This window comes from Bacillota bacterium, from assembly GCA_012839765.1.
Lineage (GTDB): Bacteria > Bacillota > Limnochordia > DUMW01 > DUMW01 > DUMW01.
In genome coordinates, this window is the sequence record DUMW01000068.1 from 1 (window position 1) to 57,671 (window position 57,671).

Annotated in this window: 44 protein-coding genes (1 of these 44 running past the window's edge); 2 read left to right on the forward strand and 42 right to left on the reverse strand. The window is 54.1% G+C overall.

The window, feature by feature from the left end; translation table 11 throughout:
* Nucleotides 1-534: 534 nt before the first annotated feature.
* The 11 genes from GXX57_06765 to GXX57_06815 all read right to left on the reverse strand — a co-directional run bounded on the left by GXX57_06765 (nt 535) and on the right by GXX57_06815 (nt 20,023).
* Nucleotides 535-1,656 carry a hypothetical protein gene (locus GXX57_06765; GenBank protein ID HHV44351.1) on the reverse strand — a complete coding sequence of 374 codons (1,122 nt, stop codon included), beginning with the start codon at nt 1,654-1,656 and terminating at the stop codon, nt 535-537.
* A 494-nt stretch (nt 1,657-2,150) separates the two neighbouring features.
* Nucleotides 2,151-3,056: an AraC family transcriptional regulator gene (locus GXX57_06770; GenBank protein HHV44352.1), complete on the reverse strand. Its 906-nt coding sequence runs from the start codon at nt 3,054-3,056 to the stop codon at nt 2,151-2,153.
* A gap of 508 nt (nt 3,057-3,564) precedes the next feature.
* Complete coding sequence (locus tag GXX57_06775) at nt 3,565-5,037, reverse strand: hypothetical protein (GenBank protein ID HHV44353.1); 1,473 nt, start codon at nt 5,035-5,037, stop codon at nt 3,565-3,567.
* A 626-nt stretch (nt 5,038-5,663) separates the two neighbouring features.
* Nucleotides 5,664-6,932, reverse strand: coding sequence for a sugar ABC transporter substrate-binding protein (locus tag GXX57_06780; protein ID HHV44354.1), 1,269 nt, complete (start codon nt 6,930-6,932; stop codon nt 5,664-5,666).
* Nucleotides 6,933-7,935: 1,003 nt separating this feature from the next.
* Nucleotides 7,936-9,981, reverse strand: a complete 2,046-nt coding sequence (locus GXX57_06785) for a discoidin domain-containing protein (protein ID HHV44355.1) — start codon at nt 9,979-9,981, stop codon at nt 7,936-7,938.
* Nucleotides 9,982-10,496: 515 nt separating this feature from the next.
* Nucleotides 10,497-12,530, reverse strand: coding sequence for a discoidin domain-containing protein (locus tag GXX57_06790; GenBank protein ID HHV44356.1), 2,034 nt, complete (start codon nt 12,528-12,530; stop codon nt 10,497-10,499).
* A gap of 723 nt (nt 12,531-13,253) precedes the next feature.
* Nucleotides 13,254-14,018 carry a hypothetical protein gene (locus tag GXX57_06795; protein HHV44357.1) on the reverse strand — a complete coding sequence of 255 codons (765 nt, stop codon included), beginning with the start codon at nt 14,016-14,018 and terminating at the stop codon, nt 13,254-13,256.
* 383 nt (nt 14,019-14,401) lie between these two features.
* Nucleotides 14,402-15,166 (reverse strand): hypothetical protein, encoded by a 765-nt coding sequence (locus GXX57_06800; protein ID HHV44358.1) that lies wholly within the window; start codon nt 15,164-15,166, stop codon nt 14,402-14,404.
* 309 nt (nt 15,167-15,475) lie between these two features.
* Nucleotides 15,476-16,729 carry a sugar ABC transporter substrate-binding protein gene (locus tag GXX57_06805; GenBank protein HHV44359.1) on the reverse strand — a complete coding sequence of 418 codons (1,254 nt, stop codon included), beginning with the start codon at nt 16,727-16,729 and terminating at the stop codon, nt 15,476-15,478.
* Between the two features lie 183 nt (nt 16,730-16,912).
* Complete coding sequence (locus GXX57_06810; protein ID HHV44360.1) at nt 16,913-18,811, reverse strand: glycoside hydrolase family 127 protein; 1,899 nt, start codon at nt 18,809-18,811, stop codon at nt 16,913-16,915.
* A gap of 51 nt (nt 18,812-18,862) precedes the next feature.
* Nucleotides 18,863-20,023 (reverse strand): hypothetical protein, encoded by a 1,161-nt coding sequence (locus tag GXX57_06815; GenBank protein ID HHV44361.1) that lies wholly within the window; start codon nt 20,021-20,023, stop codon nt 18,863-18,865.
* 636 nt (nt 20,024-20,659) lie between these two features.
* Here GXX57_06815 and GXX57_06820 point away from each other — a divergent pair.
* Nucleotides 20,660-21,211 (forward strand): DUF342 domain-containing protein, encoded by a 552-nt coding sequence (locus GXX57_06820; GenBank protein HHV44362.1) that lies wholly within the window; start codon nt 20,660-20,662, stop codon nt 21,209-21,211.
* 119 nt (nt 21,212-21,330) lie between these two features.
* Here the strand turns inward: GXX57_06820 and GXX57_06825 are convergent, their stop codons facing one another.
* From GXX57_06825 to GXX57_06900, 16 genes are all read right to left on the reverse strand, one after another.
* Nucleotides 21,331-21,618, reverse strand: a complete 288-nt coding sequence (locus tag GXX57_06825; GenBank protein ID HHV44363.1) for a stage II sporulation protein P — start codon at nt 21,616-21,618, stop codon at nt 21,331-21,333.
* 59 nt (nt 21,619-21,677) lie between these two features.
* Nucleotides 21,678-24,146: a hypothetical protein gene (locus GXX57_06830; protein HHV44364.1), complete on the reverse strand. Its 2,469-nt coding sequence runs from the start codon at nt 24,144-24,146 to the stop codon at nt 21,678-21,680.
* Nucleotides 24,147-24,187: 41 nt separating this feature from the next.
* Entirely contained in the window at nt 24,188-26,227 is a 2,040-nt protein-coding gene (locus tag GXX57_06835) for a cellulosome anchor protein (protein ID HHV44365.1), read from the reverse strand.
* A 38-nt stretch (nt 26,228-26,265) separates the two neighbouring features.
* Nucleotides 26,266-27,018, reverse strand: coding sequence for a hypothetical protein (locus tag GXX57_06840; GenBank protein HHV44366.1), 753 nt, complete (start codon nt 27,016-27,018; stop codon nt 26,266-26,268).
* Nucleotides 27,019-27,242: 224 nt separating this feature from the next.
* Nucleotides 27,243-27,596, reverse strand: coding sequence for a biopolymer transporter ExbD (locus GXX57_06845; protein ID HHV44367.1), 354 nt, complete (start codon nt 27,594-27,596; stop codon nt 27,243-27,245).
* An 84-nt stretch (nt 27,597-27,680) separates the two neighbouring features.
* Nucleotides 27,681-28,268, reverse strand: a complete 588-nt coding sequence (locus GXX57_06850) for a MotA/TolQ/ExbB proton channel family protein (protein HHV44368.1) — start codon at nt 28,266-28,268, stop codon at nt 27,681-27,683.
* 447 nt (nt 28,269-28,715) lie between these two features.
* Nucleotides 28,716-29,273, reverse strand: coding sequence for a GNAT family N-acetyltransferase (locus GXX57_06855; protein ID HHV44369.1), 558 nt, complete (start codon nt 29,271-29,273; stop codon nt 28,716-28,718).
* A 212-nt stretch (nt 29,274-29,485) separates the two neighbouring features.
* The gene (locus GXX57_06860) at nt 29,486-30,325 is read right to left on the reverse strand and encodes a PHP domain-containing protein (protein HHV44370.1); all 840 of its coding nucleotides are present in this window, start codon (nt 30,323-30,325) and stop codon (nt 29,486-29,488) included.
* Entirely contained in the window at nt 30,322-31,107 is a 786-nt protein-coding gene (locus GXX57_06865; protein ID HHV44371.1) for a SigB/SigF/SigG family RNA polymerase sigma factor, read from the reverse strand. The genes GXX57_06860 and GXX57_06865 overlap by 4 nt, the downstream gene beginning before the upstream one ends.
* A gap of 7 nt (nt 31,108-31,114) precedes the next feature.
* Nucleotides 31,115-31,567 (reverse strand): anti-sigma F factor, encoded by a 453-nt coding sequence (locus GXX57_06870; GenBank protein ID HHV44372.1) that lies wholly within the window; start codon nt 31,565-31,567, stop codon nt 31,115-31,117.
* A gap of 12 nt (nt 31,568-31,579) precedes the next feature.
* Nucleotides 31,580-31,915, reverse strand: a complete 336-nt coding sequence (locus GXX57_06875) for an anti-sigma factor antagonist (GenBank protein ID HHV44373.1) — start codon at nt 31,913-31,915, stop codon at nt 31,580-31,582.
* A gap of 189 nt (nt 31,916-32,104) precedes the next feature.
* Complete coding sequence (locus GXX57_06880) at nt 32,105-33,289, reverse strand: D-alanyl-D-alanine carboxypeptidase (protein HHV44374.1); 1,185 nt, start codon at nt 33,287-33,289, stop codon at nt 32,105-32,107.
* Between the two features lie 69 nt (nt 33,290-33,358).
* Entirely contained in the window at nt 33,359-34,660 is a 1,302-nt protein-coding gene (locus GXX57_06885; protein HHV44375.1) for a thymidine phosphorylase, read from the reverse strand.
* Nucleotides 34,647-35,843, reverse strand: coding sequence for a phosphopentomutase (locus GXX57_06890; GenBank protein ID HHV44376.1), 1,197 nt, complete (start codon nt 35,841-35,843; stop codon nt 34,647-34,649). Before GXX57_06890 ends, GXX57_06885 begins: the two co-directional genes overlap by 14 nt.
* Before the next feature lie 14 nt (nt 35,844-35,857).
* On the reverse strand, nt 35,858-36,739 hold the full coding sequence (gene xerD / locus GXX57_06895) for a site-specific tyrosine recombinase XerD (GenBank protein HHV44377.1): 882 nt from the start codon (nt 36,737-36,739) through the stop codon (nt 35,858-35,860).
* 705 nt (nt 36,740-37,444) lie between these two features.
* Nucleotides 37,445-38,713: an extracellular solute-binding protein gene (locus tag GXX57_06900; GenBank protein ID HHV44378.1), complete on the reverse strand. Its 1,269-nt coding sequence runs from the start codon at nt 38,711-38,713 to the stop codon at nt 37,445-37,447.
* 922 nt (nt 38,714-39,635) lie between these two features.
* Here GXX57_06900 and GXX57_06905 point away from each other — a divergent pair.
* On the forward strand, nt 39,636-40,664 hold the full coding sequence (locus GXX57_06905; protein ID HHV44379.1) for a LacI family transcriptional regulator: 1,029 nt from the start codon (nt 39,636-39,638) through the stop codon (nt 40,662-40,664).
* Nucleotides 40,665-41,100: 436 nt separating this feature from the next.
* Here the strand turns inward: GXX57_06905 and GXX57_06910 are convergent, their stop codons facing one another.
* The 15 genes from GXX57_06910 to GXX57_06980 all read right to left on the reverse strand — a co-directional run.
* Complete coding sequence (locus GXX57_06910) at nt 41,101-42,543, reverse strand: hypothetical protein (GenBank protein HHV44380.1); 1,443 nt, start codon at nt 42,541-42,543, stop codon at nt 41,101-41,103.
* A gap of 226 nt (nt 42,544-42,769) precedes the next feature.
* Nucleotides 42,770-43,402, reverse strand: a complete 633-nt coding sequence (locus GXX57_06915; GenBank protein HHV44381.1) for an extracellular solute-binding protein — start codon at nt 43,400-43,402, stop codon at nt 42,770-42,772.
* 15 nt (nt 43,403-43,417) lie between these two features.
* On the reverse strand, nt 43,418-43,993 hold the full coding sequence (locus GXX57_06920) for an extracellular solute-binding protein (GenBank protein ID HHV44382.1): 576 nt from the start codon (nt 43,991-43,993) through the stop codon (nt 43,418-43,420).
* A gap of 53 nt (nt 43,994-44,046) precedes the next feature.
* On the reverse strand, nt 44,047-44,754 hold the full coding sequence (locus tag GXX57_06925; protein ID HHV44383.1) for a LamG domain-containing protein: 708 nt from the start codon (nt 44,752-44,754) through the stop codon (nt 44,047-44,049).
* A gap of 30 nt (nt 44,755-44,784) precedes the next feature.
* The gene (locus tag GXX57_06930) at nt 44,785-46,509 is read right to left on the reverse strand and encodes a DUF1080 domain-containing protein (protein HHV44384.1); all 1,725 of its coding nucleotides are present in this window, start codon (nt 46,507-46,509) and stop codon (nt 44,785-44,787) included.
* 241 nt (nt 46,510-46,750) lie between these two features.
* Nucleotides 46,751-47,086 carry a hypothetical protein gene (locus GXX57_06935; protein ID HHV44385.1) on the reverse strand — a complete coding sequence of 112 codons (336 nt, stop codon included), beginning with the start codon at nt 47,084-47,086 and terminating at the stop codon, nt 46,751-46,753.
* Nucleotides 47,087-47,110: 24 nt separating this feature from the next.
* The gene (locus tag GXX57_06940; GenBank protein HHV44386.1) at nt 47,111-47,593 is read right to left on the reverse strand and encodes a hypothetical protein; all 483 of its coding nucleotides are present in this window, start codon (nt 47,591-47,593) and stop codon (nt 47,111-47,113) included.
* A 100-nt stretch (nt 47,594-47,693) separates the two neighbouring features.
* Complete coding sequence (locus GXX57_06945; GenBank protein HHV44387.1) at nt 47,694-48,704, reverse strand: LacI family transcriptional regulator; 1,011 nt, start codon at nt 48,702-48,704, stop codon at nt 47,694-47,696.
* A gap of 28 nt (nt 48,705-48,732) precedes the next feature.
* Entirely contained in the window at nt 48,733-50,718 is a 1,986-nt protein-coding gene (locus GXX57_06950) for a hypothetical protein (GenBank protein HHV44388.1), read from the reverse strand.
* 162 nt (nt 50,719-50,880) lie between these two features.
* A complete protein-coding gene (locus GXX57_06955) occupies nt 50,881-51,900 on the reverse strand; it encodes a Gfo/Idh/MocA family oxidoreductase (GenBank protein ID HHV44389.1) in 1,020 nt (339 codons plus the stop codon).
* A gap of 24 nt (nt 51,901-51,924) precedes the next feature.
* Nucleotides 51,925-52,920: a Gfo/Idh/MocA family oxidoreductase gene (locus GXX57_06960; protein ID HHV44390.1), complete on the reverse strand. Its 996-nt coding sequence runs from the start codon at nt 52,918-52,920 to the stop codon at nt 51,925-51,927.
* Nucleotides 52,921-53,617: 697 nt separating this feature from the next.
* A complete protein-coding gene (gene spoIIM / locus GXX57_06965; GenBank protein HHV44391.1) occupies nt 53,618-54,298 on the reverse strand; it encodes a stage II sporulation protein M in 681 nt (226 codons plus the stop codon).
* A 399-nt stretch (nt 54,299-54,697) separates the two neighbouring features.
* The gene (locus GXX57_06970) at nt 54,698-55,852 is read right to left on the reverse strand and encodes a hypothetical protein (protein HHV44392.1); all 1,155 of its coding nucleotides are present in this window, start codon (nt 55,850-55,852) and stop codon (nt 54,698-54,700) included.
* A gap of 1 nt (nt 55,853) precedes the next feature.
* On the reverse strand, nt 55,854-56,957 hold the full coding sequence (locus tag GXX57_06975; GenBank protein HHV44393.1) for a DUF3866 family protein: 1,104 nt from the start codon (nt 56,955-56,957) through the stop codon (nt 55,854-55,856).
* A gap of 12 nt (nt 56,958-56,969) precedes the next feature.
* Nucleotides 56,970-57,671, reverse strand: the 3' portion of a protein-coding gene (locus tag GXX57_06980) for a M20/M25/M40 family metallo-hydrolase (protein ID HHV44394.1). It continues 414 nt past the right edge of the window; 702 of the gene's 1,116 nt are visible here — the last part of the coding sequence; the start codon falls outside the window, past its right edge — the gene reads right to left on this strand; it ends in the stop codon at nt 56,970-56,972.

Here is a 57,671-nt window from a genome sequence, read left to right on the forward strand (position 1 = left end):
CTTACGCAGGCAGGACTTCTTCCGGGGGGATGTCGAACTTCTTCAACAGACTGCTGACCGAGGGTAGCAGTTTCTGACTTCCAAATATTGGAGATGGAGCTCTCCCCCACTTATGCTTGACTCACTCCGGTGGTTCCTGGGACTTGACCGGGAACCCTGGCCCTTTTCCCAAAGGCAGCTTACGAAGTCAATGGAATTTCCCGATGTCCAGCTGGGCGCCCGCTGTATGTGCACAAGCCGCGATCCCTGCGGCAGCAGTTGTCACCAGAAGGGCAGGGCAAACCACCTCCCTAAGAAACTTCTTGACGTAGGAAGGTCAGAGGCTTTCTGCTGTTTAGAGAAACACTCCCTTATCTCTGGCTTCAAGGGTTAGCCACCCCAAAAGGCCCCAGGACACCGAAACAAGAAAACAGGAAGACTTCGGTGAGTTCTTTACCGAAGATCTGCGAAAAAAAAGCGGCGTTCCAGCATTAGCCTGCACTAGAACGCCGCACTATGGACAAGCCTACTATGCCTAGATTCTTCTAACAGCCATCAGTACTTGACCTTGCTCACACACTCATATCCATACTCCAAGTACACCATCAAGTTCTGGATGTACTGCTCTGTCGGCAGCGGATACTCCATATAGCCAGCGGTGGGCCCGAGGATAAACCGCTTAGACTGACTGCCCTCCTCCACCGCCTGACGAATCTGTTCCTTCAGCTCCTCGGGCCTAGAAAGCTGCAGGGAGGCCATTTCAATATTCCCCTCCAGACCCATGGAATTACCTACAAGCTCCACGGCCTCCTTGAGGGTCACATCCCCTTGGGGCGGCGGCTCGATGGGATTCAGCACATCGACACCCATCTCCGCAAACCGCTTCAGTAGTTTGCCCACCCGGCCGTGGCAGTGCACCCAGACGTAACCTCCGGCATCATGGATCAAATCGCACAGGGGTTTATCAACCTCGAAGACGAACTCTTCAAATTCATCCATCCGCACCAGCGGCGGGATAATCAACTCCGGGCCCACCCACGAGAAGATGGGTCTAATCCCCGTATCCAGTACAGCCTTCACATGGTCCCTAATCCGCTTGGCATAGGTGTAGACTGCTTCCTTGATCAGGTCGCGATCATCAATGCACATGAGGGCAAACCGTTCGGAACCAATTTTTCGACAGACGGCATAGGCCGCATGATCTAGACCGAACATCACCAAACCCTTGTCTCCCACCTTCTCCACGGCGCGGTAGTAAAGATCTGTGTCGATGGGATAGGGCTTATAGGGAACGCTGAGGAGGGCCTTCAGGTCCTCAGGCTCCTTGATCATGTGCTCCATGTCGTAACCCGGCGACCCGATGGTGCTGTACCGAAAGATGGAGCGCAGTGTGCGGTCACCAATTTGGTAGTATGTATACCGGTCCACCCACTCGGTGCCCTCGAGGGGCTTGTCCTCCCACCAAATCTTGCACTGGGGGTCGGAACCAAAGAACACATTTAGTGGGCTATAGATCTCCTCCATAATATCCGTGAGTTCCAGGGCCCGTTCATACACCGGCCTGTAGGCCGGGGCCATCATACTCTGTCCGATGGATAACCCCCACAGCTTGAAGGCTGGCCGGTCCACGTCCTCTCCCCGGAAAATCCGCCAGAGTCTTTCCTTACTGGTCATCATAGCAGTTTCCTCTCCCCTAGGCTTTGTTAAAGTCAAACTCCAGAGAATACAACATACCATGCATAGCATAGCGAAGGCGTGCCGCCCCCACTTGCCGTTTAGTGACATTCCACCCGCATATTCTTGCCCAGTTGTGACGCCACTTCCGACAGGATGCAATCACCGGAGGAGATCGAAGGGTAGCAATAAAGAAGTCCAGGTGCAAGATCTCTAATTAAACCCTGCGGAAATCCCCGGGCACTCCTCGTCCCTATGCAAAAAACACCCACAGGAGGCAGCAAGCCCTGCTTTTCCCTTGGGGGAGAAGTCGGCCCAAGGACGTACGAAAAGCGTAACCAAGAATTGTAGCCAACACCACTGAGGCATGGTTGTCCGTTCCACCCGAGGTGGCTCGAATCTCAGGCCGATCAACAGTATGGTACGGCATCTCTTCGGCACCAGGAGTAGGCCTTGAGGAAGGCCGCTCACTACCTCCGACGAGCCTACATCTTCGCCTACTCCTCCTGATCCGGCGGCCAGGCACTGAGCACCTCGCGGCTTCGCCGGAAGCTGCGGGGGCTGATCCCTACCTTCTTAGAAAACAGACGGGAAAAGTACTGTTCCGAACTGATGCCGATCTCCTGGCAGATGTCGATGATGGACATGTCGGTGGTGGCCAGAAGTTTTTTCGCAATACTGATCCGGTAACTGCTGATGAACTCCGAAGGAGTCTTTCCCGTGATCTCCTTGAAGATACGGCTGACATGGCTGCGGTTCAGCTGGAGGTACTCACTTAGTTCGGCCACCGAAAGCTCCGGGTGATGGTAATTGGCCCGAATGTAGCTGACCGCGCGGTTCACATGCCAGTTCGTCAGGTCAGTAATGTTGTGGGAGTGGGAAATCATGCGCGAAAGATAGATAATGAGGCGCCAAAAGTTCAGGCGAAGCAACAGCTCCTGTCCGAGAGGATCGTCCAGAGTCCCGTTCAGCTCCTCAATCAGCTCCCGGAGGGTTGCACCCAGATATCCGGTATCGCGACCTGTCACCCAGGTATCCCCTCCCCGGAAGGGCCAGGCAGACGGGTTCAGATACTGTACCACATCTAGCGTAGACCCGACCACCCTTTCACTGGGTTGGAAGAAGAACTCGCAGTTAATGACGCGGCAGTTCTTGCTCACGCTGAGGATGCCGTGCGGTATCTCGGTGTTGATCACCACAAATTCCCTCGTCTGCAGGTGCACAGCCTCCCCTTCCACCTCCACGCTCATCTCACCGTGCTCCACGTACATCACTTCAATGGCACTGTGGGTGTGACTGCTAAACCGATAGTCTGGTGGAAAGGTGCGGCGGTAGTAGTACTCAATCACGGGAACGTAAGGCTGCTTCCAGAGTTCCTTTCTGTACAAATCGCACAGGATCACCGGAGTTCCCTCCCCTTTTCTTCGTACCCCGTTTCGATCAGTTGCCTAGTATTCGACCATGTTCCCGCCACAAGGAATTGCAATACACTGGGTTAAATGCTAACACCGGTAAGCAAGCTACAAAACCCCTTGCAAGGAAAAACATTGTTACTGGAAACTTGCCGGCAAAGCTTTGCCTTCTGTGCCCAGCTCCCCAGCTGTAGATGATCTGTAGCTTCCGCAACACAGCAAAGATAGCCTCTCCAACACGACCCGAATACCACCGCGTTCTGTCCGCCTCACCCTGTACTCCTTAGGCGTTGTCCTCATCAAATATATATTTTAAATCTTCCGCAGAACAGGGAGGATTTCCTTTTCCATAACAGTCAATTTTTGCTTACCAATACTTAGCTTGGCGACCTTTCCCCAGGGTCTGGGACAACCTTTAGACTCCTACCTGCCGGCGGATAAATCCACCTTTCCTTCCCATCTGGCCTAGTCAGCGGCGATGACAACGATTGACCTCGGGCTAGACGTATCGGGTACCCACCAGGGACAGTCTCCCGAGGGTAAAGGGCTTTTCCTGTTCCTTCGGCAACTGCAAGCGCACATATAGCTCCCTGGCTTGCTTGAGCACTTCATAGGGAATCTTCACCGCGGCTACCTCACCGTTCACCTCCCCCTTCCAGACGGGTACGAAATAGCGACCTGTGATGGACAGCTTAAGCTGCACCTGGCCCTGACCGGCTAACTTGAGGGTAGCATCACCGTAATCCTTCACCGGTAGCCGATACACTACGCTGCCGCCTGGACTCACCAGTTCCACCTGCCCATCATCGATCGGCTGCCCGTCCAGGCTGATTGGCTCTCCTGGGCTATTCTCCTCGGTAACAGCAGAGATATACGTTACAGGAATAGTGAAGGAATACGCAAAATCAGGGCCCTCCACCTGCAGATCAATGGACTTGGTCTCCTTGGAGACGGTGAACGAACCTACGTAGTACCCATTGCCTTCCCAACCAACAGACCAACATTCCTTCTTGGGCATGCGGATCTTTTCATGCCGGTAATAACTATCTTCTTCGAACACAACCACTTGCTGCGTAGTCCGGCCGGTGATCCTCACACCAGGCACATGTTCACCCCGGAAGCGGATACGCACAGGCAGGACAACCCGACGTTCTGGACGATCGGTGACCACAGTAAAGCTAGCAAAGACGGGCTCCACTTCCACCTCCGGAATCGACACGATCTGCCCAAAACGTTCGGCAATCTTAAGATAACGCTCCTTGGGTTGGATACTGTGGGTCCATGCGTTGACGGCCCGCTGTAGGGTAAAGCCTGGCCATCCCTTCGCCCCGCCTCGGCGGTGCTGCAAAGCTTCCTCATCGCTCATAAAAGGTTCAAACAACCCAGGCTCCCTGCGCAACATCTCCTCCAGGAAAGTATCCAGGAAGTCGGCGTGGGGAAACCCGTCGAGGGGCAACTCCGTGACAACCTTCTGCCCCGTATGGAAGAAAAGCATTTCATATGTATGCTGGGCTTCATGCTCCAAGACCATTGTTATCCCCGGATCCCTTTTCTGAAAGCGGGATACCGAAAAAGACATAAAGGGTGTCGTATCTGGTCCTAAGAGGGCACCTCCACCGTACATCTGTTTAGCGTCATCTATATTCTTCCACGCCCACATAGACCATACCAAATCATAGCTGCTGGGGTTAAGCCCGGTCTTCTGCAACTGTTGCCAGGTGTCGTGGGCCGACATCCAAAACCGATGCTTCTCAATTTCCCAGATGTCCTGCCGGGCGAGGGGGGTGTCCATCAACACAAAGTGATAGTCTTCACACATTTTTTCACCGGCAACCATCGCTAGCCAGTCCCGGTATTCTACTAGCTTCTCGGCAACCAAGTACTCCTGTTCCTCGTCAAACTTTTCCGTGAAAGTGTGTGTAAATAAGGGAATCATCACATCGAGCTTAAGGCGCTTCTTCTCCGCATCCAATGCTAGTCACCTCGTAACAAAAACTATGAATACTGACTACTTCGTATAGTTCTTTGAATTCTGGCTGGGACTTACTCGACAGCTAGGAACGAAAAAGACAGACACAACCCGAAGGGGCTAAGACCACCCGCCGGAAAGAACGCTCCCGCAGCCACCGGTACGGGCCTTCTACTCCCTTTACAGCCCTGCGCTGACAACCTCTTCTCCCAGACCCGTAGACCACCTTCGGAGTTCCTCTGCATCCGACGTATCCAAAAGCAACATCCATAAGCGGCCTTCTTTATTCTGCTGTAAGTATAGCACTTTGGCAGTAGCCCAACTTGTACAATTGTTGCGCGATACAACATGTCCCTTAACTTGCGGTGATGGAGAAAGTCGAAAACAGCAGGTGGTCTGTCAACGCTCATCGTCGCGCATCAAGAACTCGGTGTGATGTATCATCACCACACACTCGATTAAGCTAAGTCAGCTCCCATCTGGTAGACCGACCCGGGCGTATACCACCAGGACAGTCTCCACCTCCCGGGGTATGTTACCTTCTAGGCCAGGAAAAAGCCAAAGCTCCGCCAGCGGTGAAGACTAGCGGAGCTTGGCAGGTGGTTCCAGGATGGAGGGTATCAGCTACCTTACTTATTCCTGAATTGCTGGTCTAGGATCGTCTGCGCCCGTTCCACCGCAGACCGCATCGCCTGGTCAGCAGACTTCTGCCCGGTAAAGGCTTGCCACAGCTCATCGTTAAAGATCGGCTGAATGTTATTGGTCCAGATGGGGTTGCGGACAAAATAGTGGACAGTGTTCGCATACTGAATGGCCTCCAGGAACGGCCGCTTCAGCGGATCATTCCAAAGATCGAACTCAGAGGCCACGCTGGGCAATGCCGGCAACGCCCAGTCCATCTCCACCATCAAGCCATGACCGATGGGCCCAGACAAGTATTCCAGCAACATCACTGCTTCCTCGGGGTGCTTGGTCCCGGACCACACTACCCAACCGGAGCTGTGCAGCACTGTCTGCAGTTCCTTGCCTTCGGGATGTGGAGGAATCACACCACCCAACCGCAACTTCGGGTTCTGAGACAGGTAACCTGCCACCGCCCAATGCCCGTTATCCTGCATGGCCACGTGTCCCGTATGGAGGCCTGTACTGGAAGCCAGCTCACCGGAGTATGGCACCACATGATACCGTACCCGTAGGTCAGCCAACCACTGGACTGCATCAATGGTCTCAGGACGATCCGCATAACCCGCCACATATCTTCCGTCCGGCGAGAGCAAATCGCCACCATTGGACCAGACGTAACCGGCAGTACCGTAGGTCTCGTCACTGAACTGGAAGGCGAACTTCTTCTGTTCCACATCGGTCAGCTTAAGACAGATCTGCACAAACTCATCCCAGGTCCAATCGCCGGTGGGATAGGGCAGACCCGCCGTGTCGAAGCAATCCATATTGTACATAATGATCCGCGGCGTGAAGCTGTGGGGCAGGCCATAGACGCTATTGTCCACCATGCCAGCATAGGGCATGACCTGAGGGAAGTAATCATCCACGGAAAGCCGATCGCTCTTTTCCAGGAAGGGGCTGATGTCCTCCAGAAAGCCCTCATTTACCAGCATAGGGAAATCCCACCACATAAAGACATCAGGGGCGCTGTTGGTCATCAGGCCGATGACCAGCTTGTCAAAATAGTCGCCAGTACCATACTGGACTTCCACTTCGATGTTCGGATGATCCTCCATGAACTTCTGAACAATGATCGGTACAGGGTTACCATCGGGTCCGTCCCAATGACTGAGGACAAGCTTAATCTTCTCCTCTGCACTGGCCACAGCAGCGAACAGGAATGGGATTAGAAGCAAACCCACCACCACTAGACAGACAACTCTTGTTTTTCGCATCTGCTGCACTTCCTTTCTTTCCTGCTTGTATGTAGATTATTCTTATTTAGGTGACAGCTTAAACTTTAGGCTCACAGTCTTCACTCCCACCCCAAAAGCCCCTGCATCAGAACGAAGGGGGCGATCTTCTACCACTCCTCACAAAACTGTCTAGTTCCAGAAGGGACGAACCGTACACACGATCACGTACCCTGGAAATAGGCTTGCACCAAAAGACACATCATCGGGCTGGCTTCGCCTGAAGACAACGACAACCAACGCAAACGGCCTGCTAAAGCTCAACGTGCTCTGCCCCTGCCCAGTTCCATCGCCGCTTGGCATAATCCCCAGCAAAACGCGGCACTCCTCTTTACTCCATCGTTCTCTTACTGAGACACAGGGCTGGATTCCTCCAGCCCCATGCCGACTACACTCTTTCAGGATGCGTCGCCCTGCTGCAGGGCCATCGCCCCAACATCTGCCTTACGGGCGGACGCAAGCGTGGAGGTGCGCGGATCACTTCAGAAAACTAGTTTTCAGGATACTACTTCCTTTATTTTTACTATAACACGCCGTTCAAAAGCTTACTTGCAGTATTGTTGCATAGCGATTTACAGTCTTTTACCGCGTGTGACGCTTTTAGGCGGGCACCCGGATCGAGAAAAAAAGCCTCGGACAGTCTGCACTCTATCCGCGCAAAGGCGGCTTGTGTTCCCATGGGGCCCAGGTGAAGGTAACGGTGTAACGGGAGGATAGGACGTACACGGTCAAGGGCTTCCCTCCAGAGGCAAACCGAGACTCACCAATATTGAACCCGCTTTCCACCTACTTAGGGAAGGGCTCGTGAACCATGCACCGGCAAAGTCTATCCACCGCTGCTAATGGCGGCAACTTACACCTGACCTTTTCCATGTATACGAAATCGAAGCCCGACCAAAAACAGCGGGAGCTCTTTAAGGTAAGGGCGGTGCCACCGAGGACTCCCCGATGGCACCGTGGAGGTATGAGCTGTATGGGGTCAACCCTATTGGGTGTAATGACGAAAGTCAACTTTCAGACTGGTAACTTCAGCGACGGATGGCGCACTCAAAGGTCGCTTGTAGTCCGGTGCCAGTCTAACCCGCACGTACAGGTATTCCTGGTTCTGCAGAAGCTCGGGCCGAATGTCAGCCAACTGGGGCTCTTCCTTCAACTGGTTCTGGAACGCGGCCAGAAAGACCCTTCCGTTAGCCGAGACAGCCACCTCAGCCCAGCCAGAGCCAGTGACTTTAATTTTGCCGGCTTTAGCCCCCTCGATGGGGACCCGAAATACCACGTACTCACCGTTTTCGCCCACTGTCCAGACACCGTCCTCTGGGGTCACGTTCGTATCATAGACCAGCGTACTGTCCAAGACTACTTCCCTGGGATAGACATAGATGTAATTCACAGGAATAGTGAATGTCTCGTCGATCTCCTGACCCTTGACGCTAACTTCAATGGCTTCGGTATCCTTCGTCACCGTGATCCAGCCTCCATAGATACCATTGCCGTCCCAGCCTGCGGACCAACGTTCCTGCCTAGGCATGCGGATCTCCGGATAGCGGTTGATGGTGTCTTCTTCCAGGGTGTAGACCTCGCCGTCCACAGTGGCAGTGACAGTCACACCGGGGATATGCCACCCCTGGTCGCGAACCCTCACCGGGAGATAGATTTCCCGCTCTGTAGCGCGGTGGGTAACAATGGCGATGCTCGCCATCAGCGGCTGCACCACAATGTCTCCCCGGGCAGGGACCGTCTTACCCACGTACTCCGCCACTTTCATCCAGTTTTCCCTCGACTGGAGCCGGTAGGACCAGGCATTGACACCACGCTGTAGGTTCAAGCCGGGCCAAGTCTTGTAGCTGCCCGTTCCATCATCGTGGTACTGCATAACTTCCTCATCGGACATGAAGGGTTCCATGAAGCCCGGCTCCAGGCGGATCATCTCATCTAGCAAGGTGCCCAACAAATCAGCATGGGGCATACCCAGCAGCGGAGGACGTCCGTCGATGGAAAGACCAGCATCGAGGAAAAGGGACTCCCAGGTATGGTGCCCTTCATGCTCCAGGACCATGAGCGCGGTGATTTCGTTCCAACGACTGGCTAGGTTGCTGAAGGAGAAGGACATGAAGGGTGTATCATCCGGGCCTTCTGTCGCTGCACCGCCGTACCGTTGCCCGGCCCCGGGGATGTTCTCCCATGCCCACAGGGTCCAAACTAGGTCGTAGTCACTGGGGTTGATACCCGTTGGTGTGAAGTTCCGCCACACATCGGAGGGAGTCATCCAGAAGGTATCCTCCCCGTCAATCTCATCCCGGCTCAGGGGTACATCCACCAGCACCAGGTGGTAGTTTTCGTACACATAGTGGCCCACGACCTGTTCAAACCAGTCCCGGTAGTCGGCGATCCGGTTCATCAGCGTAGGTTCCTGATCCGCAGGCAGTGCCCAAGTAAAGGTCTCAGTGTAGATCGGCATCAGGATGTCCACGGCTAACCGCTCCCCTTCCGAAGGAAGCCACGGCTCTCCGTTGCCAGATCCAATCCCCACGTGTTTCAAGAAGGGCTCCTGGACCTTCACACCATCAAAGGTAAGCTCCAGTATAGATATCTGGCTCACCCTCTCCGGCGGGGTGCTCGTCAGCCGAAAGAAACGGGCCCGCTGAGGAGCGAAGCTAAAGGTCTCCGACACAGCTGTGGTCGGGACAAAATCTTCGAACACATCTACCCACTGAACACCGTCATTAGAAAGGCTAATCATCACCGAGGAACCTTTGGTATCGGCATTGGACCAATCGATGCGCACACGAGAAAACTCGATCTCCCGTGGAAACTCAACCTGAATCCAGTGTTCGGCCCTTACAGCCCGGCTCACCCACCGGCTCTCCCAATCACCATCAATAGCTTGCTCCACGGTGTAGTTCCCTAGGTGGCCTGATCCCGTAACCACCAGATCCCCAGGACTGAATAACTCCATCGCTGTTGCCGTACCTGCACAAAGCAGGGCAGCTACACAACATGCTAAAATGATGATTTGCGCAAACCTACTCATCGCCCTATGACCCCCTTCTCCAATTTGACTTCTTCCGATGCGGCCAACAGGCCCCACATACTCTTGTTACGCAGAGCCTTCTTAACTATAAATCTAAATCAAGGTAGGTGAGCTTTGCTTGTCTGCCTGTGACATGAAACAATCGTCTTTTGCCCACGTGTGATGATGATTCCCGCCCCCTGCCATCGCACCCGGGTTTCCCCAGGGCACCGGGTCCCTACCAGAAGGCTCTCTGGCGTTGTCTGCTGCTGCCTCTAGGAAGAATAGTAACTGCGCAGTACGATCTCCTGTTGCATCCCGTTATATCTGGTGTGTCGGCTCCGCCAAGGGGGGCAACTGTGGTACCCCGCCTTTCCTACAGGCATCCTTGTCATCTTTTGAACGATCGAAGGTCGTAAACAGATTTCTCAGTACGGCCCGGTCCGAAAAATGCACGCGGCGGAAATCGCAAAGCCCGCGGAACCACCGAACATCGCCGGCGGTACCGCGGGCTTAGAGCAGTTCTGGGATCCACCCTATTGGTTGTAGGAGCGGAAGACTATCTTCAGGTCAGTGACTTCACTGACCGACGGGGCGGAAAGAGGTCGTTTGTAATCCGGGGCCATCCGGAGTCGCACGTACAAGTACTCCTGATTCCCCAGAAACTCAGGTCTGACGCTGAACGTCTGTGGATCCTTCGTCAATTCACCCTGGTAAACCGCCAAGAACTGCCTTCCGTTGCCCGAGACAGCCAACTCCACCCAACCGGAGCCGGCCGCTTCCATCACAGCCGCTTTTGCTCCAGGATTGGGAATCTGGAAGATGACGTAATCTCCGTCCTCCCCAAAGGTCCAACGGCCGTTGTCCGAGGTAGCAGTACGATCAAAGACCATCTCTGGTCCGAGGAGGGTCACCTGCTGGGTCTCAACATTGATGTAGTTTACAGGGATCGTAAAGGTCTCATCGAGCCCCTGCCCTTGAACCCTGATCTCGATGGCTTTCGTATCCTTGGTTACCGTGATCCATCCGCCATAGATGCCGTTACCATCCCAGCCTACGGACCAACGCTCCTGCCTAGGCATCCGGATATCGGAGTGGCGGTAGATGGTGTCTTCCTCTAGGGTGTACACCTGCCCGTTCACCGTGGCAGTCACCTTTACGTTGGGAATATGCCATCCCTGGTCGCGCACCCGCACCGGTAGGTAGATCTCCCGTTCAGCACCGCGGTCGGTGACAATGGATACGCTAGCAAACAGGGGTTGCACCACGATGTCTCCCCGGGCCGGTGCAGTCTTTCCTACGTATTCCGCCACCTGAAGCCAATGCTCCCTAGGCTGGAGTCGATAGGTCCAAGCATTGACGCCCCGTTGCAGAGTGAGGCCAGGCCATCCCTTGCTGCCGCCACGACGGTGCTCCAGGACTTGTTCATCGGACATGAAGGGCTCCATAAACCCTGGCTCCAGTCGCACCATCTCATCCAGCATGGTATCGAGGTAGTCCGCGTGGGGCAGTCCGGTAAGCGGAGGAGTGGTGTTCACCGACAGGCCGCTATGCCGGAAGAGAGACTCCCAGGTGTGGTGGGCCTCGTGTTCCAGCACCATGATTATTCCCTGGGATCGCTCCGCGAAGGAGCTGACAGAGAGGGACATAAAGGGTGTACCGTCGGGACCGTTCAAGGCAGCACCGCCATAGCGTTGGACAGCCCCGGGAATATTCTTCCATGCCCAAAGGGCCCAAACCAGGTCGTATTCACCGGGATTAATCTCCGCCAGTTTGAGATTGTTCCAGACATCAGTGGGCGTCATCCAGAAGGTATCGTCGCCGTCGATTTCGCTGCGGCTAAGGGGCACATCCACCAGCGCCAGGTGGTAGTTCTCGTAGACATAGTGACCCACCACCTGCTCGAACCAGTCACGATAGTCAACAATATTCTTCATCACCAGATACTCCTGCTCCGCGGGAAAGGCCCAGGTGAAGGTTTCTGTGTAGATTGGGAATAGGACATCCACTGCCAACCGTTCCCCTGGTGAAGAAAGCCAGGGCTCACCGTTGCCGGAACCAATTCCCACGTGTTTATGGAAGGGCTCCTGGATTCTCACCCCGCCAAAGGAGATCTCCAGGATAGACATCACATTTCCCCTCTCCGGCGGTGTAAAGGTAAGCCTGCAGAAACGTGCCCACTGGGGTGCAAAGCTCAACGTTTCCGCCTCCGCGGTGGTCGGGACGAAGTCCTCAAAGACATCCACCCATTCTCGACCGTCCGCAGACAGGCTGATCATTACCGACGAACCCATGGTGTTGGCATTGGCCCACTGGATACGTATGCTGGAAAACTCCATTGACTTTGGAAACTGAATCTGAATCCACTGGTTACTCCGCCCTGGGCTGCTCACCCATCGGCTCTCCACATTACCGTCTACCGCCCGGTCAGGGGTATAGCTACCGCTAGCACCCGATGCGGTAACAACCAGCTGGTCGGGAGAGAAGATCTCCTGAGCAACAGCTGCACCCGTAACCAAGAGAATAGCGACCCAGCACACTGCGACGATGAACGTCGTTAGGATTCTCATTGACGTAAGACCCCCTTTTCGCATCTCACAGAGTTATTCGTAGCCGCAGGTCCAAACAGAGGGCCCTCCTTTAGATTAGACACCACGCAGTCCCCTAGGCCCCTCGGCTAACCTGCAACTCTTCCCCCACGCAAAGGACTACTATCCTATTTCCAATGTACCAAACTGGCCGGCGGCACTCTTGACTCTCTGTGACCCTGCTTCGCCTGCTTTTGCCCGTGTGTGACGGCATCTGTCCTGGCATCCACGGCCAACCCGCGGATAAACCAAAGGGGTGAACAACTTGCCGGCTTCCTACAGGTCCCCTTCACCCCCGCCGGTTCCGGACAACAGCCTCGCGAATGCACTGCCTGCGATACAAAAAACGTGTACCTGGGGAAAGGACGAGTATCTCCACACAAGATGAGCCGCTGTACTAAACAGTTTTCAACGGTCAATGGACTGGATCGGCAGCGGTCCCCTCCCCAAAAGCGAGCCTATGCCAGGGAAAATCCTCCATACTTGCACCAGGCCCAGCCAACTGCCACCTCCATCCTCAGCGTGACCTGAACCTCAGGTCGGTGGTCTGCCACCAGCTTCCTGGGGATTCCCCTTCCCGGTGAACACTCTTGCCTTTGGTTTAGTCCCTCTGACTTACCGGATCCATATCCCCGGGCCGGGCGCACAAGAGAAAATGCGGCCCTTCCAGGCCGCATTTTCTCTCTCCAAAGCCTCAGTAGACCCTTACTTCACCAGGATGAGCCGGCCCATATGCCAGAACTCTTCATGATGCACGTCAAGGGCATGACCCCAGAAGTACTGGGAGGTAAGCTTGAAGGCACCACCAAGCACCAAGTCAACCTCGTAGGCCAGGATCCGGAAGGGAGTCTCCCTACCCTCGTAGGGTTCATCCAGGAAAGCCAGCTCTTTCCAAGGGATCATAATCTCGAAGGTATACCCATCAGCAGTGAACACCCGCTCACCCTTACTGCCCGGGACCTGATTGTGTCCAGACCGGCCCATGTACATATCCAGGGCGCGGACCTCCTCGCTACCCGCAGGAATCTGCCCATCGGGGTTGACCCGCCAATGGGCCCAGATGTGTCCGTCCATCCAGGCGGGATCGCCGGGCTGGGTGATCCCCAGTGCGTCGAAGTAGAAACCGAAGTAGTCGCAATCCCAGAAGTCGGTTACGGAAACATCATCATCCTTAATAATGCCGGCGAAGTAAATGTACTCTTCGTCCCAGTTACAGTACAAGACACCGGAGAACTTATCGGGATAGACCTCTTCCAGCGTCCGCCCCTGATAATGATGCCAGTCCGGATTGTTGGGGGAAATCTCGTTTGGATAGGTAGTTACCCACTCGCCCTCATCTAGCTTCCCGTCGACGACAATGTTCTTGTTGTAAGCGCTGTACCATACCCCTACCCGATCGTCGGCCGCCGACGCTGTTGCACACAGTGCCAGCAGCATAAGTACGGACAGAACCAGTGAGACATGTTTCATTACTGACCATCCTTTCTGCTGTGCTGTTGGTATTTTCGTCAGATGATTGACTGATAACAGTAACAAGAGAAGCACCGTGATCCCACGGTCAAGCACAATGCCCCTCTTTCTTACCAATCACCAGGCTCGAACACCACCATGCCTACTCAATCTACATCACAACAGTATGTATCCACCAACTGCGCCGCCGAACCGCCCCGGGTAAGAGTACTGTCTTTTCCTCCATCCACCTGCCACATTACTCGCGGCCGCCTCCCGAGGCAAGGGCATCACTCTTTGAAGCAAGCTGACCTGACTACCACTAGCCTCCTATGTGGTTCCTGTTCGCCCGGCCGGAGGTTTACCCCTCCAGGCCCTGTTCTTTTCTAAAGTCTTACTAGACCCTACTTTACCAGGATGAGCCGGCCCATGTGCCAGAACTCTTCATGATGCACGTCAAGGGCATGACCCCAGAAGTACTGGGAGGTAAGCTTGAAGGCACCACCAAGCACCGAATCAACCTCATAGGCCAGGATCCGGAAGGGAGTTTCCCTACCCTCGTAGGGTTCATCCAGGAAAGCTAGCTCTTTCCAAGGGATCATAATCTCAAAGGTATACCCATCATCAGTGAACACCCGCTCACCCTTGCTGCCTGGGATCTGCTGATGTCCAGATCGGCCCATGTAATCGTCCCGGGCGCGGACCTCCTTGCTACCCTTAGGGCTCTGACCATCGGGATTGATCCGCCAGTGGGCCCAGATATGTCCGTCCATCCAGGCGGGATCGCCGGGCTGGGTGATTCCCAGGGCGTCGAAGTAGAAACCGAAGTAGTCGCAATCCCAGAAGTCGGTTACGGAAATGTCGTCATCCTTAATAATGCCGGCGAAGTAAATGTACTCTTCGTCCCAGTTACAGTACAAGACACCGGAGAACTTATCGGGATAGACCTCTTCCAGCGTCCGCCCCTGATAATGATGCCAGTCTGGATTGTTGGGGGAAATCTCGTTTGGATAGGTAGTTACCCACTCGCCCTCATCCAGCTTCCCGTCGACGACAATGTTCTTGTTGTAGGCGCTGTACCATACCCCTACCCGCTCGTCGGCCGCCGACGCTGCTGCACACAGTGCCAGCAGCACAAGTATGGACATAATCAGTGAGGCACGTTTCATTACTGACCATCCTTTCTGCTGTGCTGTTGGTGTTTTTGTCAGATGATTGACAGTGACAAGAGAAGCACTGTGACCGCAGAGGTTAAGCACAGCACCTCCCCTTCTTTTCTTAACAATCACCAGATTATACACCAGCGTGCTTACTCAGTAGACGTCACAACAGCATGTATTCCACACACTGGGTCACCGTACTTGCAGTGATGTGAAAGGCTCTCCTGACGCATCCTAAGGAAGGAAGCGGTACCGGCCCGAAAAGCCAGTACCGTGCTTCCCGATCAACAAGCGCAATCAGCTCCGGATATGAACTGATTACTTGTAGGAATCCATGATCCTCTGCAGAGCCTCGCCGGCGGCCCGCAGAGCGGTAGCCGGTGCAGCCTGACCATCGAAGATCTGGTTCAGAGCATCCTGAACAACTCCCTGGTATTCGCTGTTCCACCGCGGGGTGCGCAGGAACCAGTGGGTGGTGGTCGCATACTCCACGGCACGGATAAAGCCGCCGGACTCCGGATCATTCCAGAGCTGGAACTCAGTCACAACACTGGGCAGGGTGGGCAAAGCCGCATCCTGAATTACCATTTCCCGCTGCCCGATCGGTCCAGATAGGTATTCCAGCACGATCATCGCCGCTTCAATATTTTGGCAGTTCGGGCTCACAACCCAACCGGAGCTGTGCAGTACACTACCAGGGGACTTGCCCTCGGGAGCCGGAGGAACTACGGACATCATCCGGATATTGGGGTTAGCCTCCTTGCTGACCAACAAGTCCCAAGCACCAGTCTCCATCATGGCGATATTGCCGGTAGCGAAACCTTGACCCGACTGCAGGGCGCCGGACAAAGGCATAACACCATCCAACAGACGGAGATTAGCTAGCCAGGTCACAGCCTCGATGGTCTCAGGACTGTCTATGTAACCGATGGCCTGCGTGGCATCCTCATTTACAAAGTCGCCGCCGTTGCCCCAGATAAACCCACCGATGTTATACACGCCCCAGTACCAATCGAAACCGTACTTGTTCTCGTCGGGACGGGTAAGCTTCAGAGCGATGTTGCGGAACTCGTCCCAGGTCCAATCGTCGGTAGGATAAGCCAATCCCGCCGCATCGAAGGCGTCCAGATTCACCAGAATCGCCCGGGGTGTGAAGCTATGGGGCGTCGCGTAGATTCCGTCCTTATACTTCCCGCCGTAGTTCAAAGCGCCCGGGAAGAAGTTGTCCGGATGGAGGACTTCGCTCTCCAGCATGTACGGCAACAGGTCAACAGCGAATCCACCTTCGGCCAGAGCTGGGAAATCCCACCACAGATAGATGTCCGGTCCGCCGCCTGTGGCAATGTTCACGAGGAGCTTGTCAAAGTGGTCAGAACCATAGTACACCTGCTCGATTTCCAGCTCAGGATGGTCCTCCCGGCACTTCTGCAGGATGGTGGAAATCGGACCTCGTCCTTCCGGTTCCCAGTCCGCCACGACGATCTTAATCTTCTCGGCACTCATCACACCCGTGATACCCATAACCAGAACCACAACTAGGACAAAAGTCAACCATGCTTTGCGATTAAACATGCAATTAAGCCTCCCTTCTTAGTTTCACCCTACTCTTTTTTGGCTGTTAACTATGACAATGTGCCCGAGTACAGTGTTTTGCGTAAGTGTCTTCCTCACCTCACTCCTCGTCGCTTAGGTTGCTTACTGTGCCTAGGTAACACCGAGCTCCTGCCGCCGCGCTTACCGAGGTAAAAAAGCAGCCTACCTCAACTCGTTAATCCACACCCGCATCGCTCCCGAAGCCCGATTATCCCAAGCATAGTAGGGAATAGCTGTAATGGTCACCGGTGCTACCTTAGAGGGCTGGGTTCGGTACAGGTTCTCGGACCAGTCTTCGTCCAGAACCATGACTGCCTCCCCACGCACCTTCACCAACTCACCCAAAACTCCATCCCTTTCAAAGGAAGCCTCCAGGGGACTATCCTTCGGTAGCAAAATCCTCTCCAACGAGCTAGACTGATCTACTTCTTCCAGGCAGTAGACAACAGGTCCCCGCTGGATCGCCACTTTACCAACATTCGCCTCCACATTAGGATGGGCATAGACCCTTTCCACAGGCATTGCCAAATCAACCTCGATGAGATCCTTCGATTGCCAGGCCCGCCGTAACTTCACATAGCCGTCTTCAGTTGTCCCGTTGTCCACCGGACTACCGTTGATCCTAAGCCCATACTCACGGCACCAACCCGGTATCCGCAGGCAGATGGTGAACTCCTCCCTGCGTTCGGGATGCACTTCGATCTTTACTGCCCCCTCCCAGGGATAATTGGTTTGCTGCTTTAACACCACCTGTTGACCGTTCACTGTCGTCTGGCCTGTACCCGCTACGTAGAGGTTCACATAAACTTCCCCGTCACCACAGGAGTAGACTAACTGCCCCATGGAACCGAGGAAGCGCACGATATTCGTAGGACAGCAGGCACAGAAATACCAATCCTTCCGGTGGGTCTTCCCGTTACTGGCCAGGACGTTATCGTAGAAGAAGCGCCGTCCGTCCAGGGAGATCCCACTGAGAAATCCGTTGTAGAGCGTCCTCTCGATCACATCCATAAAGCGGCCCTCGCCGAAAAAGTTGAACAGTCGGTGATTCCAGAGGATGCTAGCAATGGCAGCACAGGTTTCCGCGTAGGCGGTATCATTGGGTAACTGGTAGGGATCCCCAAAGCCTTCTATTTCCGGCCGCGCACCGACGCCACCAGTGATATACATCTTACGTCGATAGACATCATCCCAAAGCTTGAGGGCAGCCTCGATGAGGCTGTCGTCGCCGGCCTCCGCACCTACATCCACCATCGCGGCGTACATATATATGGCCCGGACCGCGTGTCCCACCGCCTCCTCCTGTTCCCGCACCGGCAGGTGATCCTGGGCATAGCTGCCGTCATACCTACCGCTTCGCATGAAAACATAGCGGTTGAAGGAGCTATCCTCAGGAGCCAGATCCTTAAGCTCTTCTTCGAAAACCGACGGCCTGTGGCCCCGCCGGTCAAGGAAATACTTAGCAAGATCGAGGTACTTCACGTTACCGGTCAGCCGATAGAGCTTCACCAAGGCCAGCTCGATCTCTTGATGCCCAGGATAACCGTCCCTTTTCTCCGGACCAAAGACCGACGCGATGTAATCGGCATACCGGCACATGGCCTGAAGGAAGTGGTCCTTCCCCGTAGCCTGGTGGTGGGCAATGGCCGCCTCGATCAGGTGCCCTGCGTTGTACAGCTCATGCCAGGCCCCCAGGTTCTTCCACCGCAGATCTGGCTTTTCCAGGGTGATAAAGCTGTTGATATATCCATCGGGCTGCTGGGCGCTACAGATCTTCCTAATCACCCGTTCCACCACATAGGTCAATTCGGGATCCTCATTATTCATCAGGGCATAGCAGGCACCCTCCAGCCACTTCGCCACATCCGAATCCCAGTACAGAACCGGTTTGATTCCCTTTTCCGGATCGAGATCGAAGGCGTCAATACGCCCAGAATCTTCACATTTATCATAAACATGGGGCAGGGTAACGTCTGTGTTGACCCTGATCCAATGTTCCCAGAACCCACCGGTGAAGGTCACCCTATTGAGCGGCACCGGTTGTAGTTTATACCCAGCCACGACCTTTTCCCCCTTACTCTCTGCCCTTTCGGGCTACTGTCGGCGTCCAAATTAGCCCTTTGCCTTGGCGCCGATCACCCTGATCGGAATGGTGATCGGTTTGAATAGTGGTACTTCCTGCACATATATGCTAAACAGAAGGTTCCTGTTTGAATCGAGAGGAACGATGGTCCACGTGGCGTAATAGCTTTCACCCTTCCAACCTATGGACCATCGCCTTTGAGGAGGTAAGCGATGCTTCTGGTGTCTCAAATATACATTTTCGTGCAGAATGACGCGATCGCCCTCAATGACTCCTTCCACTTCCAAGTTGGGGATGTGTCGTCCCTGCTCCCGCAGGCGCACAGGGATAAAGACCGGTCTTTCCCCGTCGGAGGGAGGAGCAATAATGGTGATACTGGAAAACAGCGGTTCCTGCAAGAAGCTGCTGCGGGGAGACACCACCGTCCCGAAGGTGGGAGCTAGCTCCAGCCACCTCTTCCGGGGCCAGCGCCGCAACACCCAGGCATGAACTGCCGACTGTAACCTGCTAGGCAACATCTTCAACTCGCGGTACTGCAGTACCTCTTCGTCGGTAGCTAAGGGGGCAAAGAGCCCCGGTTCTTCATTTACGATGCTCCGCAGCAACCTGGGCAGATAGTCCGCATGGGGCCATCCCGCAGTCAAGTCTTCGCCGGGATCAGTGATGAGAGGATAACCCAGTTCTGCCCACAGGAACTCATATGTATGCTGGGCCTCATGCTCGATAATCAAATACGGCCCTGACTCTCCCGGCCAGAAGCGGCTGACGGGAAAGGACATAAAAGGTGTCCGTTCGGGCCCAAAGGATGTGCCACCACTGTACCGGGGAAAGGCATCTTTAGAATTCTCCCAGGCCCAGGCACACCAGACCAGGTCATATGTACTTGGAGTAATACCCTGGGCCTGCAGTAACCGCCATACATCATGGGTGGACAGCCAGAATTGGTTGGTGTGCAATTCACTAACCTCGTCCCGGTCCAGAGGATAATCGTACAGAAGAAGATGCAGATCCAGTCTCAGGTTGTGGCCCACGACACACTCCAGCCAGTCACGGTACTCCAGGATCTGTTGAACAAGGGCATACTCTTGAAGGGTATCGAAGGACCAGGTAAAGGTGCGGGTAAAGAGGCAGAACAAAACGTCCAGTTTGATCCGCTTGCCACTGGTGATCAACCAGGGATCACTGGACACTGCCCCGACACCTATGTGGTCGATGAAAGTGCACTCAGTTGGGACAAGACACTCGCCAATATGCATTCTCTCGTCACCTTCCGATGGATAAACCCCAGTAAGGCGCATCCAAGCTGGCACATTATTTGCCGCACTGCCCTTAGGCCTTCCATTTCTAATTAGAGTATAGCAACTGTCTGGTTCAGCTACTTATCCATTTGTGACGTCTCCGACATAAAGTCTTTATCCCTTGTGACTTCCTTTTGCTTGTATTCTCACCCTCTCCCAGTATCCGGCCCCCGGTCTAAACGCGTGTCTGGTACAGTAGAATGACACTATGCAGGTCAGGTCTATCAGGTCTTCATGGCTAGGCCTCAGTCGGCCCGGGGTCTTTCTGTATGACTTGGTCCCGAGACTGTGTTCCCTGCTCGCTTCCCCGTCAAATGTCCAAACCCATCATCACACCTCTAAGAGGCCAGGATTGTTGTGACCATATACTCTGCGCATACCAGGGGGCTATCGGGGTAGGCTAGATAAAGCCACCCCACCGTACCTCAGTGGCCCCCAGCCCAACAAGTACTATCAGCATAAAAATCGCGGTAACAGCAAATAATCTGTACTGCGGCAAGGGATTATAAACTAAGGGGGAATCGATCCATGTCCTTTGGCGAGGCAAACCAGGCGTGGTCTGAGCAGGAATTGCAGATCATCGAAAATTGTGTGGAAGAGGCGGTCCAGCAGGGGCTCCCCAAGGCCGATGGTTTCCGTAAGGCCCATGCTCAACTACCCAATCGGACCTTAGCGGGCATCACCAACTGCTACTACACCAAATGTGTAAAACGGGACCAGCCACCCAAAGAGGACAAAGCGGAACCGGCCATGGAAGTGCTGAACCTCCTGCACGAGGTCAGGTCCCAACTGGAACAGATCGAGAAACGGCTCAACACATTGGAAAGCCAGCAGAGGTTCAACTGGGCTGAGGCTCTCACGGAACTAGCTAACAAGCTCCGCAACTACTCCGCCCTGGAACAGGAGACCACGAAGCTGCGGGAACAGCTGAGCCACACTCCGGAACCGGAATTAATGAAAGAACTGAAGGACATCTACCAGGGCTATTGCATTCAACAGGTGATGAGCCTGCAAGAATTGAAGACCAAGTTAGGAAACCTGCTTCATCGGGATCAAGAAAAAGAAGCCCGCGTAGGGTAGGAAACTGGTCCACCTAATTCTAAAGGGGCTCCCTTCGCACGTACTATGGCTACAACCAAAGGTCCAGCACAGGTCAACAACCAGGCAATCACTTCTCTTGGGCGGACCCCCAGTCCTCCTTACAGGGCATCCAGGGCATTCTCATGGATCAGGCGAGCCTTGGCCCGGTTGCCCTGTACCTCCACCACGCGATAAAGTTTGTTGTCGGAGGTGATCAGCTCGTCTCCTACGGTCACCTTTACTTCCGTATACATCAAATACTTAGCATCCACTTCGTCTACGATGATATAATACGGTGGGCGTTCTCCCGGTCCGGTGGGCCTCCCCTCCCTAGTCAGGAGGGCCCACAAACCGACAACGCCAATAAAGAAGATGAGCAGGATGATGGAAATCGAGAAGCGTTTCAATTGCCTCTACCTCCCACCATATCCTGCCCATCTCGGTTTGTTTCGATGTGCCTGTTCTGTTACTTGATCAAGGCGATGATCAAACCAAGTACAGCCACCAGCTGCATGGTGCTGACTTTCCCCTCTAGCTCCTCAATCTTAGCCTGGCTAGCCTGCCGATAACTGGTAAACTGCTGGGTCAGGTCTTCCACCTTGCCCACCAGCTGGCTTTCACTAATCCGGTAGCCAGAGATATGGGCCGCCACTTCTTCAGCCAGGTTCTGATTGAGATAATTAATCTCCGCCGCCACTTCCTCGACCCGAGCGCCCAGACCCTTGAGTTCCAACTGCAGTTTTGTCTCGGTGGCCGCCAACTCCTGGATTCGCCGCTGCTCCATGGTTTGCAGGTTCGATGCCACCGTGCTGTCAAGCTTGTTATGGGCCGCCAAGAGGGCCGCCAGCTCCTGGGAGAGGGTATCACATTGTTGGGCCAATTGGGCAAGCTGCGAAGCCAAACTGCTGTGGCCATCCTCCAGATCACCGCTCAGCAGCCCCAGCTCCAAGGTCAACTCATCCAGTTGGGCTTTCAGGATGTTCAGCTTCTCGTCTAATTCCGCTTTCAGTAGACTGACATTGTCCTCCAACTCCCCTTCAAGGATCGTCACCCGACCGTCCAATTCTCCTTGGAGGGCCTTAAGCCGGTCTTCCAAATCCCTTTCCAGGGTACCAAGATCAGCTTGCACCTTCTTCTCAAAGCTGCTGACCCGTTCATCCATGTTCCCCTCGAGGGTGGTAACCTGGGCGTTGACTTCGCCTTCTAGGCTACCTAGCCTTGCTTCCAAATCCCTTTGGAGGGTATCGAGCCTGGTCCCCAGCTCTCCCTGCAGAGCCTGCAATTTGCCATCCAGTTCCTGCAGTTTAGTTCCCTGCTGGGCTAGGCTGTCTTGATTGGCCACGATGGCCTGCTGCATTTTTGCGTCTTCCTGTTGCAGGGCCTGGATCTTACCTTCCAGCTTCACCAGTTGCTCCTGGAGACTGGCCTCGGCTTTGGCCTGCCGGTCGGCTAGCTGTTGTTGCTCGGCAATCCAACGGTTGATCTCTTCCTGCAGTTGGGTCAATGCCTGTTGTTGAGCCACGGTAACTGCTTGCAGTTGTGTGATCGCCTCGTTGTGTGCAGCCAGCTGGCTCCCTAAGTCCTGGGCAAGTTTATCCAGGGCCGCCTTCTGCTGGTCTAACAAAGCCCCTTGTCCCACCAGAAGCTCCGCCAGGTTCTGCATACTCTTTGCATACTCGCTCAAGGTGGCTTCCTGGGTAGCTAGATCTCTTTGGAGTTTATCGATCATACTGCGGTTCTCCGCCACCAACTTACTTTGGGCCTCGTATAATCTGTTCAGCTCATCCTTTGTTCCCGAAAGCTGGTGAGCGAGATCCGGCTGGAGGGTAATCACCACGTCCTCCAGGGCGAAAAGATCCCTTTGCAATTTGCCCAAGGCCGCCGCGGTCTCCTCAGCGGTAGCGTCCAACAGACCTTCCAGGGCCTGCAGGCTATCCGACAGTTTTAGGATCTGGGCCTGGCGATCCTCTACTTCCTTTTGCACCCGATCCGAAAGCTCAGATAAGCTCAGATCCAGGGCCAAGGACCTCTCTTCCAAGACATTAACCCGGGAAGCCAAGGCATTAACCTGGGAGGACATCTCCTGGGACAGAGTCTGCAGACTCTTTAGATCGGCACTTAAGACGTTCACCTGCTGCTGCAGACTGGCCAACTCCTGCTCGGAAAGATCCAAGCGGCCCGCCAGCGCCGAAGACTGCTGCTGCAAAGTGGTAATTAACCCTTGGAGGGTGTCAAAGGTCTGCTGTACACGGCCCGCAAAGTCCGTCTGTTGCACCTGCAGTTTTTCCAGACCGGCCTGCAGGTCCGAAGTGGTAATCCCCATCGCCACGGCCTTGTCCTGTAACGCCGCCACTTCCTGCTGCACTTGGTCTAGCAATTGGCTTTCCTGTCCGAACTCTACCAGCAAAGTGGCCACAGTGGTGGAAAGCACACTAAGTTCCGCTTCCAGTTCTTCCTTGGTGACCAATTCCTGATCGATCCGCTCCTTAAGCTGCACGGTGCGGACATCTAGGGCCTGGATCCCCAATAACGACTGGCTAATACTGTCATCTACGGCCACCATCAGCTTTTCCACATTGTTTATCCGTTCCACCAAAAGCTCCCGGTCCTCATACCATTGGACCAGATCAGCCCTGAATTCTGTGGACAAACGTTGCAACAGGGTCAGGTCCTCTTCGGTCAATCCGGTGGAATCCTTGGTAACCTTCTCCAAAGCCGCCGCGATCACACTGGCTAAGGTGTAGCGATCCACCGGCTCATTTCCCCGGAAGGTACCGTCTTCAAAGACAGGGATGATCCCCGCATCCACCAGTTGCTTAATGGCCTCATAGGCCCAATGGCCAGGATCCACATCGGCAAACTGCTGGGCCTGGGCCACGGAGAAAGTGCAAATCATCACACTGATCAGTACTAGGATTATAGCCTTCCTGCGCATCTTCAAGCTCCCCCTTGCCCCGTTCTCTTGAAATCTGCGTGTCACCTTACCGGTGCCACGGAAATGGTATGCGGGAGGGCCAGTGAATCCACCAGGTTACCCGCACCATCGGTCAATCTGACTTCCGCCAATCCGATCTCCGTTGTTCCTGCATCAATAGCTACAAAACGGAGACGAACCAAGCTGCCTGTGGCATTGCCCTTCGCCCCTTGGGACCCACGGTCTCCCCGGATGGCCACACACCCGGTGGCCGGGTCATTCTCCACCACAGACCAGTTGAGCGGCAAGCGGTCACCATCTACCACCTCCGCAAAGAGCGTACCCCGTTCCACACCTCCCAAAAGCAGGCTGAATCTCGCAGGATCGTAGTGCACAGTCACTTCACCACCGAAGAAACTGCCAATATCCTGGGCGATGACCTCGATGACGAAGAGTTCTCCCACGTTAACCTCCTCGGGCCCCGACACGTACACCTTCGGCTGCAGGTCATCGGTGTAGAGCTGACCTGAATAGATGGCGTTGGCCGCATTACTGGACCGTCCCACTAGGGAGTAGTTATAGCGGATCCGTCCTTCGGCGTCTTTGGCTTTGTAGGCCAAGTTCGGCCGGATAAACCAACTCAATTCCACCGTTTCACCGGGCAGAAGATGTCCCAGGTACTTTTCCTTTGTCTCTTTCTGGGCCAGGCGCAAAGTGGGCCCCATAAACTCAAGCCATACGTTTTTCGCCACATATCCACCCACATTCGTCACCGAAAGGGGTACTTCATACAGGCCTATTCCACCGGAGAAACCTACCAGGTTTGCCGGTCCCGCCTTAATCTCCAAGCGCGGCGGTGGCACGATGGTGATCCCCCGGGTGACAGAGTTGGGGTCCGTATTGAAGGAGCGCAGTTGCACGGTGAAGAAGACCTCATCACCAGCAATCTCCGGCTCCGGTTTCACCAGCCAGTGCACTTGGGCCGTCTCGTGCACTTCCAGATCGCCAAGGTTCCGAACCAAAGCACCGGAATGCACCTTAAGCCCCTGGGGCAGCTCCAGGGTAACCTCCACACCCTGGGCCATAAACCGTCCTGTATTCTGAATGTAGGCAACGATGGAGAAGGGTTCTCCGTCAACCGAAGGCACCACACTGGCAGGTGCAGTCACGCCCAGAGAAAGCTCTCCGGGAGCAATGGTGATGCCTCCCAGTCCGTAGTAGGTCACATATTCCAAAGATTCCCCTGGTGCAAGGACTACAGGATCCCAGTAGAGGGCCATTGCACTGTCCTGTTCCCAGTCTCCGGCCCGGGTGAAGTCCCGCCCCGGGTAGAAGGTAAAATCCCAAGGCCCGTCGGTCAAGTCACCCCAGTTGCTGAAATAGACCCGATCGGGAGTGGTGATGTCGGCGCCACTCAAAGTACCCTGGGCCATTACCGCTGGCTCAATCAGGGAGTCAAAAGCCTGCCAAAACTGAGGCATGTCGGACTTGGTAAAAAAGGTATCGCTATTGACCGCCACATCCTCGATCCGGAAGGGAGCCCCGTCATTGGAACCTAGCATGGTATCCAGCATAATGCGAAGCCCAAGCTGTACCGATTTGTCCCCTGTGTTCGTTACCTGATACGCAATCCGAGCGGTATCCTCCAGACCCGTGGTGGTGCTCCGGGCAAAACTCAGAACCTGGGTAACGACCACCTGAGGGGGAAATACATAGCTGGTAACAATGGCCTCCATATCTTCATCGATCCGGGGCCCATCCACCAATTGGCCAAAACCAACATCAATACCACCCCGCCGGTAAGAGGGACCACCGAAGATGTAGTCCGTCCCGTCAATTCGGATGGTGGTATAGGACGTGCGAGGCCGTTCCTGCCCAAAGAGCAAGGGCTTGTTCTGATCGTCCTCCCGTTTCGGGTCACCCCCGGTGGTGCTGAGGGAAAAACGTCCCGTGCCCTCTTCGGACAAGTTCACCAGGATGGCAATGTAATCATTCTTGAGTACCAACGTTTCCGGCAGCTGATCCAAGAAAGATGCTCCCTGGGCCACTGCCGTGATCAGCACCAACAACAAGCAGCAAATTGGAATGACCTTGCGTGGCATGGCACTAACTCCCCTGCAAATGAATTACTCTACCTGATCTACAAATCCAGATACTCAAAGTGGATCAACTCCGGTTCGTGCAAGTGTGGCCGGGAAAAGCCATCGGGCAAGGTTACCCGTTCATAGATGAACCTAATCCGGACTAAGTAGCGGCGTTCTCTTTCTACAAACTGCCATCTTAGTACGGTCTGCAAAGCATTCTCAGCAAACCGTTGGTTCCCTGATGAACTGTAGATCCGCGCTTCCTCGATGGTCCCCTGATCCACCAGCACCTCGATATCCACAACATCCCTGTCGATGGGATCAAGGGCCTTAGTGGGCACCATGATGTAATTGGTCACCACTTCACCGAAGCCTTGGGGGATCGGTTCCTCGGGTAGTAGAGGAACCGTCACCTCTTCAGTCTCCGCGGCCGTCTCGGTGTTTTCCGGAACCTCTGGCACAGGTTCATCTACCGGAGGCTCTGGCTCCGGTTCGGGCTCTGGTTCAGGCTCAGGCTCCGGTTCTGGTTCTGGTTCGGGCGCTATGGGCAAAACATGTTCGCTGGTAGATGAGGATACCGGTTGTATCTCAGGCTCCTTCGGCTCTTGAGGTTCTTTTGGCGCCGACACCGGCTCGGCTTTTTCCACCACCGGTTCTTCCGGCGGCAAAGATGAAACAGGTTCCGGTTCGGGCTCAGGCTCCGGTGGTGGAGGGGTCACCGGTTTTTCCGGTTCTACCGGTCGTTCCGGTTCCACCACTTCCGATTTCACTTCTGTCTCAGGTTCCTCGGGTACGGTAACCGTTTGCACTGGCGTTGATTCTTCCTGCTCTTGGACTGAAGTCTCTACCAAAGGAGAACTGGGTGCAACATAAGGAACTACATAGAGTAGAGGAGAGCCTGTGGTCATACTTCCAGGCGGTTGCGTCTTCCAACGCGGATAGATCCCGATCAAGACTGCATGTAGCAGAATGGAGATCACAAGATACTTGCTGAGGGAATTCTCCTCCCCGAACATACCCATCACTCCTCCGTCTACTCTTTAGGAGCAACCGCAAAACTGAAGATGTGTCCTCCCACGGCACAGAGTTCATCGACAACGTCAATCACCCGCTGCCAATGGACTAGGCGGTCCGCCTCGATCACTATGGGTAGATTGGGGTTGTCCTTCAGTCGCTCATAAACCAAGGTCTGCAACTGGAGCAAGGATACCGGTTGCCGTTCCAAATATATCTGTGAATCGCGGTCGATGCTCACCACAAGGTACTCCGTCTCGTAGGATTCTTGGGTGTGTGCTTGGGGAACGTCGATGGTGATGCCCGCCGGGGCGGTACGGAAATTGGCGAAAATCATGAAGAAGATGACCAGGGACAACATCACGTCCACCATCGACACGATTTGTACTTCTGGGCGCTCTCTTTTTTTTCGTTCAAACAGCATTTGGCTCACCTATATCCTTCGCCTGGAGCGAAGTCATTGGGACTGTCCGTTCATGAACTTGATGAAATCGATAAACTCGGCAGAGCGGAGGTTCATATCCGCAACCAACCGATCAACCCGGGTGGAAATGAAGTAGTGTAACACCACCGTGGGAACAGCCACGATTAATCCAGCCGCGGTGGTGATCAAGGCTTCGGCGATCCCCATACTGAGCAATGACGGATCGCTCACCCCCTGCAGGGAACCCAAGACGTTAAAACTTTCCATCAGACCAGTGATGGTGCCTAACAACCCCAACAAAGGCGACACGGTAATAATGGCATTGAGCATGGGCAAACCCCGCTCCAACTTATGAATCTCCTGTTGTCCCGTAGCCCGCATATACTCCCTGATCGTCTCCACATCGCGGTCGAAATTAGCAATCCCGCTACCAAGCACCACCGCCACCGGACCACGGGCCTTCTTCACCACCTGCATAGCTTCCAATGGTTTTTGTTGCCCCAGAAGCAACTTGATCCGCTCCATTAAATCCTTCGTATCCCAGCGACACCTGGCGGTGTAAATCAGACGCTCCAGACTGATCGCCAGGGAAAGGATCGAACAGAGCAAAATTGGGATCATTACAGGGCCGCCCTTAACAAATATATCCACCATAGTCCTAATCAACCTCCGCACCGACACTTATACTCACAGCTTGTACTCAAACGGAATATAACTTTAGTTTCCACATGTGCGGGACAGATTCCTGCTTGAATCTAACGCATTTTACAGAAACTTGCTCCCCCATCCCCCGCTGGAAAACCCTCTCAAAGGCCCTTCCCTTCTGTTTTCCAGCGGCATCAAAGAGGAAGCTATAGGAAGCTTTTCCTGGTTTTTCCTAGATTTTCGCAGACAAGGGAACAACCATCCCAAGCACCGACACCAAGACGAAATCCTTTTGATGGCAGAGTTTGTCGTAGATAATAAAAAACCTCCCCAAAGGGAAGGTTTCACACGGTGTAGGTAGAAAATCGCAAAAAGACAGGCCAATCAAAGAGGGCTAGCCGGCCATCGGGCCAGTACCTTGAACTAGCTGGTAGCTTTCTCGACAGCACAGATCCCTGCCCTTGCCCAGTAGTCTTTGGCAGTGACACTCATAAGAAGGATACGACACAGTTCGTCTTGGGCATTACGGCGCTCCACATAGCCTTCGCCCTTAAATCCGCATTTTAGATAACATTTGATGGCCCGCTGGTTGTAAGCATAGACCCGCAGGTAGACCCTTTGGAGCTTCAGCGTCCCGAAGGCATAGGAAAGGATCAGGGACACTGCTTCCGTGCCGATGCCCCGACCCCAATAGTCCCGATCCCCGATACGGATTCCCAGTTCTGCCTCTTTACTACGCCAAGCAATATGGTTAAGACTGATGTCTCCGATGATTGAATTGTCGCTACGCAGGGCGATAGCGTACATCTTTTCCCGGGGATCGCTTTTGGCTTTCAGCAGCCAAGGTCGACACTCCCCAACGGTGCTGGGATAGTCCCCTTCCAATAGATAATTCAGTTCATCATCCCTGCCCCATTGGGCGATCCGGGCAAAATCAGCCTCAAGAATCGGCCGTAACCTAATCCGTTCTCCCTCTAACATGACCCAGCCACCTTTCTAAGATTCAATCTCTTGGGGACAAATCATAGATGGGGACTGGTCATGTCACCCCATAAGCCGCCACCCCGCGCACAACCCTTCTGTTCCTGTGATTTTTCCAAGCCTACTCGCATGCTAATATATTCTCAATATTCTGCCTAAGGAACTGATACCCTGCAAGCAATAATAGGCAGGGCAAGGGGTTTCCAGCGGACTTAAGTGGTGTGGGTGGGCACTGCGGCAAGCAGGCATTGGACGCAGTGATCGGGAAGACGCACAGAACCGAAGTAGCGCTGGTCCTTACCTCCCCCATGGCAATCGGAGCCACCGGTAACTAAAAGACCATACTGCGCGGCCAACTCAAGAAATCGCGCCTTTTGCTCTGGCGAATGCTGGGGATAAAAGACCTCAAGGCCCATGAGGCCAGCCTTCACCAACTCCGGCAGGCAGGATAGTCCGGGGGCACTGAGCCCTGGATGGGCCAGCACCGGTACCCCACCGGCACGACGAATCAACCGAATGGCGTCAATGGTGTGACAGCGATCCCTAGGCACATAGGCCCGTTGGCCATGGCCCAAGAAGCGGTCGAAACCCTCCGCAATGGTGGAGGTATAACCCTTGTCTACCAGCAGTCGGGCCACATGGGCCCGGCCAGGACTCCCATCCCCCGCCAAAGCTAAGACTTCTTCTAAATCCAGATGTATTCCCAGTTCTGCCAAGAGATCTACAGTCTTTGCGATCCGCTCCAGGCGCGCAACGCGTAAGTAACCCAATTGATCTGTCAACAGCGGATCGTCCACGGAAAAACCATAGCCCAGAAGGTGTAGTTCCGCCAGATCCATCTCGGTACTTAACTCAATACCGGAAACCACCTGGACTCCCTGCTCCGCCCCCACGCGCATGGTGGAGAGGACATTATCTACCGAATCATGGTCCGTAATGGCAATAGTAGTAATCCCTTCCCTGCGGGCAAGGGAGACAATCTCCTCCGGTGTATAGGTCCCATCGGAAGCAGTGGTATGTATGTGCAAATCGGCCACCAACGATAATCTCACCCCACGTCCTTCACACTGACCTCCGCCAGTAAGGTCCTCAGTTCATACAGGGCCTGTTTTTCCAGTCTGCACACCTGGGCTTGGGATAACTCCATGGCTGCGGCCACTTCCGTTTGGGTCTTATCCTGGACAAAACGGAGCAGCACCACTTGCCGGAGGCGGGGAGCAAGACGACCAAGGGCCTCCTTCAAGGCGAGGTTCTCTACCCACTCCTCCACTCCTCCCTCATCACTCAGTCGGTCTTCCAACACCAGGCTGTTCTCCTCATCATCCACCACCGGCTCCTGCAAGGATACCGGCGCATGGAGGGCCTCCATGGCTACCACCAGTTCTTCCCGATCCACGCCCAAGGCCTCGGCCAGTTCACCGGGAGTAGGTGCGACCCCAGACTCCTGCATGATTTTTTCCTGCAGAGCCTTAGCTTGCATGGCTAGTTCCCGCATACCGCGACTAACCCGAATGGGCTGATCTTCCCGCAAATAGTGTTTGATTTCCCCCACAATCCTAGGCACCGCATAGGTGGAAAACTGTACCGACCTGGATAGGTCGAAGCCGTCGATGGCCTTAAGCAGGCCCACACATCCAATCTGGTAGAGGTCTTCCACACTCTTCCCCCGATGGATAAACCGCTGCACAATACTCATGACCAGACGCAGATTGCGTTGGACCAAACGCTCCCGCGCCGCTAAGTCCCCCGCCTGAGATCGGCTGATCAGTTGTTTGGTCTCACTGTCACTCAACAAAGGGGTGCTAGGCAAATCGATTTCGAAGAAGTCTGGCATCGCGGCGTCAGTCCCTTTTGCTGGCTTTGGTTTTGGTCATGTGCAATGTGGTGCCCTCTCCCACCGTTGATTCTAAGACAATCTCATCCATGTACATCTTGATAAAGGCTAATCCCAAGCCCATGCGTTCCTCAGGCAGCGTGGTATAGGTGGGTTCCAATGCCTTATTCACATCCTCGATGCCTCGCCCCCGATCCCGCACCACGATCTCCAGGGCATCGCCCCGGATCGCGGCTTCCAACACCACTGTCCCCACGGTCTCCGGGTAGGCATGGATCACACAGTTGGATACGGCCTCCGACACCGCCACCTTGATTTCATCCAGTTCCTCCAGGGTATAATCCAGCTGGGAGGCAAAGACAGCCACCGCCGTCCGGGCAAAGGCCACGTTTTCCCCCAGGCTGGGAAACTCCATGCGCACATGATTGGTCACAGTGGATACTGTAGGATTACTGTCCATACCGATACCCCTTTATTGAATAATTTCAAAGGCCTGTTTTTCTGATTGACACATCTCCACCAGGTTAAGCACGCCAGAAATCTCAAAAATCTGCCGCACTTGCGGAGCCGCACCGACAATGACCAGCTTTCCGCCCCGCCCCTGGATCTCTCGGTAACGCCCGAGAATAGCGCCTAGGCCCGATGAATCGATGAACTTAACCTCGCTGAGGTTAAGGATAATATGGCGAAGGTTTTCATGGTGCGCCAGTTGATCATCAACGTAGCTACGAAACTGTGGAGCCGTCACCAAATCCAATTCACCACTGAGCCGGATTAACAATGCATTACCACGTCTTTGCGAATTCATACACCTTAGCGACAAGGCCCGGGACAATCCCGAGCAAAAGCCGCCACACCGCCTTTCCCATGGATTATGCTTGTTTTCGAGCCAAGACTTGCCTTTGCTTGTCCCCGTTTGTACTACCCCAACGTCCATAGATCTATTAGTAAATTCTGCCTACCTATGGGATAATCCTTCTTTTGTCTATATCTCCTGCTATTGGAACAAGTTTGTTAACATATTCCGCAGGGTATAGTAGGTGATATGTAGAATGTTACCCCGTTCTACAGGATCACTGGCCAAAAGCTCCGCCCGGGCCAACTCTTCCCCATCCCGCTTACAGACCAGATAGCCGATCACTTGGCCCTGGTCCAGGGGGGCCACCAGGTCTTCATGGATCACCACTTCCATCTCCACTTGCCCCGTATCGCCCTTGGGCAGGGTAACGTAGAAGTCGGCACCCAAGACCGCATCCACTTGGTCGGTGGCACTCAAAGGCACCGACACCGGCAACCGGAAATCCCCTTTTGCGGTCACCAACTGAGCCTGGAAATTGCGAAAACCGTAATCTAACAGCGAGGAGGCCTCCTGCAGCCGCTGGTCTTCACTCTCCGCCCCCAGGACCACAGCGATTAACCGTAAATTGTCCCGCAAGGCGGTGACAGCAATGCAGTAGCCCGCCTCGGTGGTGGTACCGGTCTTGAACCCGTCCACACCGCTGTACCCATAGGTCTTGCCCCCCACCGTGCGTTCCAAAAGCTTGTTGAGGTTATACAGTTCAATCTGGGGTTTTCGCCCCTCCCGGACCGAATAATGATAGGTGGACAAAGCTTCCAAAAGCCCCGGTACCGAAAGGGCATGGCGGCACAGCTTGGCGAGATCCAAAGCGGTGGAATAGTTGGTGGCCTCTTGGGCTGTATATTCGGCCGGAAGCCCCGTGACATTGGCGAAGGAGGTATTGGTAAGTCCCAGCTCCAAGGCCCGCTGGTTCATCCTTTGGGCAAACTCTGCCTCGGAACCGGCCAGGTGCTCCGCCAAGGCCACGGCCCCATCGTTGGCAGAACCCACCGCCACACTATAGATCAACTCCTTCACAGTCATCTTCTCGTAGGGTTCAAGCCAGATCCGGGTCCCCGTCATACTACTGGCGTAGGGGGAAGCCACCACCAGTTCATCAAGGTTCACCACGCCCGCGGCCACATCCTCCAAAACCAGCACTAGAGTCATGATCTTAGTAAGGGAGGCAATGGCCCGGGGTTCTTCGGCATTGTGGGCATAGAGTATCCGACCACTTCTGGCATCCATCAACACCGCGGCGGGACTCTTCAGATCCAAAGCTCCCACCGGTACACAGACCACCACCAGCAAAGCGCAGAGCAGAACAAGTGTCAGATGTCTCATGGCTGTCCCCTTCCCGCTGTTATCCTGCATTAAAACATATTCTGCCACAAGCGGGATTATCACTTTGGATCAGCCGATGTGATCGATGACGAGTTCCCTTTGGGCTGGCACCGCAGGACCGATGACGATGCTTTCGATGAATAGTCTGCCCGCCTCCGTCACCGTGTCGGACCTGTTGGTGTAAAGCCGGACGAGGGGCTGCCCCTTCTCAACATAAGCCCCCCTCTTCACCAAAAGCTCAAGGCCAGCACCAAGGTCAATCTCATCCTCCTTGGTGGCCCGACCGGCCCCAAGCAGCATCGCGGCAGTGCCCACTTTCTCCGCGTCGATCTCCTGGACAAAGCCAGCCTCTTGGGCCCGGATCTCTTCCTTGTAGGCACTTTGGGGCAAAAGATCGTAATCCGAGATAACCTTTGGCTCTCCTCCCTGGGCTTGAACAATGGCCATAAACCTCTCCAAGGCCACGCCCTTGGTCAAGTTGTCCCGAGCCAGCTTTCGGCCCGTATCTAGCTGAACCCCTCGACTCAAAAACAGGGCCCAGGCCGCCAATTCCACACAAAGGAGGGTGAGATCCTCAGGACCGCGTCCTTTGAGGGTCTCGATGGCCTCGCGCACTTCCAGGCTGTTTCCCACCGCATAGCCCAAGGGTTGAGACATATCCGTGAGAAGGGCAACGGTCCTAATGTCACTGGCCCTACCGATCTCCACCATCAGTTGGGCAAGCGTCCGGGCTTTCTCTAGATCCTTCATAAAGGCACCACTGCCCACCTTCACGTCCAACACCAAAGCCCGGGCCCCACTGGCGATCTTCTTACTCATGACACTGGCGGCAATGAGGGGCAAACTCTCCACAGTCCCGGTCACATCCCGCAAATGGTACAACCGCTGATCCACCGGTACAAGGGTCTTGGTATGGCCGGCCATCACGGCCTTAAGCCGTCGGACTTGGGTTAGGATTTCCTCCGGAGACAGGGCAGTATTGAATCCAGGGATGGATTCCAGTTTGTCAATGGTGCCGCCGGTATGTCCCAGGCCCCTGCCGGACAGCTTCACCACCGGTACGTCCAAGGAAGCCAAAAGAGGGACCAGCACAATGGTGGTCTTGTCCCCTACACCACCGGTGGAATGCTTGTCCACAGGTGTCCCGGGAATACAGTGCAAATCCAGACGGTCGCTCTGCTCCACCATGGCCCGTGTGAAAAAGTGTGTCTCCTCGGGGGTCAGTCCGTTGAAATACACCGCCATCAGAAAGGCACTCATCTGGTAATCGGGGATGCGCCCGGCACCATACTCCCTCACAAGCCAAGTCAGTTCCTCCGCCGATAGGGTCTTGCCATCACGTTTGGCCCGGATGATATCAACTGCGCGCACTGGCCCCACCTCCTAAGATGTCCCGCAGGAAACTTTGGGCATTAAACCGGGGGATAAGCCCAAAGAATTCACTGATGGTAGCCGCCACATCGGAAAAGGTCTGGCGGACTCCTAGATTCTTCCCCAACCCCCGCTTGGGCGTAAAGGCAAGAAGGGGTACATACTCCCGGGAATGATCGGTACTGGTAGTGGTGGGATCACAACCGTGATCCGCGGTGATAATGCACAAATCCTCGTCGCGCAAAACACCCAAGAGCTTCGGCAAAAGGCTATCCACCTCTGCCAAGGCTTTAGCAAATCCCTCTGGATCATTACGATGGCCGTATAGGGTATCAAAGTCCACACAATTAGCCCAGATCAATCCTTGATCCGCGTCCTGTAGCCAAGCGGCGGTTTGGAGGATGATCTCCCGGTTATCCTTGCCGGGCAGCTTCTCGGTAATGCCCCGCTGGGCGAAGATATCCGGGATCTTCCCCACTCCACAGACCGGGTACCCGGCTTCACTGAGGATATCTAGCAACGTTGGTGCCGGAGGTGGCAGGCTGAAGTCGCGCCGGCGGGGGGTTCGGGTGTACCCGGTGGTTTCATCCCCGATGAAAGGCCGCGCAATCACCCGGGCTACCCCGTGTTCCCCCACCAAGATCCCTCTTGCCACCTCGCACAGTTCATACAGTCGCTCTGGGGGAATGACCTCCTCATGGGCGGCAATCTGAAAGACACTGTCCGCGGAAGTATAAATGATGGGCTTGCCCGTTCGCACATGCTCACTACCCAGGTCCTCAATAATCTTTGTACCGGAGGCGGGATAGTTCCCCAGAATCCCGATCCCGATCGCCTTCACAAACCGGTCCACCACTTCCTCAGGAAAACCCTCCGGGTATGTGGGAAAGGGTTTAAAGACCGGTACACCTGCAATCTCCCAGTGACCGGTGGTAGTATCCTTGCCCGCAGAAACCTCTTGCATTTTGCCGAAAAAGGCCCGGGGTGCAGTCACCGTCTTCACGCCGCAAATCTCTATGATGTTCCCCAAGCCTAACTGTTCCAGATGGGGCAACGGCAATCCACCTACGACCTTGGCCACATTTCGCAGGGTATTGCTGCCTTGATCGCCATACTCGGCCGCATCGGGTAGTTCACCAACACCAACACCGTCTAGCACTAGGATTACAGCTCGTTTGGACATGGTTGTGCCTCCTTTTAGGCCCGGGGATGGGTCTGGTCATAGGCTTGACGCAAGTGGGCCTTGGTTAAGTGGGTGTAAATCTGGGTGGTGGAAATGTCCACATGTCCTAGCATCTCCTGAACGGAACGGAGATCTGCACCGTTCTCCAAAAGATGCGTCGCAAAGGAGTGCCGCAGGGTATGGGGCGAAATCTCCTTCCTCAGACCTGCGATCTTAGCCGCCTCCTTGGTCACCTTCCAAACACTCTGTCTGCTCAGCCGATTGCCAAAGCGATTGATGAAAAGACACTGGCTCTTCGGTTGCCGATGGATTTCCCCGCGACGCTGTACATACCGTTCCAACCATTGTAGAGCTACATTTCCCACGGGCACCAGCCGCTCCCTGGATCCTTTTCCATAACATACAATAAAGCCCTCGTCCCAGTCCACATCATCCCCCTTGAGGTTAATCAATTCCGAAACCCGCAAGCCTGCACTGTATAAAACCTCCAGCATGGCGCGGTTTCGAATCTGGGTGGGTGTATCGGTGGGCATTCGGTCCAACAGGCGGGTCACCTCTTCCATGGAGAGGATCTCCGGTAAGAGATGCTCCTGTTTAGGGGCTGTAAGCTGTTCCGTGGGATCTTCGGTTATGTTGCCGCTATTTCGATGGAAACCATAGAAGGACCGCAGGGCATTCATTCGCCGGGCCATCGTAGCGGAGCTTAACCCCCGCTTTTTTTGGTCCACAAGATAGGCCAGGATCACCGTTTGATCCACCTGTAACAAGGAACACCCGACCCCCGTCACAAACTGACGAAAGTCCTCCAAATCCCTGCGGTAGGCATCCACCGTGTTCGCCGACAACCCCCGTTCCAAGGCCAGGTAATGTACAAAGTTCTCCACTGCTTCCACCATCGCGTGCCCTCCTTCGCGTCAACCATATTGTACCACGGGTCAACCCTTGTCTACTACTAAGGACGCCCCATCTTGGAAACGGCGTCAGAAGCGATTTTCTGGAGGATGGGGTTCTTTCCTAGCAGACAGCATTCTAATCTACTTCTAGCCATAGGATGCAAAGATTCAAGACTATCCTTCAAGGTCCATTCGCTATGCCCCGTAAAGATTTCACCAGTCACGGGCAATGGGGTTTCTTGGTTTCACCCCTCGACCGCCTGAAAGGGTCATAGGAGCTAAACTACTCGGTTACTCTTCCAAAGTCTTCGCGTGGTCGCATGGACAAGACACCACCATGCCTAAAGACGTGGTCACAAGGATTCTAGGGAGATAAGACGAGGAGAGAAGAACAACTGCAGATAGATGATGGCTTACGGCGATCGATACTCACGAAAGACGGAAGTTCCTATTGCCATCGGCTTTCGCACCGAACACAAAATCATAAAGGCGAGGCTAATTAGATACGGGGTTCCGACAGTACCTTCAAGAACATCATCAGAGGGATTGGTAACAGGCGGAGGAACGATGGTTCCCTACAAGATTGTTCGGAGGCTTTGACCTGCAAACAGAACCACCCATGACAGATAGGTAACGATGTTAGTAGCGCCTTGACCCCTCTGCCCTGCAGCCCCCATACGAGGGGCTGCAGGGACAATAGGGAAGACACTATCTCCCTTCTTCCAACAAAAACTGTAATTCTTCTCTAAGTTTGAGCAGGGCGTTACCAGGGGCCTCTTCACCCTTCATCGCCCTTTCCACGGCACTACCCACTACGTTCATATCGAAGACACCCCTGCGGCTGAGCACCACACTGTGTTCCACGGCGCTGATAATCACCGGCCAGTAGGGATGCAGTTCAAAGTTGATGGGATCAGCATTTGCCGCGGGAGAGGTGGAGACACGACCCTGTTGCTGAATGAACCAGGCACCACCTTCCGGTGCCACCGCCACCCATTTCAGCAGCTCCCAAGCCAGTTCTACATCCTTCGTCCCTGCGGGAATACCATAACCCCATGCTGGATCGACACTGGTTCGGATGGGCTCCCCATCGGGACGGGGCCTAAGGGCCATACCGATGGGGTATGTGGGGCTATTGCTCATGATCTCGTAATAAGCATAGTCGGCCCCGGTAAACATGGCCAATCGATCATTAATCATGGCCTGGAGGTAGCCGCCGTTCCGATTGATAAAGTTGGCACTTTCCGCCGCGTTGCCCGCCAGCCGCTGGTCGAAATCCAGCATCCAGGTGAGCACATCTACGGCCCGCTGGAAATCCGGCAAGGGCTCATCGTCAAGGGATATCAAGGTACTGCCCCACTGCTCCAGGTAAGTCAGCAGGTTGTATGCCCGGTTCATCGCTCCGTGCCCCGTCACGTTCACCCCCAACATCATCAGGTTACCATCGGGGGATTTCTGCGTAAGTCTTTGGGCCACAGTAAAAAGCTCACTATGGGTGGTGGGCGGTTGATCTGGATCCAAACCCGCCTCGGCAAACAGGTCACGGTTATAGTAGATGAGATGGTGGGTGCCCATCAGTTTGGGCAGGTAGTAAACTTGGCCATCATAGGTCACCTGATCCAACACGCTAGGATAGATCAGATCGGCCAGCTCTGCCCCATAGTTAGTTACACTCAGTTCGTTCAAGGCCAATAGTGCGCCCTTCTCTCCTAGGTAGGGATCGTTGCCCACCATACATACGTCCGGGGCCACCCCGGCCACAACCGCAGCAATTAGCCGTTCACCCAGCTGATTGGGATCGTATACGGAATCCACCACTTTCACACCGGGGTGAGCCGCCTCAAAGCGATCCAACACTTCCCGGACCAGCGCGGTGCGCGTTCCGGTCCAACCATGCCAAAGGGTTAGGACCTTTTCAGCAGAGGCAGTGGTACCAATCAACAAACACACAAGAAGTGTCAACAGTATCTTTTTCATTTCTTATCCTCCTTACAAATGTGATAACTCCGCAGTGTGCTGCTAACCAGCGATCACCTCCGTCCCATGATCCATAGGCTTCCCAAGAAAACCCTTCCAACTTATTGTCCAACCTCCAGGCAGCCAATCCCGCTGGGGTTCTGGTACCCGCGTTAACGCTGCAAGAAGCACTGGTTTCACTAACCAAAACCACAACGGCAGCAACGCCTTCCGAGTCTGTTCCGGCGTTTTCCACAACCCCACGGAAACAACTATATGAGAACGCTGCCAGGTAAATCCAAGGCCTCTTCTTTCCACATCGAAAACTACATTGGTTTGTGTTGCACCCCCGCTTCCTAACGCTGTCTGCAAAAAGTGGTAAACTCGTAGAGAATTGCAGATACAACGAATAATCCCTTTGGGGGACAACGCCGATACGTGATCAGAATACAAATTTGTATCCAATTGCATCAATCGGGTCTATCAATATCCAGCAAGATGCGACTGTGGATGCAATCGTTCCACCTATTGTAATAAGTATTATAAACCATCCCGTAGGCGGTGGCAAGAGATTGTTACCTTGGTTAGCTTTGCCATAGACGCGTTTAACTGTTGAAAAAGGGCGCAGGTACTTGCAATACTTGTCATTGATCTCCTCCCATCTCTCCTTCCGGAACAATTTGGCCTGGCGTCGGTGGATGCTGGTTCAGTAGAGTCGCAAAAGCTGAGGAAGAAGTCTTCCGCTCGCCTTTCTATTCCCGAAAACGAGTCTTGCAGCATTCCGACAGTGTTGTTAGAACCGCACCGTTTGCCCACCGTTATATCCTCTTGTTACCGGCCTTGGGCAAACTCCATACGGCAAAAAAGTAAGTATGCCCAGCCTTGACAATCTTACATGCAAACGTTACACTTGTCTTATCTGGGAGAAAAAGGGTGATGCTCCATGGGTGCTACACTGAAGGATATTGCGCAAGAAGCAGGTGTTTCCGTTTCCACAGTTTCCCGCATTCTCAATACAGGCCATGCAGACAAGTTCCGTCCAAGTACTGTGGAACGTATTCGCGCCATCGCCGCCAAGCACGGGTATCAGCCTAATTTTCAGGCTAGACAGTTGCGCATGCAATCCCAGGAAGCCCTACCCCCGGTACAGACCAAAGTCGCGGAACTGGGCTATGCCCTGAAAGTTCCCAATACCCAGGCTAGTATGCCTATTCATCTGCCAATCATCAATGGTGTTGAAGAAGAGGCAACACGGTTGGGATATCGGGTGAGTTTCCGACAATACCTGACGAATCTTGAGGGGGAGTATTACGTCGACGAAGTCTGTGCCTACCTAGAACAGGGCAATGGTCTCATCATCATTGGTACCCCCGAGGGCAAAGAACGGACTATCCTGGCCCAGTACCGGAAAAACCTCGTCGTGGCCTACGGTGACCTTTGGCAAGAAGAAGTGGACTCCATTGAAGAAGACGATGTTACAGGAAACAGGGAACTGGTGGATTATCTTGTGGCAAAGGGTCATCAACGGATCGCTCTCATCGGGGGTTTTGAGAACGACCATCGTTGGCGCAGTCTGCTGGCAGCCCTGGGGGAACACGGCATTACACCACCTGATCAGTACATAAGACAATGTGAATACCTCTACGACCGCGCCTATCAGGCCGCCAAGGAAATGGTGGAACTGCCCACACCACCCACAGCAGTCTGCGCGTCTTCCGACATTATGGCTGCGGCCGCCATCAAGGCCTTGAAGGACGCCGGGGTGCGGGTGCCTGAGGATATGGCCGTGACGGGCTTTGGAGATATTAGCATCGCCCGATCAATGGATCCCCCTCTGACCACGGTGCGCATGGAACTAACCCTGATGGGCCAAATTGCAGTACGCTTGCTGCAGGAACGGCTCTTGAATCTCCGGGACAAACCAGTCTACGTAAAAACCCCGGCCAAACTGGTGGTAAGAAGCTCAGCTTAGAAACCGACAGTTAGCGATTGAGATCCTAAGGATTTGCCTTTGATGCCTTTTCTGACAACCACGAGATGTGAATCAGAAAAGGCCATTCTTTCTTCCGCCATGTTGGCCACCGGGCAACCCTAGTACTGGGTCGAAAGCCTTTAGGCGCCTTCCCTACACTGTACGACCGGGAAGTGAGCAAACAGCAGAGGGATTCTCTTAGTAAACCATAGATGACGACCCATCAGTCAAAAAGAGCAGCCGCATCCTAACCCTGGCAGGACTAGGATGCAGCAAACCTGCTGTTGTCTTTCACCGTTACTGCACTTCTCGTCAACCCACTTGGTAATCCCAATTGTGACGATTAGGTTAATCTTACAGAGACAACCGCAAGACCGTCAACTGTGGTGCAGTACCGAAGGATTTAGCTTTCAAAAGACCCCGAATTGTTTATGTATTATTGCGCAGCCACAGCGTCCCAGTCTTCTTCGGGCAGATTTAGCTCCCAATCGGCGCCTAACCGCAAACGGTAAGCCATGGCCTTTTCCACGGTCTTTTTGGTCACTGGATAAGTCAACCACCAAACCGGCTTATTCCAAGCCATATATCGGGCCTGCACCACCCATGGAAAAACAGCATCCAAAGTGAGCCCATCGCCGTGACGTGCAGTCTCCACCCCCGAAGGTACATTAACCACCAGATACTTACCCGCGTCTCGGCACAACCTTTTGATCGCCGTAAGGAGCTTGTCAACACCTACACTGATGGGATAGGCAGTCTTCCCACCAACGGATATCCCCGGGGCGGCGTGGGCGTAATCAATATGACGATAATCCGCCCGATCAACGAAGATACCGCCAAGATCCGGATAGCGCTCGATAGCCAGCTGGACCTGACGCAGTACAAAGGCTCCAAAGCCATACGCGGGGTCTGGGTTCATCAGGTAGGTGTGTTCCCTGGGATTCCCTTCCACCCACCAAGTCTTGATTGGTGAGCCCTTTTCATCACAGGCAATGGAGTCACTGAGGTGCTCCTCGGCATACTGCCACTGACACTCCGTTGCGTTAAAATACAGGAATGGCGTTATCCCCTCCTGACGGCACCAGCCCATGACTCCCCTCAGCTGTTCAACTGAGGTTTCTCGTCCGTAGATATCCCGCCACACTTCTTCCTGGGTCTGGTAAACCCCGTACTTGGGGAAATAGCAGTGAATCTGATAGAACCTCACCCTTTGTGGCCCAAGCAGATGACGCTTCTCGGCTACACTCGCCATCAATCCGGTATTGTCTTCGGCGCCGGCATACCACCAGTTTCCCTCCGAAAGGTCTACTCCTCCCACCGCACCATACCAGTGGGGAAAGCCCTCTGCGTGGCTGCGAAATGCTGCGTCAAAGGAACTACCTTCCGAAAAGCCGAACCGCATCCTGAAAGGCTTGTCCAGGTGCCCAATATGCTTACCGACCAACAGCAATCCTTCCTGATCCTTCCGCAGCGCAACCGGGTGGTGGACCAGACAGTCCCAATAGAAGCCCACCACAGTGTCCTCACCGCCGAGGCCCACAAAGGGCACCCCCAGTCCTCCTGTCCCACCCCCGGCACCATACCCAACGGACTCAAGCTTTCTATCGCCGGGCAGCACCGCATGCTGTACACCTTCCAGCAACAAATACAACTGGATCTCCTCTGCGCCATTCGTCCCAAGCTCGATATGGAGTGGCCACTGCTGATCAGGGGATGGGGTGATCCGAAGCCGCACGCCCTGAGTTTCACCGGTCAAAACACCATCAGTATTGTCAAGCGTAGGATACGTCGGGTTACTGTCCCCGCGGACAATCCCAATCTTCATCTTCCAGGGAAGCTCGAAAGCGGCCTCTACGGTACAATCATTAATCATCAACATAATGCGTTATCCTCTCTATCAATCGCTAAATAAAACCGGCGCGCCCTAATCGCGTCGGTTTGAAGAACGCTGAGATACGAAAAGATGACAAGACTGCCTACCGGCAAGGAAACTGGGAGACTCTGCATTCAGACTCCCAACCAGTGGCTACCTCCCGGTAGGCGGTCTCTTCTCCACTACACTATATGAGATTCTAGAACACTAACATAGTCTCCGTAAAGCCAGTCTACTCTCCCCGTAGGATAGCATCGATCTGCGGTTTTACCGCTTCTACGGCACTGGCCACGGTGATCTCACCCCAGAACACCCGCTTGAACTCTTGCTCCAAGATCGGGCCAATAAGACCCATCGGGGCACTGCTGGTCAAGGTCGTCGATTCTTCCAGGATGAGATGAATCGGCCACTCGGGCGTCATGTAGTCCATGATCGTACTAATGCTAACAGGCAAAGCTCCGTCGTACTCTTCCGCCAAGATCCGCTGGGCTACAGGCCCAGCCATGAACTCAATCAGTTTCCAAGCCTCGTCCTTATTCCGGCTGGTGGCCGGTATCCAGAGGACTTCCATTGCCGCCCGGATATACCGCCCATTGGGTCCCCGCGGGCTGGCCATCAGCCTGATGTCATAATCGAACTTGGGCGGTTGCAGCGTGGGCGGGGCCGCTTCACCGGCAATGGCGACGTTACCTGCGGAAATATTTAGCAGGTTCTGTCCTTGGGGCGGAAACAGGCGAGGGGCAACCCCTTGCATGACACTAAGGTCCACATAGAACTGCATTCCCTCGAGCGCCCCTGGCCGGTGCATCGTAAACTCCGTAGGATGGGTGTAATCGTTGAACATGGAGCCACCAAAGGAAGCCAAGATCGGTTCCCAGGTTCACGTAGCGATCCCATAGTTATTCACCGCCCAAACATCCGGCACTCCGTCCCCTGTCCTGTCAATGGTTAACTTGGTACCGTGGCTGACAATGTCGTCCCAAGAAAAATCGAGATCGGGATATGGCACCGCAGCTTCCTGGAAGAGATCTGCGTTGAAAACCCAAGCGCGGGGAATGACATAAAACCCGATCCCGTACAGTTTCCCTTGATAGGAAATATCATTGACCGCCAGCGGCACGTGGGCCGACAAATCAAACGCATAGTCATCCAAAGGAGCAACAATGCCGTCGAGGATGAAACCCCGATATTCCGGGACGGGCGAAGCCATAACGTCTGGAGCTGTGCCTCCCATCAGGCGGATCATGAATTGCTCATACCACAACCCCGACAACGGTTCGTAAACTACCTCAATCTCAGGGCATTCCTCCCGGAACGCGTCCAGGATCTTCGTATAAAGCTGGTTCAACTTGTAGTCGTCCCGTGCACTGAAAACGATCTTAGCGTCTACACTGCCTAGGGCGAAACTAAGGGTCACAAACAGGACCAAAAGACTAAACACTTGTCTTGACCCCATCTTGTTCCCTCCTAGGACTATACCTTTTCTTCGTGAGACTATCCTTCAGTTCGCTACCGTCTTTCCAGATAATCCCTCACGACACTGGAAATCTTGACTTCATCCACAAGGCCATCGATATACCTGTTGTTACCGCTTAAGGCAGAACGACCAATGAACATCGTCGTTCCCGGGGCAATGGGATCGATGGCTGCAGGCTTAGCCAGCGAATCGTACTCGGAGACTTCCACGCCGTTGATATACAAGCGTACGGCTGGTTCCGCCTCCTTTTTTGAATAGGTTACGGCCACGTGGGTCCAGGTGTTTAAGGGAATCACATCCTTACTCGTGGAAATCATGGAGTTGCCGTTCACATGGACTTGTGTAGCCAGTTTCCCGCTTTCTTCAACGCGTAGGTTGATGGCACCCGCTTCAAAGATCCGATCCCAAGGCTTGTAACTGAACATGTGCACCCAAGCTTCAATGGTAAATTCCTCTGCCATGGCAGCAAAGTCATCGCTATACGGAATACTGACAATACTAGCTTCGGTAATGCGAAGGGCGTAACCGTTTTTCCCCTCTTCCCACTCGGTATTCGCCACCGACCCATGGTTGTCATTTCCCGACGAATCCAGCAAGACATCACCACTACCCTCATCGGCTAGCCAGATGGCAATGTACCCGGCGATTTCATCATTTTCTTCGGCAATCTGAACACAGCCAAACCCAGCGATCAGCATAATCAGAGTCAGAGCGATTCCAAGAACTCGTCCACGTAGCATTTGGTCATTCTCTTTTCTTTCACGGAATCATTAGTTTAGAGGAATCCGGTAAATTCGCACATCGTAAGGCCCAAAGCTATCCACCAAAGAACCGTTCACCAACCGTACGCTTCTTCCTTCATGGACGATTTCTGCCTCCACATCATCAGGTACAATCATCTCTATTTCCATCCTCACCTCCTTTTCCGTGGTGTTGACCACAAACACCCAGAGATTCCCTGCATACTCGGTTGTGATATAATGGAGCCCATTTTCCAAGACGACCGGGTTATCCAGTCCAATGGAAAGGATCACCGGGGACAGTTCCTGTAGCTCCTTGGTGAGCTTTACCAATTCCCGCCAGAGGACCGGGTTAGTATCTTGCAGCCGCCCCCCCTCTTCTTCCGATGAGTAGGCAAAGAAGTAAATCCCTTTGGCTCCGTGAGTAACGGCCAGATAGGTCATGGCACGCAATTCCTCAGGAGTCGGCCCTCTCCTGGGCACATTCACATTGCGGTGCGTCTGGATGATCGCCCAGACAGGTTTCTGGTCCTCCACTACCCTGCGGGCCTGCATAATACCTTCGGCAATCACCGTGATGGGACGATCGGGTATCGGGTAGATATCTAGCGCCATGATATCGCAGGCAGGGGCATAGGCCGCATACAGGTCCGGGACATTATGAACGATGTATGTAGGATGGTACGGATCTAGCTGCTTGATGGTATCGTTCAGACGCTGGGCATCCTCAGGCTTAATCCCGTAAACCTGTGGTTCGTCAGCCACATACCAAGTCAGTAACGCGGGATGATCCCTAAACTCCAGTACGGTCTCTTCCAAGTGGGTAAGATGTCCTCGCCGCGCTGCATAATCATCGTGCACCAGGACTTTGATTCCGGCTTCCTCTGCAGCATCGAGGACTGCCTTTACCAATTGCCGATCCTGGTTGTACTTGCTAATATCGGTAACATTAAACCCATAGCTGACCATCTCCCGACTGGCTGGCATCCGATAAAGTCCAATGGGAAAAACGGGTTCCCCGTCAATCAAAAGGGCATTGTCCTCACTGAAGCTCACCACAGAACCTTGACCGGAAAAACTGGAACCTGGCTCAGGCTCACTCTCTTGGGTATCGTCATCTAAGCTGTATACGGCCACATTGCGGAAGTAGGTGGTGCAATGGTCCACAACCCGCACGCCGACCATGCCCTCACCAAAGCTTCCATCCCACTCGTCAACCAGTAATCTGTCGTTTACATAACACTTAATTGATCCACCCTGGACCTCCACCCGTACCCGGTGCCATGCGTCCACATCAAGGCGAGGCGCCGCTGGATACATCACGGAGCTCAGCTTGCGCCAGTCTGGATCGACCTTGTGCAGTTCAACCCCCCAGGGGCTCACGCTGAAGACATATCCCACACCATAGATGGGGTGGTACGTTCCCGGCGGAGAGAACCTTACAAGGAAAGCCGCATACTGCCTTACGGCATCCTTCTCAAACTTGAACTCCGCCTCCAAAACATAGTCTTTCCATTGAGAACTGCCGGTAACGGCCACAGCACCAGCACCGCTGGTAGCACGTCCGATCAACACCTGATCTTCGATGCTCCACTCGGCAGCTGTCTCATAAATGTTCGTAATCCAGGTCGACTGTTGGTCAATATCCTGAGGGTAACCACTGAAATCATCATAGAAAAGTACCCCAGCAGAACCAACACTTGTGCAGCAAAGCACCACAATTAACAATAGCATCAGGCGAAATCCTTTCAGCATCACAACCGTTCCTCCCTATTCCTTTCAGTAATAGAACCTGCACCCACCAACTTACGGTGAGACGGGCCTCTTTTCCCTCCCACCGCAAGTAGTCGGATTCCTCAGAAAACATTAGTCAGGAAACTTTTTTCTATACTTCAGACTAAGACAGTCTGAAGTACGCTATAGTCTCCCTTTTTTACTAAAATCTGTCTATTGATCCTGTTTCGGAAGACTCCCGCAACGACGCCTTTATTGAATCTCAGCCAATCTTGTATATATGCACATCGTGTGGTTCAAAAGTGTCTACGAATACCTGATCCTCGACAACAACGCGATCTTCATCCACTACCGTCAGGGTATCCACCTCCTCAGCGATCCGGAACCTAGCTTGAAAGGTCTTATCCCAGGGATTCACCGTGAACAGTAGCTTCTCTCCATCCAGCTCTCTTAGAACGTACCGCAAGGACCAAACGGTGGGACTGGTAAGATACACTGTTTGTTCTGGCTCCGAGGCCAGGAAAGCAGACCCGTACTTCTTCAGTTCTCCAGCTAGGCGCAAGACTTCAGCCCAGACTTCCGGGTTAGTGTCCTCCACTCGCCCCCCTTCCTCTTCACTCTCCTAGGCAAAAAAGAAAATACCTTTGGCGCCACTGCAGAGCGCCAGATAGGTCATGGCGCGCACTTCCCGGGCCGTCGGTCCGCGTCGCGGCACGTAGATGTTCTGATGCATCTGAATAACCGCCCACACCGGCTTTTCGTCCTTGACGACGGTCCTCGCTTCCTTGATACCTTCGGCAATCACACAGATCGGCTGGTAACCTATGGGATAGATGTCTACCATCATCACATCACAGGCCGGCGCATAGGCCCGGTACAGATTCGGCACACTGTGAACGATGACCACAGGGTGAGACGGATCATCCTGCCTAAATCTCTCGTTCAGCCGCAGGGCAGCATCGGGAGTGATCCCGTAGTGCTGTGGTTCATCGGCCAAGTACCAGCCGAGTAAAGCAGGGTCTGCCCTAAACTCCGCAATGGTACCGCCTAGATGGTCAACAAAACCGTTGCGCGCCGCATAGTCGTCAAATAGTAGGATCTTCATCCCGCTAGACGCAGCTGCCTCAAGCCGGTTCTTTGCCCGTTCCCGGTCTGCACCGTACTTGGAAAATTCCGTAACATTGAAACCGTACCCTATCTGACACTCAAGTCCTAGGTGGACTGGTGGATTCCCGAACCACCAAATGTACAGGACAAATGGTGATGGTACCAGAGGAACCCTCCATCTCTAGCTTGTCGATAAGCCGTCTTACCGCGTATCTTCCCAGTTCCACTTTGTTCACCGCGACCGTCGTAAGCCGGGGCGTCAGAAAAGACGCCACAAGCAGGTCGTCGAAACCGATTACCGACAGGTCTTCGGGCACAGACAACCCCGCATCATGGATCGCCCGGATCACACCGATGGCCACGGTGTCACAGGCAGCCACGATCCCTGTAAAGTCCTTTCGCCCCAGCACACCACGAAAGACTTCATACGCCCTAGCCATGGAAAAGGGCGCTTCCACGACGGAGTCGTCACCAAACTCTAACCCTGCACTGAGCACCGCCTGCTCAAAACTCTCGGCCCTTTCATCCCTAGGACCTACATAAATCAGCCTCTTATGTCCCAGGGATACCAGATGACAAACCGCCTGTCGCATACCGTCCCGTTTATCTGCGATTACCGCATCCAGGCCTTTGTAGGTAAACTCCACCAGCACCACCGGAATCTCCCAATCGATGACCTGGGTAAGGATCTTATCATTATAGGGGGAACACCCCACAAAGATTAATCCAGTACACGCTTCTGGGCTCAAAAGGTTTAGTAGCCAGGGATCATTGGCAAACTCGTCGATCTGTCGGCTAAACGCCAAGAGCTGCTGTTGATTCTTCAATTCCATGTGAATCCCATCAAGGATCGGCGCGAAGAACTCATGGGAGAACCTTAAGGCCCCGCTACTTACAATCACCCCAATCCCGCGCAGCATACCTCCGGCAAAGGGCTCATTGCCCCGCAAGGATTGGGCCGCCAGGTTGGGGACATAACCCAACTTGCGCATTGCAGCTAGGACCCGCTCCCGCTTCTCCGGGCTGACGTATGCACTCTTCGAGAGCACTCTCGACACCGTCGCCGGGGACACCTTTGCTTCTCTGGCCACGTCTTTCACAGTAACCATTGAACCACTTCCCCTTCTTACAACCTATTCATTCCACCACGAGCTTCACCAAAGAGGCAGACTTATACCTTGATAGTACCACATTTACAGCACTCCCGTCCTGTTCCACTGCCACCGGTATTTGCTCTCCGAAATCCACAGAAAGCTGGTAGGCCTCGACGATCTTGCCACCATCCAAGAGATTGACACCAACTGCAACTTCGGATCCTGCAGGGTCAGGATCAAAGTAGGAGACCTCTGGCGAAACAAGGGTGATAAGGTAATTGCCCTCTGGTGTCTTAAAGATGTTCCCCTCCACAGAGGGTGGAAGCCTCAGCGGATTAGCAGAAAAAACCCATTCCCGCAACCTCAATTCATCAAACAGAGGTCGATACCTTGTAAACAGTTCGAAGCTGTCCCCTACGTAGGGAAATTCATATTGGAACATGAGAAAGCTACCAGTCAACAGACAAGCCTTCAAGTCCCTTTCAGCATTACGGGGCTTACCCACCGCAATGATCTCATTCCCCGGAACTTCAGGAAGGCCGTCGTAATATACGGGCAGGTAGTTGATGGGATGACCAAGCCCTAGGTACTGAAGGGTGCCCAGGTTGCGTGTATTCACTTCTGCAAGGCCGTTGGCCAAGTACCGCCAAGTCCGCCCGAAGGGGTTGTTGCCCACCAAGAGCTTTCCTTGGTCAGCAACAATACCCGCCACCTCCGCCAAAAGCTCAGGATTGGTATCCCCGGCCCAGTCCCAATATAGACCGTCTGCCTCAGGGAAGGTCTCCAGCATCCGATGTACCTGTTCGATGATGTGGTCGTACCATGAAGTCCCGGGCGAATCATTCATCGTCACCCCGCCGGCACTGATCTCTGGGCGTTCTCCCCGAATCGAATCGGACCAGCGCAGTTCCACCAAAGACAGATGTGAACACTTGTAGGACTGCATATATAGGAAGCTCTTTACACCAAACTCCCGCAGTATCTTAAGCTCTTCCCTTATCTCATTGATCGCTCTCTTGTTGGAATTGGTGAGAAAATCAGGAATCCAAAGTCCATAGCCACCGGTCAAACCATCGGTGTTCACCACCCGCCAACGCAGTCCCAAGTCCACGAGTCCTGCGATCGTTTGAACGTCCCGTTTTCCACCGACGGACGAAAACCCGGCCACTCCAGGATCCGACAGGCGAAAATAGTCGTTATATGCTTCATACATCCACCCTAGGCCGGGACGAAAGTCCCCCTCATGACCCACGATGACCATTGCGGCATACAGTGAACCATCATTTTCCCAGGGTTTCTCATTTAGGACACTGACTGTGTTAACACTGAATGGGTTGCAGTAGAAACTGAGGCTGTTACCGGACAGATCCGCGCTTTCAAAGGGCACAATAAAGGTCAAGCCAATATCTTGAGCCTGGGAAAAAGCCGTCAACATGGGCAGGCTCAAAGTTTCGGGGCTGGCAGTGCCGTACTGAAGCGTAGGAATCGGTCCTAAAACCGAAAAGGGAGCTGCATGGTGGGGGGCGAAAACCTGCCACTGCTCGTCTAGTCCTTGCAGAGGAAATCGGAACCAGACCGACTGCTGCCCTTCGCTCAGCTTCCCGTCTAACTGCCAGACCAGATGATTGTCGTCCAGGATGTAGGTCATTTTGATTACTGAACCCCTATCATCATTACGGCAGGTTAAAGTCAGGACCGCACCGGCAGTGGTGTCTTCCACCATACTCCCAACGACGGTTACCTTATCCCAGTTGCCAAGCATAAACCTTGCCGGAGCCTGCAACAACTCCTCCGCATTCTGGCGGACCTTGAAGCTGGTAATGCTCCCGTTCTCTCTGGTAACAAAACAGGTAAACCGGCTGTTCTCAAGGATCCAACCCGTCTCGGTCTCGGTGATAACCGGCAACGAATCACCGACGGCCTCTACCAAGGGAGCAGCGGAAACACAACAAGGGTTGAGCACAGCTACTGTGAAGACCAATGTCAACAAAGGAACAATACCCAATATCCAGGGTATTCTTCTAGTCAAGCCATTTCACCTCTTCCGGATCTGAACCCATCTTCACTGTTCAGCCGCTATTTCTTACAGTAGTCCGTTGTTACCCATCAGCCATTGTGATGACCGCAAGACTCCCATAGCATCCCTGATCATCTAGACAAGGGTATCTCCCCAAAGGAAGCAGTGCCCTTTCTATGCTTCCGCCACAGGCAACTTGATCGTCCTCGTTTCTTCCGCTGCCATCAACGCACCAACACAGGCTTCAAAAACCCGCAATGAAAACTCCGGCGGAATAGCCTGCTTTGTCTCGCCAAGGATGCTTTCCATAAAGTTCCTAATCAGAAGCCGGAAAGATTCAACGGGATCCTTCGGCGGTAAGGTTACCGGAGCGTATCCATCACCTGTGTACACAGAGGGAGACCCTGCTAGCAGTGAAATATCAAGGTTATCCTTCTCACCGATTAATACCATGCGTTCAAAGGGCGGCGTGTCTGGTTTCACACACAGGTTCATCTCACAAACGGCAGAGGCACCGTTTTCCATCAGCATAGAACAAAGAATGTAATTGTCTGTCTCCAAGCGGTCGCTAGTGGGATAATAGGAACGAGTTAGCGCGGCCACATCTATCGGTAGCGACTCCAAAAAGTAGCAGATAAGGTCCACATAGTGCACGCCATTGTGAATGAACTGACCGCCAGTCCACTTCTTCCGGTAAGGGCTGTCCGGCGGGTAGCTGAAGAACGGTTTTTGAATGATGTATTTAATGTGCCTAAGCTTACCGAGCCGCCCGGATTCCACCACCTCTTTAACATAATTCCACCCCGGAAACCAGCGGTAGTTCGCCATGATCTGCAGCTTCCTGTTGTTCCGCTTTGCAGCTTCTAGCATGGCCCGCGCGTCACTAATCGACAAGGCCATGGGTTTTTCGCATAGTACGTGCTTGCCTGCCTCTAACGCCCGAATGGTCTGTTCCGCATGAAGCCAGTCCGGAGAACAAATATGCACAATATGTACGTCATCCCGCTCCAAGACAGCATCGAAATCCAAAGTCCATTCGGCGTCATAGGTCTCTGCGTATTCTTTCACCTTAGGATTCTTGTCCATCAATAGGACAAGTTCTAATTCCGGTATTCGCTTTATGGCAGGCAGATGGTTGGCCGTAGCGATATTTGCCCCACCAGCGCCGACTACAGCTACGCCTAAACTAGTCATCGTGTTTTTCCTCCCTACTGGTAATTAGACAAGTACTGTCCTTTCAGTTCCGATCGCCTCGTAAGCCCCACTGAGGACCCGTGCCACATAACAGCCTTCCAGGCTCCCGGGCAGATTCCCTATGGGCTTGTTACTACGGATGCTGGAAATGAAATCGGTGACCATCTCCATTTGCGCACCGCTCACCAGCCCCGGCGCCTTTAGATTCGCCTCGGCCCGGAGTACTCCGGTTTCTCCGGTCACATTCACCCGGATTATGGGGAAACTACCGGGAGTCCGGCCGGTGATCAGATTACCGATACCGCCATTCTTAAACTCGATCCCCAAGAAACCAAAGGAGTCCATTCCCACCGCTTGGTAGTCGGGGTAAAAATATGGATAGGATCTAGCCTGCAGGGCCTGGGGTTCGCCCAACAGCCAACAGATGTAGTCCACCCCATAGCAGCCGAAAGTAACCAGGTCACCGCCGCCATAGCCCTGCAGATATTCTGCAGAAGCGGTAAAACCAGCTAGCGGCCCGTTAGCCATGAGAAACTCCATGGAAACCGCAATGGGATTGCCGATTGCACCCTCCTCTACCTGTTTCTTGAGATCCCTGAAAGGAGGCAGGTACCTGCCCCAAAGGAACACCATTAGTTGAAGTCCGCTTTCGGCTACGGCCTGGCGCACGGCTTCCGCTTCTGCGGGGCTTTTCACCATCGGCTTGTCACACAGGACATGTTTCCCCGCGCCAATTGCTTCCATAATTACCGGATAGGCGACCCCTGGCTCCACCATCACACTGATGATATCCACGTCCGGGCTATGGACAACCTCGCGCCAGTCTTCAACATACTGAGCACCCAAATTGGCGGCGTACTTTCTTGCCCCCTCCTCGGTGAAACCTTCCAAAAGGACTGGATTCGTGGCCGGGTACATGCTCACAAGCCCAATACGTACACCGTCCACCTTGGCCAACATCTGCTCCAGACTGTGCCTGCCCCGCACACCTACACCAACAACACCCACATTCAATGACATACCAAGACCCCCTTGAGTAACACCCTCATACTCCCTCTGTTCTCAACTTAGAAGAACTGTCAACGAAAACCAACCCTCGGTAGCCATCAAGGCCCCAGCATCATGGATAGGACCTTACCGTCGATATCCAAGCAACGCTTCTTATGTCCCACCCATAGACCAAAAAGACACTACTGCCGGAACCTTTCGTGCTATGTACTTTCCACTGACCAACCAAACATGCGCCTGTCCGTTAACAACTCGACAAATAGAAGTACGCCAGTAATCCAAATGGTTGCCTGTGATTTCCTTTACGCATTCGTTTTCATAGACACTAATTCTTCATCATTGAGGGAATTCCTGCCCGGGAAACAAAAAATTATAGGTCATTTTCAGTACACACAAGTAAAGCCCGGAACCTGAATGCTGACTTACTGGTTGCACTGGGGAGCAAGGCTTCGACGAGGGGATGCTTGAAAACATGGCAAACCCCGGCAGATCGTTTGCCTTCGGCTGTTCCCTAAAGAAGCTTGGTCTATAGGCTAATGACCAACTGTGCAAAACATCCGCCCAAAGGAACCTTTGTCTACCGTGAAAGCGTCCTGGCACCGCTTGGCCATACCTGTATTCACACAAAGGATCGGCACGGGATACAAAACCCTCATCCTGTGCCGATGCTCTGTTTCATAGGGTTTCTTCTGGGTGAGCCGGTCCCGGCTTACCTTAGCCACAACAGTACCTTGCCGATGGCAGTGGTTTCAAAATCCACCGATGCCAGCCAACTGGAAAGCCCCTCCATAATCACCGGGGTAAGATGGGCCTCAACCAAGGCCCCAAGTACCAGGAACGCGCAACCCACCAAAAGATGTAAAAGGTTAAGGACAAACTGGGGAAACATCGTAGAGCGATCTTTGGAAATGAGCATCTTCAGGGCAGCAAGGGAAAAGGTGACCGAAGAGGTAGCCACAAGGATAATCACAGGGATGATCAGCAGATTATGGGGGCCAATGGTTCCCAACGAAAAGAGGATCCCCCGCCAGCTCATCTGTTGCACAATGAAACCACCGGTAAAGCCTAGAACGAATCCACGCAGGAAGACGATCAGAACGATCAAAGGACTACCGATGATGGTAAGCCCAAGCACCCAGATAAGCAGCGTAGTAAAGACTATATTGTACATCAGGGACCGCAAAAAGGCGGTGTTCCCCCTGGTAACCGCCGGGCTTTCCAAAAACCCCGCCCAGAACCCGGATAGCTCTTCCTTGTAACCCGGTTCCACCGTGTTAATTGCGATGACCCCGAAGACAAAGCCCATCAGGCAAATGATACTCATAAACAGTAAAGCAACACGACGCGTCAGGATATAGTTCCGGATAAGAAGCTCGGTTCTCCTGCTCAAGGCCGTCCAATCCCCCTTGTGAAGTCCTGTCCATAATATATCTATGCAGGCCAGTCCAAGATTAGACGATCCAGCAGCAGGTGATCCGGCGGTCCTCGGGCAAGGAAATCCGTAGGTTGGGAAACTACTGAACCGGGACCCCCAGGGCTTTAAGAGGTAACTCAGGCCAAGGGTGAAAACTGGTGGTTCCGGTAGACGCTGAACAAATGGGTTACTTAAATAGCGAGAATGGAAGATCCTACTATTAAAGGAATGGGAAACACCCGGGCCATCTGTGAAATTTGAGGACCTGTAGGCGAGTAGACGCTGTTCTTTTCAGTATTGGCCTAGGAAAACGGAAACCTGACTCCGCAAAAGCCTTTGTGACACTGAAACAGACCACTTCGCCTTTTTAAACCCCTAGACATCCAACAGTATTCGTCCATAGCGCCCCCCGGCCCCTGGCTGAAGCCGGAAGTCTCCCTCTCGGATCATCAGGATCCTGCGGGCCACTAGGTTTCCGGCCACGGCGGTCAACTCCGTCGCGGTGGCTTGCCGGAGGATGTATTCTTCGTTGGGAAAGGCGGCCAACAGTCGTTCCCGGGTTTTCGCCCCGATTCCCGGGATGTAACTGAGGGGATAGCGGTAGTAATAGGGAGGGCGAAATGCGGGATGCTTTGGTTGGGACAGATCCTTCATCCCTTCAATGTAATCGTACACTCCCTGCACCTTCCGGCGGTGATGGCAACCTTCGGATCCAATCTGTCCACATTCCCGACAAAAGGTCCGGTGGTACTTCCCTAAGGCGGGGTCCAGGCCAAAATTGCCCACCACCCGCCGCCCCTTGTCCCGGGCCAAGGCCCGCACTAACTCAGTGAAATCAGGTTGGTCCAGTAGACATCGGTTGTACTCTCGGCCGATGGTCTCCAGGGAATGGGCATCGGAATTGCTGAGAAAAGTATATCGGTGTAGCTCCAAGAACTGATCCGCCAGATCCGTGTCGGCACTAAGGCCCAGCTCCACCGCTGCCACCTGGGCACCGGAACCAAAGGCCGCGGCGATACTACTACCGCAGGAACCGTAGACACTCTTGAAGGGCGTGAAGATGTGGGCGGGGATCAGGATCCCCTGACAACTGGCCACTAGCTGTGCAAACTGGGGAGCGGAGGTGTGTACCCTTTGGGTGCTCAAATTGGGATTGGTCACCATGGGTGACAAACGATCACAGAAGACCTGCAGTTTTTCCAAGGTGGGAAAATAGGCTAGCCAGTGGGCAAACCCCTGGCCCACCGCCAATTCCACTTCCACTCCCAGTAACACCGTGAGCCTTTCGGCAAAACACAGTCCTCCGCCGGGCAGGGGCCTGCCCCAGCCTGCTTCCAAAAGCTCCCTAAGGTCCTCCAAAACCAGGGGGCTGCCGCAATCCACGATCCCGAGGATCTCCACCTGAGACCGATCCAAAACCTCCTGGACAATCCCCCGCACCGTCAGATCCTTACCGGCAGGGATTTTCACCACCTGCCCAGCATGGGCATAGCCCACATGGACATGCAAGTCCACCCGATACTCCCGCACCCTAGGTCCTCTCCCCCTTAGGAGGACTTGGCTGGGCCAAACTCACAGCCAAAGCCCCCGAAGCGGCCGCGGCCATGAAAAACTCCGGATCCTGGCCATAGGAGCGCCCCATGGTATTGAGCAAATGGCCATATTCCTCCAGATACCCGGTGAGGAAATCGGTGGCCAGCTCCGTGATCTGGTGCCGACTCGTCAATCCCGCCCCTTCCAGTTGGCTATAGACGTGGGCCCGCCTCTCCCCTTCCAGTTGGGGCAAGGCCACATGGACCGGCACATGCACCCCCTGGGACAGCACCGTCAGGGTGTGGTGACTCACCCCATAGTGCCGGGGACGGGGATCGGCAAAACTAAGCCGCAGGATCGCAATGGGAATCCCCTTTAGGGTGGATACGGCATGTAAAATACTGGCTTGTTCCAAAGCGGTGGTACCCCACTTCGTGTTGGTACCCACTATCCCAGGTCCCATACAGACAATAGCATAGTCGGCTTTGGCCACAGCCTTTGCCACGATGAGGGCACTGTAGATATTCACCGCCTCATAGTCACCCCCAAAGGCGTGACCACAGGTAATCGTGGCATCAATTAATCCCTTTTCCTTTAGGAATCGAACCTGCTGGCTGAAGGCCAGGGGAAGGCACCCCCCATCGGTCATGATGTAGGCGATCCTGGTCTGGGGTGGAGCGAAGGCCCGGATCCCCAAGACCGCGGGGGTCAGTTGGGAATGCAAGGCACCGGCCAGCACCGGCAACCCTGCAAGATCAGCACAATTGGCCACTAGATCATGGGTGGGGCTTTCCTCTTCCTCGGCAACCTGGACCTTGATCTGCTGGGGCGTGTAGCGTAGTTTGAAGATGTGGCCTTCCTCGGGGCTGTTGAGGTAATCGTTTCCCTCCACATAGATCACAAAGTGGTATCCCCCACTACCCACCCCTGCGTGCACCGCGGTGGTGTTCAGGATTACAAAATCCCCCTGGCCGACGCTACCGGTCAAGAAGTCGTAATTGATCGCCTGTTGCTTTTCCTCGCCCACTTGGACCGTGAGCTTGCTGTAACCCACATGGCGTTCATCCACGGACAACACCCGTGCACGTCGAATCCTAATCACAAAGGTCCCCCCTCAGTCCGCCGAAAGACGAATGATCTCCACCACCTGCTCCGCCACCTGTTTCAGGTCCGCCAGATCGATGGATTCTTCCTTGGAATGGACCCCCCGGGCCGCAAAACCTAAGGGCACCGTGGGGATGCCCATGGTGTTAAAGATATTGGCATCACTGCCGCCCCCGCTACGCCGGATCGTAGGCGTGGCCCCCACCCGGAGGGCTGCCTCCTTGGCCACAGCAATGGCAGGGTGCTCCTCCGGGAGCACATAGCCTCCGTAGGATTCTTCCACATCAAAACAGTAGGTGGCACCGAAGGCTTTGGTGGTTTCCTCCCAGATCGCGCGCATTTGATCAATCTGGGTCTTTACCTCATCCTTCCGGAAACTACGTACTTCACCCACGATCTTTACCGTATCGGGGACAATGTTTCTGGCCTGTCCGCCCTCGATGATACCCACATTGCAAGTGGTCTCGGGACTCAAACGTCCAAAGGACATCTTGCTTAGGGCTGCGGCGGCCACGGCGATGGCGTTGATCCCCTCTTCCGGCGCTACCCCTGCATGGGCCGCCTTACCGTGTACCACCACCCGCCAATCACAGTGATAGGGCGCACCGTTGACAATGGTACCCGGCGGCCCGTCGCTGTCCAACACGTAACCATAGTCGATGGACGGAAGCGGTTCGCAGGCCCTTGCCCCCAACAGGCCAACCTCTTCGGC

Coding starts and splice junctions, on each gene's coding strand:
- GXX57_06955 (HHV44389.1), bottom strand. CDS start 51,900: ATGACTAGTTTAGGCGTAGCTGTAGTCGGCGCTGGTGGGGCAAATATC.
- GXX57_06795 (HHV44357.1), bottom strand. CDS start 14,018: ATGAAACATGTCTCACTGGTTCTGTCCGTACTTATGCTGCTGGCACTG.
- GXX57_06925 (HHV44383.1), bottom strand. CDS start 44,754: ATGCTACGTGGACGAGTTCTTGGAATCGCTCTGACTCTGATTATGCTG.
- GXX57_06875 (HHV44373.1), bottom strand. CDS start 31,915: ATGAATTCGCAAAGACGTGGTAATGCATTGTTAATCCGGCTCAGTGGT.
- GXX57_06820 (HHV44362.1), top strand. CDS start 20,660: ATGTCCTTTGGCGAGGCAAACCAGGCGTGGTCTGAGCAGGAATTGCAG.
- GXX57_06940 (HHV44386.1), bottom strand. CDS start 47,593: ATGAAGATCCTACTATTTGACGACTATGCGGCGCGCAACGGTTTTGTT.
- GXX57_06780 (HHV44354.1), bottom strand. CDS start 6,932: ATGCGAAAAACAAGAGTTGTCTGTCTAGTGGTGGTGGGTTTGCTTCTA.
- GXX57_06835 (HHV44365.1), bottom strand. CDS start 26,227: ATGCCACGCAAGGTCATTCCAATTTGCTGCTTGTTGTTGGTGCTGATC.
- GXX57_06785 (HHV44355.1), bottom strand. CDS start 9,981: ATGAGTAGGTTTGCGCAAATCATCATTTTAGCATGTTGTGTAGCTGCC.
- GXX57_06880 (HHV44374.1), bottom strand. CDS start 33,289: ATGAGACATCTGACACTTGTTCTGCTCTGCGCTTTGCTGGTGGTGGTC.
- GXX57_06945 (HHV44387.1), bottom strand. CDS start 48,704: ATGGTTACTGTGAAAGACGTGGCCAGAGAAGCAAAGGTGTCCCCGGCG.
- GXX57_06930 (HHV44384.1), bottom strand. CDS start 46,509: ATGCTGAAAGGATTTCGCCTGATGCTATTGTTAATTGTGGTGCTTTGC.
- GXX57_06920 (HHV44382.1), bottom strand. CDS start 43,993: ATGGGGTCAAGACAAGTGTTTAGTCTTTTGGTCCTGTTTGTGACCCTT.
- GXX57_06905 (HHV44379.1), top strand. CDS start 39,636: ATGGGTGCTACACTGAAGGATATTGCGCAAGAAGCAGGTGTTTCCGTT.
- GXX57_06960 (HHV44390.1), bottom strand. CDS start 52,920: ATGTCATTGAATGTGGGTGTTGTTGGTGTAGGTGTGCGGGGCAGGCAC.
- GXX57_06900 (HHV44378.1), bottom strand. CDS start 38,713: ATGAAAAAGATACTGTTGACACTTCTTGTGTGTTTGTTGATTGGTACC.
- GXX57_06870 (HHV44372.1), bottom strand. CDS start 31,567: ATGGACAGTAATCCTACAGTATCCACTGTGACCAATCATGTGCGCATG.
- GXX57_06855 (HHV44369.1), bottom strand. CDS start 29,273: ATGTTAGAGGGAGAACGGATTAGGTTACGGCCGATTCTTGAGGCTGAT.
- xerD (HHV44377.1), bottom strand. CDS start 36,739: ATGGTGGAAGCAGTGGAGAACTTTGTACATTACCTGGCCTTGGAACGG.
- GXX57_06890 (HHV44376.1), bottom strand. CDS start 35,843: ATGTCCAAACGAGCTGTAATCCTAGTGCTAGACGGTGTTGGTGTTGGT.
- GXX57_06800 (HHV44358.1), bottom strand. CDS start 15,166: ATGAAACGTGCCTCACTGATTATGTCCATACTTGTGCTGCTGGCACTG.
- GXX57_06765 (HHV44351.1), bottom strand. CDS start 1,656: ATGATGACCAGTAAGGAAAGACTCTGGCGGATTTTCCGGGGAGAGGAC.
- GXX57_06910 (HHV44380.1), bottom strand. CDS start 42,543: ATGTTGATGATTAATGATTGTACCGTAGAGGCCGCTTTCGAGCTTCCC.
- GXX57_06850 (HHV44368.1), bottom strand. CDS start 28,268: ATGATCCCAATTTTGCTCTGTTCGATCCTTTCCCTGGCGATCAGTCTG.
- GXX57_06790 (HHV44356.1), bottom strand. CDS start 12,530: ATGAGAATCCTAACGACGTTCATCGTCGCAGTGTGCTGGGTCGCTATT.
- GXX57_06805 (HHV44359.1), bottom strand. CDS start 16,729: ATGTTTAATCGCAAAGCATGGTTGACTTTTGTCCTAGTTGTGGTTCTG.
- GXX57_06845 (HHV44367.1), bottom strand. CDS start 27,596: ATGGTGGACGTGATGTTGTCCCTGGTCATCTTCTTCATGATTTTCGCC.
- GXX57_06830 (HHV44364.1), bottom strand. CDS start 24,146: ATGCGCAGGAAGGCTATAATCCTAGTACTGATCAGTGTGATGATTTGC.
- GXX57_06865 (HHV44371.1), bottom strand. CDS start 31,107: ATGCCAGACTTCTTCGAAATCGATTTGCCTAGCACCCCTTTGTTGAGT.